The organism is Curtobacterium sp. MCPF17_001, assembly GCF_003234615.1.
GTDB lineage: Bacteria > Actinomycetota > Actinomycetes > Actinomycetales > Microbacteriaceae > Curtobacterium.
Genome location: NZ_QKSL01000008.1, coordinates 1 through 55215, shown reverse-complemented (window position 1 = coordinate 55215; position 55215 = coordinate 1). Strand labels below are relative to the sequence as shown.

Genomic DNA, 55215 nt, shown 5'->3' with positions numbered 1-55215 from the left:
CGAGGGACGTCAGCCCCTGACCGAGGATCGCCGCCGCCAGTCCGCTGACGCTGCCGACGGACAGGTCGATCTCGCCGAGGAGCAGGACGAGGACGATGCCGATCGCGATGGTGCCGACCGCGGCACACTGCAGGGCGAGGTTGACCAGGTTGCCCGGGGACAGGAAGTCGGGCGACAGCGCCTGGAACACCGCCCAGATCACGATGAGGCCGACCACGACCGGCAGGGAGCCGATGTCGCCGCCCCGGACCCGCCGGACGAACGCCTTCGCGGCGCCGCCGAGGCCCTGGTCGCGGAGCAGCCGCTCGTCCTGCAGGTCGGCCGCCGACGGGGTCGGGGTCGATGCGGTGAGGGTCTCGTCGGTCTTGCTCATGCGCTGGTCTCCTGCTCGGTCCGGGCCGCGGCACGACGGGTGACGGCGTTGTCGGTCGCGCCGGTGATGGCCGCGATGATCTCCTCGTAGGAGACGTCGTCGATGCGGAAGGTGCCGTTGTTCCGACCGAGCCGCAGCACCGCGACCCGGTCGGCGACGGCCTGCACGTCGGCGAGGTTGTGGCTGATGAGGACGACGCCGAGGCCGCGCTCACGGAGGCGCTCGACGAGGTTGAGGACCTCGGCGGTCTGCGCGACGCCGAGCGCCGCGGTCGGTTCGTCGAGGATGACGACCTGCGGGTCACCGATCAGGGACCGGGCGATCGCGACGGTCTGCCGCTGCCCACCGGACAGCGACGCGATCGGGATGCGGACGGACGGGATCCGCGCGGCGAGCTGCTGCAGGAGCTCCCACGAGCGGCGTTCCATCTCCTCCTCGTCGAGGAAGGGATTGGCGATCTCCCGACCGAGGTACAGGTTCGACACCACGTCGAGGTTGTCGGCGAGGGCGAGGTCCTGGAAGACCGTGGCGATGCCGAGCGACTGGGCCGCTGCCGGGTTCGGGACGGTGACCTCGTCGCCGTTGAAGGTGATCGTGCCACCGTCCGGCGTGTAGACCCCGGCGAGGATCTTCACGAACGTCGACTTGCCGGCGCCGTTGTCGCCGACGATGGCGACGACTTCACCCGGGTAGACGTCGAAGTCGATGTCGCTGAGGGCCTGGACGGCACCGAACCGCTTGTCGATGCCGCGGAGGGACATCACGGGTTCGGTGGTGGGGTGTGCTGCTGGGGGCTCGATGCTCACGGTGTCGTCCTCGATCGAAAGTGCGTGAGGGCCGCCCGGTCCGATCGGACCGGGCGGCCGGGGGTGTTCCTTACTCGATGCCGTTCTTCGAGCAGGCGCTCGCGTACTGCGAGGTGCACACCTGCGCGACCTTGTAGAGGCCGTCCTTGATGACGGTGTCCTGCACGTTGTCGGTGGTCACGGCGACCGGGTCGAGGAGGGTGGACTGCACGCTCGCGCCGCCCGCCGTCTTCGTGGTGGTGTCGCCCTTCGGGGTCTCACCCTTGGCGAACTGGATGGCCAGGTCGGCCGCCTTCGACGCCTCGGGCTTGAACGCCTTGTAGACGGTCATGTACTGCTCGCCCGAGAGGATGCGCTGGATGCCGGCGAGGGACGCGTCCTGGCCGGTGACGGGCGGGAGCTCGGAGACGCCGGCCGACTTCAGGGCCGCGATGACGCCGCCGCCGGTGTCGTCGTTGGCGGCGTAGACGCCGGTGATCTTGTCCGCGCCGAGCTTGCTGATCTGCCCGGCGGCCCAGTCCTGTGCCTTGGCGGGGTCCCATCCGGGGGTGTCGTACTCGGCGAGGACCTTGTACCCGCTGTCGTCGATCGCCTTGTGGGCACCGGCCTTGAACTGCGAGGCGTTGTTGTCCGTCGGCGAACCGTTCACCATGATGATGCCCGAGCCTTCGGGGACGTTCTTCGCCTTGAGGGCCTTGACGAGCGCCTCGCCCTGCAGCTGGCCGACCTTCTCGTTGTCGAACGAGATGTAGTAGCTGAGGTCGGGGCTGTTGATCAGCCGGTCGTAGGAGATGACCGGCACCTTCTTGGCCTTGGCCTGCTGCACGATCGATGCCGCTGCTTCGCCGTCGAACGGGTCGAGGACCAGGACCTTGACGCCCTGCGTGAGCATCGACTGCGCCTGCTGCAGCTGCTTGGACGCGTCACCGTCGGCGTTCGCGTAGACGACGGAGCATCCGCTGCACTGCTTCTTCACCTCGGCGGTGAAGAGCGGGCGGTCGGCGCTGGCGTAGCGGGCCGTGACGGAGTCGGGCAGGAGCAGGCCGATCTTGGCCGTGGAGGCGTCGCCCCCGCCGCCGCCGGAACCCGTCCCCGCGTCGGCTCCGTTCGAACAGCCCGCCAGGGTGGTGATCGCGAGCAGGAGGGCGCCGACGCCCAGCATGGCTCGTGTGGTGGCTTTCTTCATCGAAATGTCCTCCAACAGGTGGACCGCCCACGTTGGCGGTGACCTGAGTGTGCCAGCGGCGGTTCTTGGCTGCAAGAGTTGAACGCAAGGGTGCGGTGCCGTGACGAAATCGTTATCAAGTCACCGCGAGTGGCGAACGTCCACCGCTTCGATCGCGACCGCCAACGCCCCGGTCACCGCGGCCTTCTCGCCGAGTTGGCCCTGCACGACGTCCGGGGTGCCGTCCGCGTCGACGATGAGCATCGACTCGAGGGCGTGCCGCATCGGGCCGAGGAGCAGCTCCCCGGCACGGGCGAACTCCCCGGTCACCACGAGCCGCTCCGGGTCGAGCACGTTGCACAGCCCCACCGCCGCCGTGCCGATCGCCCGGCCGGCGTCCGCGATCGCCCGGATGCACACCGGGTCGCCCGACATCGCACGGAGGATCAGGTCGGCCGTCTTCAGGGTGCCGACCTCGTCGCGGACGCCCTCGAGCACCGCGGGGGCACCGGCCACCGCCTCCAGGCAGCCGCGGTTGCCGCAGCGGCAGATCGGGCCGTGCGGGACGACGGGCGTGTGCCCGAACTCCCCCGCGACGCCGTGGTGCCCGCGGAACAACCGTCCGTCCAGGATCAGACCGGCCCCGATGCCGTTGCCGACGTCCAGCGTGATCACCGTGTCCCGCCCTCGGGCCGCCCCGCTCCGGTGCTCCGCGAGCGCCGACAGGTTCGCCGAGTTGTCGACCTGCACGGGCTTGCCGACCCGCCGCTCGAGCGACTGCCCGATCGGCAGACCGTCCCAGCCGCGGAGGATGCCACCACGGGCGGTCATGCCGGTCCGCCGGTCGATCGGCGCCGCGACGGCCAGACCGACGGCCAGCACCTCGTCCATCGACGACTCCACCGACTCGGCCATGTCCATCACGAGCAGCGCGGTCTTGTCGAGCTCGGCGTCGGCCCGGTGGTCGCGGGCCAGGGGCATGTGCCGCTCGGCCAGGACGGTCCCGTTGAGGTCGGACAGCGCCAACCGCAGGTGCCGGGGCGAGACGTGCACGCCGGCGACCAGACCGAGACCGTGCGGTAACGTCACCCGCAGTGCCCGGCGCCCGCTCGAGGTGCTCGGCGTCGCGTGCAGGGCGCCGGTGGCGACGAGTTCCTTGACGATGTTCGACACGGTCGCGGGGCTGAGGCCGGTCGCGCCGGCCAGCTCGACCTGCGTCAGGCCGCCGTGCCGCTTGACCGCCGCCACGACTCGACCCCGGTTGGCTTCACGCAGTGAAGCTTGGCTGCCCGGACTCCGTCGTGGCTCTGACACGGGGACAGCGTAACGGGCGGCCCGTCACGGCCGGCTCGTGACGAACGGGAGGCGCGGTGCCCGCTGGCACCGCGCCTCCCGTTCGTTCGTGGTCGCGTCGCGACCTAGGGCTTCGTGATGAAGCCCTCCTTCACCATCCACTCGAACGCCACGTCCGCGGGCTCGCGCCCCTCGACGTCGACCTGTCGGTTGAGTTCCTGCAGCACCGCGTCGGTGAGCTTCGGCGAGATCTGGTCGTAGATGCCCTCGAGCTGCGGGTACTCCTGGAGCGCCGAGCTCGACAGCACCGGCGCGACGTTGTACGCGGGGAAGAACCCGCGGTCGTCCTGCAGGACCGTCAGCCCGAGTGACTTGATGCGGCCGTCGGTGGTGAACACCTCGCCGAAGTTGCACGTGCCGCGGTCGGTCGCCGTGTAGACGGTGCCCGTGTCGAGGATGTCGACGTTCTTCTTCGCGATGGCGTTGTCGCCCGAACCGCCGAGGTCCAGTCCGTACTTCTCGAGCATCGGCTTGAAGCCGTCCGCGCGGGAGTTGAACTCGGACTCGACGCAGAACGTGCGCTCGTCGGCGGGCAGGTCGGCGATCTGCGAGAGCTTCGTGATGCCGTCGAGGTCCTTCACCGCCTCGTCACGCACCGCGAATGCGTACGTGTTGTTCATCGGCGCCGGGGGGAGCCAGGTCAGCCCGTTGCCGGCGTCCTCGTCCTTGACCGCCTGCCACTGCTCGGTCTTGTCCGGGATGCCCTTCTTGTGCCCCATGAAGGTCAGCCACGCGGTACCGGTGTACTCGTACGTCAGGTCGGCGTCGTGCGAGGTCATCAGCTGCCGGACGGCCACCGAACCGGGCACGTTCGTCTCGTCCGTGACGTCGAAGCCGGCGGCGGAGGCGGCGAGGACCGCGATCTTGCCGAGGACGAGCTGCTCGGTGAAGTTCTTCGACGTGACGGTGAGCGCCGCGCCCTCCGGCAGGTCGTCGATGTGCTTGATCGTGCCGGGCGCTGCGGCCGGCACGAACGACGCCGCCGGCTGCAGACCGCATCCGGCCAGGAGGCTCGTGGTCACGCCCGCCAGTGCGGCTGCGGCCAGCAGACGGCGGGCTCGGCGGCCCGGGGTGCGCGTGCGGCGGGTCATCGGAGTCCCTTCGGTCGGGCGAACGTCTCGACGATGCGGCCGAGCCAGTCGATGGAGAGGGCGAGGAGCGCGATGAGGAGCGCCCCGGAGACGAGGACCTTCGGCAGGAACAGGTTCACGCCGGTGGTGATGAGCAGTCCGAGGCCCCCGGCGCCGATGAACGTGGCCAGGGCCGCGGACCCGACCAGGAGCACGAGCGCGGTGCGGATGCCCGCGAGCATGACGGGCACGGCGAGCGGCAGTTCCACCTTGAGCAGGACGGCGGCGGCGCTCATGCCCATGCCCCGGCCGGCCTCGACGAGCCGGGCGTCGACGCTCTCGATGCCGATGATCGTGTTCCGGAGCACCGGCAGGATCGCGTAGAGCACGAGGGCGACCACCGCGGCCCAGAACGTGAACCCGAGCCAGAACGCGAGGAGCACGATCAGGCCGACTGCAGGTGCGGCCTGGCCGAAGTTGGCGACCGCCAGGATCGCCCCGCTCGCCTTCCGCAGGGGCCCGCGGGTGAGCGCGATGCCGAGCGGGATGGCGACGACGAGCACGATGACGGTCGACATGAGGGTGAGCATGAGGTGCTGCCGGGCGAGGTCGAGCAGCCCGGACGGGTTCAGGGTCGTGCGCTCGGTGGGGGTCAGGTCCGCGGTGGCGAGCCAGACGGCGAACGCGCCGAGGACGACGAGGATCACGACCGGTTGGATGACCAGTCCTCGCCAGCTGGTCCGCTCCCCGGTCGCCGGGGATGCGGTGACGACGACGTCGCTCACCGGTCGTCCCGACCGTCGGAGTGCGCAGCGTCGGTGGCGAGCGAGTCGTCGGCGGAGCCGGCGGGCTCGTCATCGAGGTCGACGACGGGCGTGCTCGGCATCCCCTCGACCGGGTTCGTGTTCGTCCCGACGGGCGTGTAGGCCTGCTCCTCGGCGGCAGCGGCACGGGTTCGGGTGATGGCGTCCATCACCGTCTCGACCGTGATGACGCCTCGGAACGCGTCCCGACGACCGGTCACCAGGGCGGCGCCGGCACTCGACACGAGCATGGTGTCGAGCGCGTCGTTGAGGGTCGAGGCCTCGGAGACGACGGGCAGGTTCGCCTCGATGCCCTCCGGGATCCGGTCCAGGCGCTCGAGCTGGCGGCGCGACGGCCAACCGATCGGTCGCTGACGCCGGTCGACGACGACGGCGTGCCCGTGTCCGCCGGCCTCGCGCATGCGCTGGAGCACGGCCTCGGTCTGCTCGCCCGGCGAGCAGGTGACGGCGTCGGCCAGTCCGACCTCGCGGACGCGGGTCAGGGTCAGCTGCTTGAGGCCGGCACCCGAGCCGATGAAGTTCTCCACGAACTCGTTCGCGGGTTCGGCGAGGATCCGCTCCGGGGAGTCGTACTGCACGATGTGTGCACCCTCGGAGAACACCACGATCCAGTCACCGAGCTTCACGGCCTCGTCGAAGTCGTGGGTGACGATGACGATCGTCTTGTGGAGCTCCGCCTGGATGCGGATGAGCTCGTCCTGCAGGCGCTGCCGGGTGATCGGGTCGACGGCACCGAACGGCTCGTCCATGAGCAGCACGGGCGGGTCGGCTGCCAGGGCACGGGCGACCCCGACACGCTGCTGCTGTCCGCCGGAGAGCTCACGGGGGTATCGGTCGCGGTAGGTGTCCGGGTCGAGGGAGACCAGGTCGAGCAGTTCGTCGACCCGGGCGGCGATCTTGTCCTTCGACCAGCCGAGCATCTTCGGCACGACCGCGATGTTCGCCGCGACAGTCATGTGCGGGAAGAGTCCGCCGGCCTGGATGACGTAGCCCATCCGGCGACGCAGTTCGTCGCCGTCGATCTTGGTCACGTCGTCGTCGCCGACCACGATGCGACCCTCGGTCGGCTCGATGAGCCGGTTGATCATCTTCAGCGTGGTGGTCTTGCCGCAGCCCGAGGGGCCGACGAGCATGACGATCTTGCCGGCCGGGATCTCGAGGGTGATGCCGTCGACCGCGGGCTTCGCCTGGCCCGGGTACCGCTTGGTGACCTGGTCGAGCAGGATGCTCCGACCGGTGACGTCGGAGTCGGGCGCGGTGGTCGGGGAGTCAGTGCTGGACACGGATACCTCTCGAGGTGGTCAGGCGGCCGAGGCCGAGGAGCAGGAGGTCGAGCACCAGGGCGAGCAACACGACGCCCACGGTGCCGACGATCACGGAGTTGAGCGAGTTCGCGCCGCCGAGACGGGACAGTCCGGAGAAGATGAAGCTGCCGAGCCCCGGGCCGAGGGCGTACGCGGCGACCGCGGCGACGCCCATCACCATCTGCGCGGAGACCCGCACGCCGGTGAGGATGATCGGCCACGCCATCGGCAGTTCGACCTGCACCAGGGTGCGGAAGCGGCTCATGCCGATGCCGCGCGCCGACTCGACGACCGCGGGCGGGATCTCGTTGAGCCCGACGACGGCGTTGCGGAGGATCGGCAGCGCAGCGAAGAAGGTCACCGTGACGACGGACGGCACGACGCCGAACCCGAGCGGCACGAGCAGCAGACCGATGACCGCGAAGGACGGCAGCGTCAGCCCGATCGTGGAGACCTCATTCGCGGCGGAACGCAGGCCGGGTACCCGGTAGACGAGCGCCGCGAGGACCACGGCGATGACGGTCGCGAGCACGACGCACTGGACCACCAGCGAGAAGTGCTGCCAGGACGAGAACCAGATCTGGTCCCATCGCTCGGCGATGTACTGGAACACCGGTTCTGCACTCCCTCGGGTCGGCAGTCCGGCCCACGGATCGGGGGACGGACGGCTTCCAAGCTACGCAGATGCTCAGCCCAGGCGGGCCCCCCGTCACGGGATCGCCGGTTCCCCGCCACGACAAGTGCGGAGGGAATCCCTGGTCAGGGCACCATCACCGAGCTGATCCTGGGAGGTCTGTAACGATCTCAGCCGAGGACGGGTACAGCCCCCGAGTGTGCACGGAGCGCGGATGCTCGTCCCGCGACCCGGTCGGACTCCTGCAGGGCGACCCGCTCAGCCGTGAGCAGCAGCCCGGAGACCTGCTCAGCGGTGCGCCCGGCGCTGTCGTTCCAGCGGGTGAGGTCACGCACGCGGCCCATCCGGATGTCCGGTGCGGGGCACCAGGTCACCGGCGATCCCTCGGCCGCCGCGAGTGCGTGCCAGACGACGTCCAGGGAGCGCTGCACCGGCTGCGAGTGCACGGCGTGCGGCCCACCCGCGGCGTCGACGACGGCCCCGACCAGGCACGCGCCGACGAGGGGACGGCCGGCCACCTCCGTCGCGGCGGCACTCGACGCGGTCCGGGTCCGTCCCCGGTCGTCGACGTAGGCGAACCACGCGTGCTGGATCCACCCGCGGTCGACGACCGCGCGGGCGTCCGACAGCACGCGCTGCAGGTCGGACAGCTCGACGAGGTCGGCATCGAGCCGACGCAGCTGCGCCGCGGTGCGTCGGGCGGCGAGGTGGTCGAGGACCCGACGGACCCGGCCGCGTGGCGCGGTCCGGGAGGAGGGGGAGGCGTCGGTGGCGACGTCGTGCTGGACGCGGAACTCGAGGGTCATGAGGCCCCTCCCGATCTTCACGTGCACGGATTGGTGTGGGGAGACGGTAACCCCGTGGTCGCGCTCGCGGTAGCCCCCGTCTCGACGACGTGCGCGAACCGGAGCCCGGGCGCGGGCGCATGTCCAGGCGAAGGTTGCGGTCAGGGTCCGGAGAGCGACACGAGGTGACCCGCTGCCCGGACGACATCGCCGTCGTGTGTCGCGACGATGACGGTGGCGCCCTCGCTGCGGAGGATACCGATCGTCTCGATGACGATCGCGGTGCTGGCCGCGTCCAACGCAGCGGTCGGCTCGTCGAGCAGGACGAGACCCGGACGGCGGACGAGCACTCGGGCGAGCGCGACCCGCTGTCGCTCACCGCCACTCAGGGCGTGCACCGGGGTGTCCGCGAGGCCGTCGACGCCGAGCGACGCGCATGCCTCCAGCGGCGAACAGGGGCGGCTGATCGGGCGGTTCGGCGTCGCCCGCTCCGCCAGTGCCAGGTTCTCGCGCACCGACCACGACGGGACGAGCCCCGCATCCTGCGACACGAAACCCACCCGGTCCCGCCGGAACCGCCGCAGCCGTCGGTCGGAGAGCACGCCGAGGTCGGCCCCATCGACCAGGACCACGCGGGGTGCCGGACGCTCGACTCCGCCGACGAGACGCAGGAACGTCGACTTGCCGACACCGCTCGCGCCGGTGACAGCCGTCAGGGTGGACGGCCCGAACACCGCCCCGGGAACGTCGAACAGCACTCGCCCGCCTCGCGAATGGCGATGTGCGCGGACTTCCACCGTCGGGTCAGATCGCATCCGTGTCCCCTTCGTCTCGGGTGCTCCGGACCACCGCCCGGATGACGGCGATCGACGTCGCGCATGCGATGACCGACGCCGCGACGAGAGCAGGAGCCCACGCAGCTCCGAGTGCCAGAGCTGCTCCGACGGCGACCCCGACGGACGCGACGAGGACACCCCCTTCAGCGACGGCTGTCCGGGCGTGTGTCCGGACCAGGCTGATGCCCAGCCCAGTCGCTTCGCTCACTCGGGTCCGATCCGCCCAGCGGAGCGCCCTCGCTCGGGTCGACGCGGCCAAGCCGATCACCGCGAGCGCGAGGGCCGCGGCGATCGCTTCCGCCAGAGCCGTCCGGACGAGAGCACTCCGATGAGCAGCGGACACGGCCGGCCAACGATGCACCGAACCGACGACGTCGGCCAAGCCGGCGGCGTGCACGACCTGGTGTGGATCGTCGACGTCGAGGAGCAGCTGACCGTTCGACGCAGCAGCTGTCAGGAAGTCGCCGCTCAGCAGCTCGGAAGCCGCGGGGACGACGGCGATGACGGGTCCATCCGCGAACAGCGGTGCTTCGTCCGTCGCCGCGCCGAAGGTGAAGACCGAGCGCGGGGTGTACTCGGCGACGACCGGAACGCGGGGTTCGGCGAGCGTCGGGTCGAGCTCGCGCTGGAACGCGAACCACTCGCGCCACTGGTCGATGACGGTCGCTGCGGGCGGGGCGCCGTCCTCCGGCACGAATAGCGCCCACTCCCCGGGTCCAGTCGTCATCCGGCCCGGCCACGGCTCGGGGAGTGCGGCCTGCACGCGGTCCAGGTACTCCCTGTTGACGACGAGCGTGTTGCCCACGTCCGGCTCCACGCTGTGTCGGACCGGCACGACGGGATGACTCGACAGGACCGACCGGCCGTCGTCGACCGTGCGGAAGAGCCGGGCGAACGCCGGGGCCGCCGACTCGATCTCGTCGGGGTGCAGTGTTCCCGACAACAGCGGCGTCGTGCACTGCGAACAGTCGATCCGGGTCTCTCCCGCCAGGCGGTACTGGTCGAGCAGGGCGAAACGGTCCATCAGCGGACCGACCGCGAGGGCGACGCTCGTGACAGCCGCGATCCGGAGGACCGACGTGGCGAGCGCGGTCGGGCCCCGAGGGCGCCATGCGCTACGACCGGCGCGCATCCGCTGCGCGGCGGTGCGTGGCCACCCCGTTGCCATGGCTCCGAGGAACAGGGCGGCGTAGGTCCAGTAGACGCACGCAGCGATCATGAGGACGGCCGGGAGTTGTGAGCCGACCAGGACGAGCGCGGCGGCTGACCCGGCAGCGGTCGCCGTGAGCGCGACGACGATCTGACACCGCAGAGCTCGGGCCGCCTCCGATGACCGCAACCGGGTCACGCCGAGGACTTCAGCGACACCCAGGGGACGGGCTGCCGATCTCCCACACAGCCGCCCCAGCATCACCAGCGCAACGCCTGAGGCGCAGACGGCGAGTCCCACCCCGGGGCGGCCGACCGTGAACAGGACCGCTGTCCCCCAGCCGGCCGGTTCGACCCGGGCGTCGACGCCCACGCTCCGGAGCTCGGAGACGAACGCCGCGGCCTGCTCGGAGGACGCGGTCGAGAAGTACACCCCACGCGTCGAGGTGTGGCGCTGGCTGAGGGCCACTGGCTGCTCGGCCACACCACCGCGGTACTCGCCGTCCCCGAAGACGCGAGCGAATGCAGACGGGTCCCCGACCACCGCGTCGACGATCCGGCGACCGACGCGGACGGGGTCGGCCTGGACCCGGTAGAAGTCGATGCGGTCCTGGTCGGCGCGTTCCCGGAGCAACTGTGCGAAGTCCAGGTCCCTCGGGACGTCGAGGACGATGACCGCCGTGCGCGCGGTGGGGAAGGTCTGCTCGGACCGGTCGAGTGTCGCGAGCAGGGCGAGAGCAATGGCGACTACAGCGGAGAAGGTCATCGCCACGAGGACGAACCGAGAGGAGCGATCAGGACGCATGGTGCCGAGGAGAGGCGCAGCTGCTGTCTACTTCACGCCCCAGTAGGCGGTGTTGCCGCTGGCGGTCTTGTCCCGGATCGCGCTGGCGTAGGCGCCCTTCGGCTTCCAGCCGCTGTACGCACAGCGGTTCTTGCCGTCGCAGGCAGTCGCCTTGTGGGTCTTGCTGGCGTGGCTGTAGAAGGACTGGACGAAGCCGTTCGAGGTGCCGTACTCCCAGTACCCGCCGCCGACGCGCGCGATGGTCCGGGTGGAGGCAGGAGCGTCGGCATCCGCCGACCCGCCCTCGGCAGCGACGGCCGGCGACGACAGGCAGAGAGCGGCGACCAGAGACAGGCCGACGACGGTGAGGTGCTTGTTCATGGCGATCCCTTCGTGAGCAGACCACGTCAACATACCAGTACTGCAGTTCTGGATCTCAGCCCTCTTCCCCCAGGGAGCACTCCCGCTCTCAGTCGTCGAGCACGTCGTCGATCGAACGGCGCGCGACCGTACGGAAGGACGGCTCGTCACTGACCGCGAGCGCCGACGCGATCGACACGGCCCAGCCGCGGGCCCGCCCCCAGGAGTGCTCGTCCAGGCTGGCGTCCTGCGCGGTGACCCGGGCGCGGAAGGCGGTCCGGGCCTCCCGGTCGAGCGTCAACCAGGCGGTCGCGAGGTCGACGGCGGAATCTCCCGCCGTCACGTCACCGAAGTCGACGACCGCGGACAGGTGGTCGCCCCGCGGGCCGGTCTCGACGAGCAGGTTGAACGGGTGCAGGTCACCGTGCACCCAGACGGGAGGCCCGGCAGCCACCGACAGGTCGGCCGCCGTCCGCCAGGCGGTCGCCAGCTCCTCGGCGCGCGGGACCGGTCCGGACCCGAGTCGTTCCAGGACGGCGTCCGTCCGGGTGTGGAGGGGCACGGCCCGGACCGCGTTCGGCGGGGCGTCGTCCGGGGCCGGCACGTGCAGAGCGGAGACGAAGTCGGCGAGCGCCTCCCCGACCCCCGGTCCGCCGGCGTCACTGCCGAGCGTCCTGCCCGGGAACCAGGGCACGACGCTCCAGGCCCACGGGTAGCCGAGGGCGGGGCGACCGGCGCGGAGCGGCACGGGGACGGGCACCACGGCACCGACCAGGCGGGCGAGCTCCGGCAGCCAGCGCTGTTCGTGCTCGACGAGCACCGCGGCGGCGGAGCGTCGGGGCATGCGGACGGCCAGGTCGGCGCCGAGGCGGACGACCACGTTGTCCCAGCCGGAGGCGACGACGGCCAGCGGTCGGTCGGCGAGGTCGGGGTGCTGGTCGACGAGCAGCGCGCGGACGAGTGCGGTGTCGACCTCGACCTCGGCTGCTGGTGTGGGCACCTCGCGATGGTAACCGGGCGGTCGTCCGGGTTCGTGTCGTACCGTGCCCGCATGCATGGATGGCGCACGCCCGCACGGTGGGCCAGGACCGGGCGATGGCTGCTCGTGCCGATCGCCGTGCTCGACTGGTTCTCGCTCGTGCCGCAGCCCGTGTTCGTCGCGGCCTTCGCGCTCGCGGTCGTCGGGCTGGTGGGCACGGGGGCGGCGCTCGTCGTCCGGATGCTCGGCGGTCGCCGGGGCACGATGGCCGCCCTCGGGGTCGTGCTGCTCCTCGGCGGGCTGGCGATGTTCGGGCTCGACCCGTTCCCGGGCTCGGTGCCGTTCCTCGACCCGTGGTGGCCGGACATCGTCACGCAGCCGCAGCACGTCGCCAGTGCGTACTGGCAGCTCGCTGCGCTCGGCGTCGTGCTGACCGGGTTCGGGATGCTCGCGACCCTGCTCGTGGCGGCGTTCGCGGGGAAGCCCGGCGCACAGACGCGCTGATCAGCCGGGTCGGTACCGGGTGACGACCTCAGTGCGAGGCGCCGACCTCAGTACCGGCTGACGACTTCAGTGCCGGGTGACGACGACGAGCGTCAGGTCGGTCGCCGGGTCGCCCTCGGGCAGCAGCGTACGGACGTGCTCGACCGCCGCCGTGCCGTCGGGCTGTGCGGCGACGAGGGCCGCGATCGCTTCGGGCCCCTCGACGCCGGGCACGGTCGACCACGCGTCGGAAGCCAGCACGAGCCGGTCGCCGGCTGCCAGCTCGACCGACAGCGTCGACCGGGCGCCGGGGTTCGACGCGGTACCGAGCCCGACGGGCAGCTCGGTGGACCGCACCGGACGGACGCTGCCGTCGGCGCTGACGACCACCGCGGTGCCGAGCCCGGCGTCCACCAGGTCGACGCGCCCGGTCGTCGGGTCGAGCCGTGCGTGCACCAGCTCGGCGACCGCGTCGGCGACCCGGAGGTCGGGGGCGACCTGGGCCTCCAGTCCGGCGACCGCCTCGGCGATCGGGAGGCCGGTCCGCGCGGCCAGTGCCCCACGGACGTCGGCCGCGAGGAGCGACGAGACGCGTCCGGCGACCACCGCGCCGACCGTCAGGTGCAGGGCGCCGTCGGGGGCGACCCGCCAGTCGGTGAGCCCGCCACCGCCGTCCGGGCGTTGGACGGCGAGCGTCGCGACGTCGTGGCCGGGGACCGACAGCGGGTCCGGCACCAGCGCCGCGCGCACCCTGGTGAGTCGGTCACGCTCGAGCGCGTACCCGAGTTCGCGTTCGGCCCAGCGCGCCAGGTCGCGCAGCAGGGCGAGGTCCGTCGCCGAGAAGGCGCGCGGCTGCGCGTCCATGATGCAGAGCGTGCCCACTCGGGTGCCGTCGAGCATCGAGAGCGGCGCGCCGGCGTAGAAGCGGATGCCGTGCTCGGCGACGGCCGCGGTGTGCGCGAACCGCGGGTCGAGCGTCGTGTCCGGGATCACCAGCGGCTCCGGCGTGAGCACGGTCGTCGCGCAGAACTGCTCGTTCGCCGGCACGCTCGTGCCCTGGTTCCACCCGAAGGTCGACTGCGTGGTGACGAGGTCGTGGTGCACGAGGTTGAGGAACGTCAGCGGTACCCCGAACGCGTCGTGCGTCATCCGGGTGATCCGGTCGAAGCGTTCCTCCGGGCCTGCACCGAGGACGTCGAGCGCCTCGATCAGGGCCGTGCGGCGGTCGACCTCCTGCGGTGTGCTCACCCCTCCTGTCTACGCGACGCCGCGTCCAGGAACCAGTCCCTCGGGTGGGGGTCGGCGGTGAGCTGCCGGCGTGGACCGGTCGGCGCGGCCCACTCGGCGGCGTTCGCCAGGACCCGCTGGATGTCGGAGTGGTGGTACACCGGGTACTCCTGGTCGCCGGGCGAGAAGTAGAACACCCTGCCCAGCCCGCGACGGTAGGCGACGCCCGAGCGGAACACCTCTCCGCCGGCGAACGTCGACAGGAAGACCTCTTCGTCCGGGCGCGGGATGTCGAAGTACTCGCCGTACATCTCCTGGCGGTCGATGACGATCGGGTGCGGGACCCCGGCGGCGATCGGGTGCTCGGGTGCGATCGTCCAGACCAGCTCGCGCTCCCCGTCGTTGCGCCACTTCAGCGAGCAGGTCGTGCCCATCAGCCGGGTGAACGGCTTCGAGTAGTGGCCGGAGTGCAGCACCACCAGCCCCATGCCGGCGTGCACGTGCCGGACGACGCGGTCCACGACCTCGTCGGCGACCTCGTCGTGGGCGATGTGGCCCCACCAGAACAGGACGTCGGTGGCGGCCAGGCGCTCCTCGGTCAGGCCGTGCTCCGGCTCCTGCAGCGTGGCGGTCGTGACGGTGTGGGCGGAGGGGAGCCGCGCCTCCAGGCCGGCGGCGACGACGGTGTGGATGCCGTCGGGGTAGTGCTCGCGGACGGTCTCGTCACCGCGGGTCTCGTGGACGTTCTCGTTCCAGACGACGATGTTCATGCGACGACCTCCACTTCGTGGCCGGCCTGCGCCGACGCGTAGACGGCGTCGACGACCCGCGTGCGGTGCAGCGCGAACTCGCCGTGGTGGCCCTCGTGCGTGCCGGACCGGATGGTGGCGAGGAACTCCTCGATGACGCGCTGGTGGTGGCCTGCCGGGACGTGCACGGCGGGCCGGGTGACCGCTGGGACGCCGTCGATGTCGGAGTACAGCTCGACCGTGCCCTCGGTGGCGTAGTTCCGGACGAACAGCCGGGCACCGCCGGTCGAGCCGAGGAGCTCGACCTCGATGTCCTCGTCGTCCTTGGAGTAGGACGCCCACGACGCCTGCAGCTGCAGGCTCGAGCCGTCCTCGAAGCGGAGCAGGGCGTTCGCGAAGTCCTCGACGTCGAACGGGCGACCGGTCGCACCGGAGACGGGTCCGCCGCCGGTGCTGCCACCGCGTCCGGCCGTGCCGAGCTCGTTGTACGCGACGGCGCTGACGGCCACGACGCGGGGCTCGCCCATCAGGTGCATCGCGATGTCGAGGACGTGCGAACCGAGGTCGATGAGCGGACCGCCACCGGCTGCGTCCTTGTTCGTGAACCACGACGTGATGCCGGGGATGCCGGAGCGTCGTCGCCAGCTCGCCCGGGCGTGGTAGACGTGCCCGAGCGGGCTGTCCTGCCCTTCGACGGGGCGGACGTGGTCGGCCAGGAACTGCACGTCGGCGCGGCGGCGGTGGTTGTAGGCGACCTCGAGCACGCGGTCGTTCGCCAGGGCGGCGTCGACCATCGCCTGCGCCTCGGCACCCGTGGTCGCGAGGGGCTTCTCGCAGAAGACGTGCTTGCCGCTCTCGAGCGCGGCGATGGCGATCGGGGCGTGCAGGGAGTTCGGTACGCCGATCGACACGATGTCCAGGTCGTCACGGGCGACCAGGTCCTGCCAGTCCGGGTACGTGTCCGGCACCTGGCGGGTCTCGGCGAGCTCGTGGAGCCGGTCGGTCTCCTTGCCCGCGAGCGCCACCACCTCGGTGCCGGGGAGTGCGGTGTAGGCGTCGAGATGCGTCGTCCCGGCGAACCCGAGCCCGACCACCCCCACGCGCAGCGTCTTCGATGCGTCCGTCGTCTGCGACATGTCGACCACGCTACCCAAGATCAGATCGAATCGATACGAGGAACTGGTGCTGGTGTTTTCTGATCGTTTGACCTACCTTCAGATCACATTCGCGCAGGTTCCGACACCAGGGGTGTCGATCCGCACCCGCGCCGAGGACAGGGGCTCGTCCGATGCAGCACCGCACCATCACCACCGCCGCACTCGCGGCCGTGATCGCACTCGCCGTGCCGACCAACGCGTGGGCGTCGTCGTCACACAGCGACCACCACCCGGCACCGACCAGTTCCACCGTGACCTACACGGCGAGCGACGCCGTGATCCCGAACCCCCAGCGCGGGTTCGACCACACCACGGAGACGCACTACCGCGCCGACGGCACGGGCTACACCCCGCTCGACGCCGCCACGCTCGAGGGCTACCGGGCCGACGGTGTCACCCAGATCGTCCGCGTGTTCTACATGGAGGCGTTCGTCGACCAGCGGCGCCTCAGCCCGGCCTGGCTCAAGCTGGTGCAGCACGACTACGACACCGCCCGTGCTGCCGGCGTCAGCGTGATCACCCGCTTCGCGTACGTCCAGGGCGGCAACTGGCCGTACTCGGCGCCGTACGGTGACGCCGACCTGCCGACCGTGCTCGCACACATCAAGCAGCTCACGCCGACGCTCCGCCGGAACGCCGACGTCATCCCGACCCTGCAGGAGGGCTTCATCGGCCTCTGGGGCGAGGGCTACTACACGGACCACTTCGCCAGCGACCCGGCCAACCCGGGCGTGCTGACCGACGCGGACAAGGACGCCCGACGCCAGGTCGTCAAGGCCGAGCTCGCCGCGCTGCCGTCCAGCCGCTCGATCCAGGTGCGCACCATGCAGATGAAGCAGGACGCCCTCCGCACCACGTCGGGCACCGCCGGCGCACTCACGCCGCAGCAGGCGCACAACGGCTCGGCCGCCTCCCGGATCGGCCACCACAACGACTGCTTCCTCGCCTCCCCCGACGACTTCGGCACCTTCCTGACCGACCCGCTGTCGCTCGACCAGGACTACCTGGCCGCCGACTCCCGGTACGTCCCGGTCGGTGGTGAGACCTGCGCCGTGAACGCACCGCGGTCCGAGTACCCGTCCGCCTCGGCCGAGATGGCGAAGTACCACTACAGCTACCTGAACCTGGACTACAACAAGGACGTCCTGTCGACCTGGGGCCAGGCCGGCATGACGGACGCCGCGAAGAAGCTCGGCTACCGGTTCACGATGACCTCGAGCACCGTGACCTCCGGCAAGCACGCCGCGGTCTCGGTGTCCGTGCGCAACGACGGCTGGGCAGCGCCGTACAACCACCGTCCGGTGCAGCTCGTGCTGACCAACGGTCACCGGCACGTCACGGTGCCCGTCCGTGCCGACGCGTCGTCGTGGCAGCCCGGCACCACCGCCACCGTCACCGCGTCGCTCGCGAAGGTGCCGTCCGGCAAGTGGCAGGTTGCGCTCGCGATGCCCGCCGCCGAGCGTTCGGTCGCACGTGACCCGGCCTTCGCGATCCAGACGGCGAACGTCGGCACCTGGGACGCCGCCGCCGGTGTGAACCAGCTCGGGCAGGTGGTCACCGTCCGACGCTGACGCGGACCGCCGAACGACACAGACAGGACGCCCCGGGCTCTGCGGTCCGGGGCGTCCTGCTGTCGTTCCGCGCTCGTCCACGCGACTTCCATCCGGCGTCCGTCACGATGGAGGCCATGACCCCTCGATCCCTGTTCCGCGGCCTCGCGATCGCCGAACTCGTGACCTGGACCCTGCTGCTGGTAGGCATGCTGCTGAAGTACGGCCTGGGAGCCGGTGACTGGCCGGTCCGGGTCGGAGGCGGGGTGCACGGCTTCGTGTTCCTGGCGTACCTGGTCGTCACGACGGTCGTCGCGGTGAACCAGCGGTGGTCGTTCGGCACCACGGTGCTCGGGTGGGTGAGCGCGATCGTTCCGTACACGACGCTGCCGTTCGAGGTCGGAGTCGCCCGCCGCGGCATGCTCGACGGCAGATGGCGTCGGCGCGCGGCAGCCGGGGACCGTCACGGTCCGCTCGACCGGCTGCTCTTCGTGGTCGTGCGGCACCCGGTGCTCTCGGCGCTGGTCGGTGTCGTGCTCGTCGCCGCCGTGTTCGGCGTGCTGCTGGCCCTCGGCCCGCCGGTGCCGTCCCGCTGAGTCGCGCACCGCTGCCGGGCGCGGCCGGGTCTGGGACGCGAAAGCGACAGATGTGCGCGGGAGAACCGGCGCGAACTGTCGCTTTCGCGTCTGGGACCGGCCCCGCGGCACGCCGCCGTGCGCGCAGGCAGGGCGCGCAGGCAGGGGCAGGGCGTGCAGGCAGGGCGCGCACGACGGACGCATGACCGCACCGGTCTTGGCGTCGTCGGGCCGGTAGTACCCGCCGATGTCCGCCGGGTGGCCCTGCACCGCGACGAGCTCGTCGACGATGGTCTCTTCCTGGTCGGCGAGGGTCGTCGCGAGGCCCTGGAACGCCGCGGCGAGCTCGGTGTCCTCGGTCTGCGCGGCGAGCTCCTCGGCCCAGTACTTCGCCAGGTAGAAGTGGCTGCCACGGTTGTCGATCGAGCCGAGCTTGCGGCCGGGCGACTTGTCCTCGTCGAGGAAGGTCCCGGTGGCGCGGTCGAGCGTGTCCGCCAGCACCTTCGCGCGGGCGTTGCCGGTCACACCGGCCAGGTGCTCGAGGCTGACCGCGAGGGCCAGGAACTCGCCCAGGCTGTCCCAGCGCAGGTAGTTCTGCTGCACGAGCTGCTGCACGTGCTTCGGCGCGGAGCCGCCGGCACCGGTCTCGAACAGGCCGCCGCCGCCGAGGAGCGGGACGACGGAGAGCATCTTCGCCGAGGTGCCGAGTTCCATGATGGGGAACAGGTCGGTCAGGTAGTCGCGCAGGACGTTGCCCGTGACCGAGATGGTGTCCTCACCACGCCGGATGCGGTCGAGCGAGAAACGCATGGCGTCTTCCGGCGACAGGATCTCGATCTGCAGCCCGTCGGTGTCGTGCTCCTGCAGGTACGTGCGGACCAGGCCGATCAGGACGGCGTCGTGCGACCGGGTCTCGTCCAGCCAGAAGACGGCGGGCGTCGCGCTGGCGCGGGCACGGGTGACGGCGAGCTTCACCCAGTCGCGGATCGCGATGTCCTTCGTCTGGCAGGCGCGCCAGATGTCGCCCTGCTCGACGTCGTGCTCGAGGACGGTCTCCCCGGCGGCGTTCGTGACGCGGACGACGCCGTCGCCCGGCAGCTCGAAGGTCTTGTCGTGGGAGCCGTACTCCTCGGCCTTCAGCGCCATGAGTCCGACGTTCGGCACCGAGCCCATGGTCGCGGGGTCGAAGGCGCCGTGGGCACGGCAGTCCTCGATGACGGCCTGGTAGATGCCGGCGTAGCTGGAGTCCGGGATGACCGCGACGGTGTCGTGTTCGTCGCCGTCCGGGCCCCACATGTGCCCGGAGGTGCGGATCATCGCGGGCATCGAGGCGTCCACGATGACGTCGCTCGGGACGTGCAGGTTCGTGATGCCCTTGTCCGAGTCGACCATGGCCAGGTCCGGGCCGGCGTCGATGCCGTCCTGGAACGCCTGCTTGATCTCGGCACCGTTCGGCAGCGCGTCGAGCCCGGCGAGGACCGAGCCGAGGCCGTCGTTCGGCGTGAGCCCGGCGGCGGCGAGGTCGGCTCCGTAGCGCGCGAACACGTCGGGGAAGAACGCCCGGATGACGTGCCCGAAGATGATCGGGTCGGAGACCTTCATCATCGTGGCCTTGAGGTGGACGGAGAACAGGATGCCCTCGTCCGCCGCGCGCTGGATCTGCTTGCGGAGGAACTGCTCGAGCGCGGCGACGTGCAGCACGGTGCCGTCGACGACCTCACCGGCGACGACGGGGATCGACTGCTTGAGCACCTGCTCGCTGCCGTCCTGCCCGACGAAGGTGATCGTCAGGGTGTCGTCGGCCGGGGCGACCCAGGTCTTCTCGTTGGAGCGGAAGTCGTCGACGCCCATGGTCACGACGTTCGTCTTGGAGTCCGAGCTCCACTTGCCCATGCGGTGCGGGTGCTTGCGGGCGTAGTTCTTCACGGACAGCGGCGCGCGGCGGTCCGAGTTGCCTTCGCGCAGGACCGGGTTGACGGCGCTGCCCTTGACGCGGTCGTAGCGGGCCCGGACGTCGCGCTCGTCGTCCGTGCTCGGCTCGTCGGGGTAGTCCGGCAGGTCGTAGCCCTGCGACTGCAGCTCGGCGATCGCGACCTTGAGCTGCGGGATCGAGGCCGAGATGTTCGGCAGCTTGATGATGTTCGCCTCGGGCGTCCCGGCGAGCTCGCCGAGCTCTGCCAGGGCGTCGTCCAGGCGCTGCTCAGCACTGAGCCGCTCCGGGAACAGGGCGATGATCCGGCCCGAGAGCGAGATGTCGCGGGTCTCGACCTCGACGCCCGCGGTCTTCGCGAAGGACGCGATGACCGGCAGGAAGGAGTGGGTGGCGAGGAACGGGGCCTCGTCGGTGAGCGTGTAGATGATCTTGGCCATGCTGGCGGGTACTCCCTTGTTCGCGCGGTCCGTGCCCCCCACGCTACTCGCGGCGTGAGATGTCTCGACATCAAGATACCCGTCCTGTGGAGGAGCACCAGTGCCGACCGCACCTGTGGAGGAAGGGCACAGCCCCGCAGGGCTCCGGGGCTCAGACCGTCAGGCGGAACACCCGGAGACCGGCGGCCCGCAGGCCTGCCGTCCCGAGCCGTGTGCGCAGGTTCCGGAACGGTCGGCGGAACCCCGACTCCGCCGTGGCCACACCGAGCTGGTGCAGGACCTCCGCCGTCAGGGCGTGTTCGAGCTTCGGTGCGAGCCTGGTGACCCGCGAGACGGTGATGACGATGCGGACCGCGCCCGGGCGGAGCAGGGGCTCGAGCAACTCGGCGGCCTCCTGCGCACGGTGGAACGCGGGGTCATCGCCGGGCCGGCGGATGGCGATGACGGCGAGTTCGGCACTGCCGCTCCCGTCCACCTCGGGCACGTCGTCGACACCGACGACGCGCATCCGTGTCGCGTCGACCCCGGCACGGACGGCAGCCGCCCGCAGGACGGGGAGCAGGTCCTGGGTACCGGCGAGCACGACCTCCGCCGACCGCAGGTCGATGGGTTCGTGCCGCTCCCGCGGCGATCGGGCCATGAGGGGTCCTCTCCGTCGCTTGCCTCGACCCTACTGATCCACAGCCGGGAGGCCCGGATCCGGTCGCTCTCCGCACTCCCCGCCGCAGATGGCCGCGGAACGAGGGGCTGTACAACCGGACAGCTTGGTGCAGAATGGGCTCCGGCCATGACTCCCCCAGATGCAGACCACCCCAGCAGCACGCCCGTCGTGCACCTGACGCGTCGCGCTGCCCTGGCGGCGGAGCGGGCCGAGCAGACCGCCGCGACGAAGCCGCGCCTGCGCGCTGCGCGACCGGCAGCCGTCCCGGACGTCGCGACCCCGAACGTCACCACCCCGGTCGTCGCGGTCCCGGTCGTCACGCCCCCGCCCGTCACGCACGCCGACACCCGTGTCCGCCGGGTCCCGCGGCGGGCTGTCGCGATCGCCAGCACGACGACGGTCGGCACGGGCACCGCGGGCACCACGACTGCCGTCAGCCGCCGACGCGGAGCCCGCGCCAGCCGGCTCACCCTGACGAGCGCCGCCGCCGCCCTCGCCATGTTCGGTGCCGCCGCGATGCCCGCCCACGCCGGCACCGGGGGGTCCTCGGCGATCGCGACCCTCGCCCCCGCGGTGAGCACCCAGGACTTCGCCGTCACCCAGGTGGCGCTCCCGAGCACCTCGCGCGACGGCTTCACGGTCGGCGGCGGTGTCGCGTCGGCGGACGCCGGCGCCGTGGTGGCCGGTGAGACGGTGACCTACGGCGGCGCGATCCGATCCCCGTTCCCGGGCCCGGTCCGGATGAGTTCGGGCTTCGGGTACCGCACCGCCCCGTGCGGCGCGTGCTCGTCCCTGCACCAGGGGCTCGACTTCAACCCGGGCATGGGCGCTCCGATCGGTGCCGTCGCCGCGGGCACCGTCCGGGTCTCGGGGATCTACTTCTCGTACGGCGAGACCGTCATCATCGACCACCAGGTGGACGGCCGGAAGGTCTCGACCCTGTACGGCCACATGATCCCCGGGTCGTCGCCCCTGCAGGTCGGCGACCGCGTGGAGCCCGGCCAGTTCATCGGCAGCGTCGGGTCCTCCGGTGTCTCGACCGGAGCCCACCTGCACCTCGAGGTCCTGATGGACGGCACCCTGCCGGTCGACCCGGCCGCCTGGCTCGCCGCCCACACCGGCCGCGCACTCTAGCGAGCCGGTCTCCGAACCGGTGCCGGGCCTCCCGTCCGGTACCGGAGGGACGCACACGTAGCCTTGGCACATGGGTATCGACGTCCGCAACGAGATCCGCGACTTCCTGTCCAGCCGTCGAGCCCGGCTCACCCCGGACCAGGCCGGCATGCCGGCCTTCGGCGGGGGCACCCGGCGCGTCCCGGGACTCCGACGACACGAGGTCGCGATGCTCGCCGGCGTCAGCGTCGACTACTACACACGGCTCGAACGAGGCACCCTGAAGGGCGTCTCCGAGGGTGTGCTCGACGGGCTCGCCACGGCGCTCCAGCTGGACGAGACAGAGCGGGCGCACCTGGCGGACCTCGCCCACCTGGCGAACGCCGGTGTGAAGACCACCCACCGTCCGGTGCCGACGTCGGTGCGCCCGGCGGTGCAGCGACTGCTCGACGCGATCACCGGCGCCCCGGCGTGGGTGCGCAACGAGCGGCTGGACATCGTCGCCGCGAACACCCTCGGCCATGCGCTCTACGCCCCCGTCTTCGCCGGCGCCGGACGTCCGGTGAACACGGCGCGCTTCGCGTTCCTCGACCCCGCCGCCCGCGACTTCTTCCCCCGCTGGGAGCAGACCGCCCGCGACGCCGTGGCCGTCCTCCGCACCACGGCGGCATCGAACCCGTGCGAGCCCGGGCTGATGACACTGGTCAGCGAGCTCTCGGCGAAGAGCGAGGAGTTCCGCACCTGGTGGGCCGAGCACGACGTCCACGTGCACCGCTCGGGCCGGAAGCACCTGCACCACCCGATCGTCGGTGACCTCGAGCTGACGTTCGAGGCGCTCGACCTGGTGGCCGACCCCGGGCTGACGGTGTTCACGTACGGCGCCGACGCCGGGTCGGAGTCCGAGCGGTCCCTGTCGCTCCTCGGCACCTGGGCCGCCACCGAGCTGGCGGAGCAGCGGGCCGCTGTGCGGTCGCCAGAGTCGGTCGACCAGGTCGACTGAGACCGGTCGCGACAGACCGGGACCGGGTGCCGACGTCGTCACCGCCGTAGGCTGACGGCGTGACGAGGACTGCGGACGGACCGGCCGGTGACGCCGAGCACGGCAGGGCCGACCGCACCGCCGACAGTGCGTCCCGTCACCGCCGGCCGGAGCCGGTCTTCGAGCGGGCGATCCGGGTGGCGCTCGGGCAGGCCCGCACGGTCCTCCACGTCCGAGCCGGTGCGGAGGCGAGCGCAGATGTGGGCGCGGGTGCCGGGGCGTACGAGCCGCGCGACCGGGATCTGACCGCCGTCGAGCCTCCCGACGAGGCCCTGCCCTTCGCCGACGACGCGTTCGACGCTGCCTCGTCGGCCTTCACACTGCCCGTGTGGCCCGACCTGGAACGGGGTCTCGCCGAGGTCCGTCGGGTCACCCGTGGGCCGGTCGTCCTGCTCACCCGCGACCCGGCCCGCATCGAGGACCACTGGCTCGCCGACTACGCCCCGGACGTCCTGGCACGCGAGGCCGGGCGCTGGCCGACGCTCGACCGGATCGTCGACGCCCTCGGTGGAGCGGTCACGACGACGCGCGTGCCGATCCCCTTCACGTGCGTCGACGGGTTCTCCGAGGCGTACTACGCCCGGCCGGAACGACTGCTCGACGCCAGCGCGCGCCGGGCCGACCCGGCGTGGGCCTCGGTCGACGAGATGACCGCAGCCCGCTCGGTCGCCGCCCTCCGCACCGCGATCGAGGACGGCTCGTGGGACGCCCGGTACGGCCGGCTCCGCGTGCAGCCCTCGTACGAGGGCTCGCTGGTGCTCGTCGTCGCCGAACCGTAGGGTGCTGCTGTGAGCAACCGTTCCGAGGAGGTCGTCGGCGCCTGCGCCGACATCAGGGCCTGACGCCCCTGCCGTGTCATCGACACGGCGTCGTCGTCGACCCCTCCAGAACGAACGCACCTGAGACGCACACTGCTGCGCCGGTGCCAGAACGACAGGCTCACCATGCTCCCCGTCACCATCGAGGCCCTCCGCGCCTCCTTCGTCAACGCCTCCCGCCGAGAGCTCACCGACATGACCGTCCCCGACCTCGAGACGGTCGACTGGGACGGCCTGACCTACCTCGGCTGGCGGGACCCCAAGACCTCCCGCCGCGCCTACGCCGTCGTCCCGACGCTCGACGGCGCCCTGGTCGGCATCGTCCTCCGGCAGGCCGAAGCGTCGCCACGCTCCCGTGCCCAGTGCTCGTGGTGTCAGGACGTGAAGCTGCCGAACGACGTCGTCTTCTACTCGGCCAAGCGCTCCGGTCCGGCGGGCCGGAAGGGCGACACCGTCGGCACGCTGGTCTGCCAGGACTTCCAGTGCTCGCGGAACGTCCGGAAGACCCCACCGCCGGCGTACGAGGGCTACGACGTCGACGCCGCGCGACTCCGGCGCATCGAGGACCTGCAGCTCCGCGTCGCGGGCTTCGCCACCGAGGTCTGAACCGGGACCTGACCGCTCAGGGACGGACGGGAGGCGCGGTGCCGGCCCGCACCGCGCCTGCCGTCCGGTCAGTGCGGCACCGGCGGGTTGTCGAACGCGATGCGGAGCGTTGCGATCCGCCACACCTCGTCGGCCACGTTGAGCGTGAAGGTGGCCGTGCCCGTGGCGACGATGACCGGCGTGGTGCCGTCGACGGCGATCAGCGTCAGGAGGGCGGTCGCCCGACTGGTCCCGTCCACGCCGCCCGTGATGACGGTGTTCGTGAGCAGGTCCCGCTGCTGGACACGCGGCCCGTCCGGTGGTGCGGAAGCGAAACCGATGATGGCGTCCCGCCCGCGGATCGGGCCCATGACGACCTGGTCCCTGACGGCGAAGGACCACTCGGCGTCGTCCCGGTGCACGGCGGCGAGGGCGTCGAGGTCGTGCGCATCGAGGGCCGAGCCGTACTGCGCGATGACCTGCTGGATCTCGTGGGTGGCGGCGCTCATGCGACGGTGAGCACGATCTTGCCTTCGAGGTGGCCTGCGGCGGCCCGCTCGTGCGCGAGCTGCGCGTCGGCCAGGGTGAAGGTGCTGTCGATCGCGACCCGCACGACCCCCGTCTCGAGGAGTTCGGCGAGCTGGGCGAGCTGGACACCGCTCGCGCGCACCTGGGTGCTCGAGACCGACACCTCCGCGGCCGCGGCCTGCTCGGGGTCGACGGGACCGGAGAAGACCGGGAAGAGCGCACCACCGCGCGTGACGTTCGCGAGGAACCGACCGGTGTCCGGTCCGCCGACGCTGTCGAGGACGAGGTCGAACTCCGCACCGGATTCCTCGGGGGGCGTCACCGTGTAGTCGAGGACCTCGTCCGCTCCGAGTTCCTCGAGGAACTGTCGGTGCGCTCCCGAAGCGACCGCGACGACGTGCGCGCCCTTCCACTTCGCGAGCTGGACGCCGATGTGGCCCACACCGCCAGCGGCACCGTTGACCAGGACCCGGGTCCCCTCGTGCAGCGGCACCGGGCGGTGCAGCTCCGCTCGGAACGGCGGCACGGTGTCGTGCCCGAGCTCGATGAGGAACTGCCAGGCCGTCAGCCCCGCCATCGGCGCCGCGGCCGCGTGGACGTGGTCGATGCTCGCCGGCTTGTGCGCCAGGTCGGTCACCGGTGCCGCGACGTACTCCGCGTACGCGTTCGCCGGGGCGTCCGGGAAGCGGATCAGGCCGAAGACCTCGTCGCCGGGCACGAAGTCCGTGACGTCGGGGGCGACCGCTTCGACCACGCCCGATATGTCCGAGCCGAGGATCAGGGGGTAGGCGAGGACGGGTCGCCACTCCGGCGGCAGGATCGTCATGCCGTCCCGCATGTACCAGTCCGGTGGGTTGAGCCCGATGGCGTGGACCCGGACGAGCACCTCGCCCGCCTGCGGCTCCGGTCGGGTCACCTGCTCGTACCGCAGGACCTCCGGTCCGCCCGGGGTGTGGACCTGGACTGCGTGCATCATCAACTCGGTCATCGTGTCTGCCTGTCGGTCATCTAGACTGGACCAAAGTGGACCAGTGGTCCGAATATATGGACCAGTGATCCAGATAGCAAACGAGGTGCCCGGATGCGAGCAGACGCACGCAAGAACCACGACTCCCTGGTGGACGCGGCCGCCGCCGTCTTCGCAGAGGACGGTGCCGACGCGTCCCTCCGCGTCATCGCCCGTCGTGCCGACGTCGGCCTGGCGACGCTCCTCCGGAACTTCCCGACCCGGGACGCCCTGCTCGAGGTGCTGCTCCGCACCGGCTTCACGGAACTGGCTGAACACGGACGCGCCCTGATGACGGCCGACGACCCCCGCGCTGCGCTGCTCACCTGGGTCCGGGAGTTCGTCAGGAGCGCCGACGTCTACCGCGGCGTCATCGACGTGATGGCGTCGGCGATCGACGACCCGGAGTCAGCCCTGCATGCCGCGTGCGTCGAGATGCGGGCGTCGGGCGCGGAGCTGCTCGCACGCGCGCAGCAGGCCGGGGTCGCTCGGTCCGACCTGGACGGCGACGACCTGTTCATCCTCGCCGCCGGCTTCGCGTGGACGCGCAGCCAGGCCTCCGCACCCGCTCGCCGCGAGCACGTCCTCGACGTGCAGCTCACGTCGCTCGGGACCTGATCGCGGCCCCTCGGGTCCGACGACGTCACCGTCGTGAGTGACGACGGACGGGAGGCCCGGTGCCAACTGGCACCGGGCCTCCCGTCCGACCGGTGGTCGCGTCAGCGACCGATGCTGGACATGTCCGGGTAGCGGTCGCCGGTCGGCAGCGGCAGCGACGTCAGGCGCTCGACCTGCTCGGCCGTGAGGGTGACCTCCGCACCGCCGACGTTCTCCTCGAGGCGCGTGACGCGCTTCGTGCCGGGGATCGGGACGATGTCGTCGCCCTGGGCGAGCAGCCAGGCGAGCGCGACCTGCGCCGGGGTGCCGCCGACCTCGTCCGCGATGCCCTTCACGACGTCGACGATCTTCATGTTCGCCGCGAAGGCCTCCTGCTGGAAGCGCGGGTTCGCGGAGCGGAAGTCGTCCTCACCCAGGTCGGACGGCTTCGTGATGGCTCCGGTGAGGAACCCACGGCCGAGCGGCGAGTACGGCACCAGGCCGATGCCGAGCTCACGGAGGGTGTCGAGCACGTCACCCTCGGGGTCACGCGTCCACAGCGAGTACTCGCTCTGCAGGGCCGTGATCGGGTGGACGGCGTGGGCCTTCCGGATCGTGGCGGCGCTGGCCTCGGAGAGACCGATGTGGCGGATCTTGCCCTCCTGCACGAAGCCGGCGAGCTGCCCGATGACGTCCTCGATCGGCACGGCCGTGTCGACGCGGTGCTGGTAGTAGAGGTCGATGTGGTCGGTGCCGAGCCGGCGGAGCGAGCCCTCGAGCGCGACACGGACGGACTCCGGCGCGCTGGAGATCGCGCGGGTCTGGGTCGGCGTCTGCTCGTCGGCCTCGTGGTGGTACAGGCCGAACTTGGTGGCGATGACGACCTCGTCGCGGCGGCCGCGCAGGGCCTCGGCGAGGAGTTCCTCGTTCGTGTACGGGCCGTACGCCTCGGCGGTGTCGAAGAGCGTGACGCCGAGGTCGATGGCGCGGTGGATGGTGCGGATGGACTCGGCGTCGTCCGAGCCGGCACCCGAGTAGAAGGCGCTCATGCCCATGGTGCCGAGGCCGATCGAGCCGACCTGGAGGTCGGCGAGCTTGCGTGTCTGCATGCGTGGTCCTTTCGTTCGCAGTCCCGGTGTACTCGCCTGCATCCGGTCGGAGGGAGGCACTGGCCGTGCCCGCCTGACGGGAATGCACGGCAGCGGCGCCCGCGCACGACACCACGAACGCCGACGGACCCGGTCTGCGCGATGTGCGCGGTACCGGGTCCGTCGGGTGGTGCGAGCTGGTCGTCAGTGCTTGCGGAAGTACGCGTTCGACGCCGGCAGGAACATCAGCACGGTGGCGACGATGACCAGGATCAACGTGATCGTCCCGAAGACCGAGAAGGCGGCGAAGATGCCGAGCAGCTGCAGGATCGCCAGGACGAGCAGCACGATGCGGGCCCAGTTCCGGCCGTCACGCATCTTGAAGACGATGAAGAGCTCGACGAGTGCGATGACGATCGCGATGACCGCGCCGACCGTCAGCCCCGCGCGCATGGTCGTGTCGTCCGTCTGTGATCCGACACCGATGACGTTGACGATGCCGCCGATGATGCCGACGACGACGACGATCAGCCAGAGGATGAACGAGACGGTGACCGTGGTCGGACGACCGGTCGCGGAGGTGGTGCTCATGTGGGCGTTCCCTTCGTGGCTCGGTGAGCCGTTTGCACTTGTGAACCTGAACGTAGTCTCCGAACGCACCGCTGTCCGTTTCGCGACGTGGTCGGATCGTCCCCGTGAACCTGACCTTCCGGCTCCTGTTGCTGACCCTGCGCGTGCGCCTGTCCCCGCGTCGCCGGCTGTCGCTGTGGGACGAGTCGCGGACCCCGTTCCGCGTGACGCTCACGGACCTGGACCCGCTCCGGCACGTGAACAACGGCAAGTACCTGTCACTGCTCGACCTCGGCCGCTTCGAACTGATGCTCCGGTCGGGCGCCTGGCGCACCTTCGGTGAGCACGGGTGGTACCCGGTCGTCGCCGCGCAGACGATCACCTACAAGCGGTCGCTGACGCTCGGGCAGCGCTTCGAGTTGCGGTCGCGGGTGCTCGGTGTGGACGAGCGGGCCGTGTACATGGAGCAGACCTTCGTCCGCCACGGGGACGTCGTCGCCCGGGCCGTCGTGCAGGCCCGGTTCCTCCGTCGGACGGGAGGCACGGTGCAGCCCGACGAGCTGCTCGCGGCGGTCGGTGGGTCACCCCGCGACCTGACCCTGCCGGGCTGGGTGACGGCGTGGGCCGACGCCGTGCGGGTCAGCGGCGCCGGGAGGGCCTGAGTCCTACGATCGGGCCATGGAGATCGAGCCGTTCGTCGTCGCCGACGCCGCTGCCTGGCGCGCCTGGTTGGACGGGCACGAGGACCTGTCCGACGGCGTGTGGCTGGTCCTCGCGAAGAAGGGTACGACGAGCCCGACGAGCCTGACGTACGCGCAGGCCCTCGACGAGGCGCTCTGCTCGGGGTGGATCGACGGGTCCAAGCGCGGGCTCGACGCGGCCACGTTCCTCCAGCGGTTCACCCCGCGCCGGAAGGCGTCGCTGTGGTCGCAGCGGAACGTCGGGCTGGTCGCGGGGCTGGTCGCGGCCGGACGGATGCGGTCCCGGGGGCAGGCGGAGATCGACCGGGCGGAGGCCGACGGTCGGTGGGACCGGGCGTACGCGGGTGCGGCGACCGCCGAGGTGCCCACCGACCTCCGTGCAGCGCTCGACACCGCATCGACCGCCGCCGCCCTGTTCGCGGAGCTCGACGCGACGAACCGGTACGCCGTCGTGCACCGTGTGGTGACCGCTCCGAGTCCGACGGCGCGGGCGAACCGGGTGGCGAAGCTGGTCGGGATGCTGGAGCGCGGCGAGACGCCGTACCCCCGTGCCCGGGCGGACCCTCAGGAACGTGGTGCCAGGCAGGCGTAGACCGGGTGGATGACCACTGGCACTGACACCACGAACCGTCCGGCCGCATCTTCCGGCACCTTCCGCATCGGCGGGGACCTCGAGGTCAACCGCCTCGGCTACGGCACCATGCAGCTCACCGGCCCCGGCGTGTGGGGACCGCCGAAGGACCACGACGAGGCGATCCGCGTCCTCAAGCGCGCCGTCGAGCTCGGGGTGAACTTCTTCGACACCGCCGACTCCTACGGCCCCTACGTCGCCGAGGAGCTCCTCAAGGAGGCGCTGCACCCCTACGGCGACGACGTCGTCATCGCGACCAAGGCCGGCCTGACCCGCACCGGCCCGAACGAGTGGCCGCCGGTCGGCCGCCCGGAGTACCTGCGCCAGGAGGCCGAGATGAGCCTCCGCCGCCTGGGCCTGGAGCGCATCGACCTGTTCCAGCTGCACCGCATCGACCCGAAGGTCCCGCTCGAGGACCAGATCGGTGAACTCAAGAAGCTGCAGGACGAGGGCAAGATCCGCCACATCGGGCTGTCCGAGGTCTCCGTCGACGACGTGAAGGCCGCGCAGGAGATCGCCACGATCGTCTCCGTGCAGAACCTCTACAACCTCACCGACCGGTCGGCCGAGGAGCTCCTCGACTGGTCCGAGCAGCAGGGCATCGGGTTCATCCCGTGGTTCCCGCTCGCGACCGGCGGCCTGACCGGCGAGGACTCGCCCCTCACCGAGCTCGCGAAGCAGAAGAACGCCACCCCCGCGCAGGTCGCGCTCGCGTGGCTGCTCAAGCGCTCGCCCGTCATGCTGCCGATCCCGGGCACGTCGAGCGTCGACCACCTCGAGGACAACCTCCAGGGCGCGACGATCGAGCTCAGCGACGACGAGTTCCAGGAGCTGTCGAAGCTGCACAGCTGACGCAGTTCCGATCCGACCGACCTCGCGAGCTCGGTCGGCGCTGGCGCCGTGTGCCGCTGGCGCGTCACTCGGAACGAGCGCGCGGGAGGCTCCCCACCGGTCCGGTGGGGAGCCTCCCGTCATCCGTTCGGATGATCTCCGCACGGCTGCTTGCCGACCCATACCGAGTATGTGCATACTCGGTATGCCCGAGGGGAAGTGCTCCGACGGGTCGAGGGGGAACGATGAGCGTTCGCATGGGCGTACTCGCACTGCTGGTGGCCGAGCCGGGTTACGGCTACCAGCTCCGGGGGGAGTTCGAGCACCGCACGGGGGGCAGCTGGCCGCTGAACATCGGCCAGGTCTACACGACGCTCGACCGGTTGGAACGCGACGGCCTCGTGGCCCGCGGTGACGCCGACGACGACGGGCACGTCGTCTACACGGCGACCGACGCCGGGCGCGAGGCCGTCGACCGCTGGTTCAACGAGCCGGTCGCCACCAAGCGCGGTCGCGACGAGCTGGCGATCAAGTTCGCGATCGCGGTCACCGTGCCCGGCGTCGACGTCCGACACCTGGTGCAGGTGCAGCGGACCGCGGCGCTCCGGGCACTGCAGGACCTGACCCGGTTGAAGCGCACCACGGACCCGGCGACGGAACTGGCATGGTCACTCGTGCTCGAGTCGATGGTGTTCCAGGCGGAGTCCGAGGTCCGGTGGCTCGACCACGTCGAGTCGAGCGTCGCGCGGTACCAGCCGGCGCCCCGAGCCACGATCGACACCCCCGACGACGAGGACGCCTACGGCAGCGAGCCGACCGGCCGCCGTGGCACGGGAGTCGTCCGATGAGCACCGCACCGCTGCTGGAACTCGACGCCGTCGCCGTGCAGTACGGCAGCGGCAGGCAGGCTGTGACCGCCCTGGCTGGTGTCGACCTGACGATCCGACCGGGCGAGATGGTCGCCGTCATGGGCACCTCCGGCTCGGGCAAGTCGACACTGCTGTCCGTCGCCGGCACGCTGATGCCCCCGACGAGTGGCGAGGTCCGCATCGACGGCGAATGGGTGTCCGACCGCCCCGCACGCGAACTCGCAGCGCTGCGGCGACGGGTGCTCGGGTTCGTGTTCCAGGACTTCAACCTCATCCCCTCGCTGACCGCGGTCGAGAACGTGGCGCTGCCGCTGGAGCTCGACGGCTGGCGGACCGGGCGTGCACGGAAGGCCGCGGAGCTCGCGCTCGAGAGCGTCGAACTCGGACACCGTCTGGACGCCTGGCCGGACGACCTCTCCGGCGGCCAGCGACAGCGCATCGCCATCGCCCGCGGGGTCGTCGGGGACCGCAAGCTCGTCCTCGCCGACGAGCCGACCGGTGCCCTCGACTCGCAGACCGGCGAGGTCGTCCTCCGCATGCTCCGTCGGCACGTCGACTCCGGCGCCGGCGCACTGCTCGTCACGCACGACGCCCGGCACGCCGCGTGGGCGGACCGCATCGTGTTCCTCCGCGACGGCCGGATCGTCGACGAGTCGTCGTACGCCGGCGTCGAGCTGGCCCTGACCGACGTGCAGGAGCGACCGTGAGCGAGCGGCCCCGGCGGGACACGCACCGTCCGACGATCCGCAGCCGCTCCCCGTTCGCCGTCCGCCCGGCACTGCTGCTGGCCCGACGTCTGGCGTTCGCCCGGCCCGGGCGTGCGGTGCTCGTCGCGGCACTCATCGGCTTGCCGATCGCCGGCCTGGCCGCGGGCGGGGTGCTCATCGCGTCGAGCACGCAGAGCACCGAGGACCGGTTGACCGTCGAACTCGGGCAGTCCGCGGCGATGCTCGAGGCGAACGGCCCGGACATCGCCGGCATGCGGCAGGACCCGGTGGACCGGTACACGTCGACCATCGCGAAGAAGAGCCCGCTGCAGCGGTACTACGACCGTCCGGACACCTCCGACGCCGACGCCAGCGCCTTCCCGACACCCGACCTGCTCGGCTCCGTGCCCGACGGTGCCGCGTCGATCCCGGTCCGGCAGGGCACCGCCGTCGTCAGCGGCCCCCGCGTCCCCGTCACGGTCAACGCCGTCGAGGGCCAGACCTGGGCGGGCGCACTGCAGGGCCACTGGGAACGCATCGACGGCGGCGTCCCGCGATCCGGCAACGAGGTCCTCGTCACCCCGGCGACGCTCGACCGACTGCACATCGCGATCGGCCAGACGCTCGAGCTCAACGACCCGGTCCAGCGGCAGGTCACCGTCGTGGGGACGCTCCGCGACCTGGGGCAGCCCACGTCGAGCCTCGGGGTGTTCGGAGAGTGGGGCGCACTCGGACTCGAGGACGACACGACCGCGCAGGTGTTCCTGCCCGACCGCAGCGTCACGTGGCCCGAGATCCAGCGGTACAACGACCACGGGATCCTCGTCGAGTCGCGGGCAGTCGTGCTCGACCCACCCTTCCCGAGCGCGAGCACGCGCGGCTCCGGTTCCCTCATCAGCTACGGGTACGTCGGTCTGGCCGGGGTGTTCGCCCTCTTCGAGGTCGGGCTGCTCGCGGCGGCCGCGTTCCTGGTCAGCTCCCGCGCCGACACCCGGACCCACGCGGTGCTCGCCAGCGTGGGCGGGGACCGGCGCTTCCTGTTCACCGTGGTGTCCTCGTCCGGGCTCGTGCTCGGTGCCGTGGGGGCCGTCGTCGGCAGCGCGCTCGGCATCGTCGGCGGTGTCGTCGCGTTCCACCTGCTCGACTCCGGCGACCGCGCGCAGTACCCCGGCGTCCACCTGCCCTGGCTGGTGCTGCTCGTCGTCCTGGTCCTCGGGGTCCTGGCCGGCTGGGCCGCGTCGCTCGTCGCCGCCCGGAGCGCCAGCCGGGTCGACGTGGACAGCGCCCTCCGTGGTGCGACCCGCCCCGCCCCGGTGTCGCGTCGACGACGGGCCGCGGCGGCCGGACCGGTGCTCGCCGTCGTCGGCATCGTGATGACCCTGGCCTGCGGCATCGGGGTCCTCGCCCTGAACGCCCGCCCCGTCCAGGAGGACCACCTGGCCCTCGTCGTCGGCGCCGGGGTCGCGCTCGGGCCGTGCCTGGCGCAGCTCGGCATCGTCATGGCCGCCCGTCGACTGCTCGGCGCGGTCGCCCGCGTCGGCGAACGGTTCGGCCTGCCCGCCCGGATCGCCGTGCGGGACGCCGTCCGCAACCCGGTCCGGACCGTCCCGGTGCTCGCGAGCGTGATGAGCGTCGTGTTCGTCGCGACCGTCGTCCTGACCTTCACCGCGTCGCAGTCGACCCAGAGCAACGAGCAGTACGAGTTCCGGACCGCGACGGGCGTCGGGACGACCGCGGTCACCGACGTCGACGGGGTGCCGGACGCCGACCTCACCGCGCGGGCGGTCCGCGTCGTGCGACAGGTCGTCCCGGAAGCCCACGTCCGCGTGCTCGGCGCGGGCGTCGAGAACCGCTCGGACGACGCCCCGGTGACGTTGCCGGTCGACGTGCACCGCCCCGACTGCATGAGCGCCGGCAGCGGACCCTGCGCCGGGTGGTTGGTGGGGCCGGACAGCACCAGCCCGCACGTCTTGACGGGCAGCGCCGACGACCTCGGCGTGCTGATCGGACACCGGCCCTCCCGAGCCGCCCGGGCAGCGCTCGAGCACGGTGACGCCGTCGCCGTCCGCCCCGAGTTCGTCCAGGACGGTGTCGTCCGGTTCGACACCCGCAAGGCATCGCAGTTCGCGATGTACGGGGAACAGCCGACCGGTCGGCCCCTGCACACCATGACCGTCCCGGCCGTGGTCGAGCACACCGACGAGCCGCTGCAGATCGCCGTCTTCCTCACTCCGCAGGGTGCCGCACGCCACGGCCTGGAGACCGAGCCGAACTACCTCGTCGGCAGCTTCCCGGACGGCATGTCGACGGAACGCTCCGACGCCCTCGCCGCCACCTGGCAGGCCTCCGCCGGACAGCAGGCGGACTCCTGGTACCCGTCGTTCACCGTCGAGGCCGGACCGCAGGACCCGTTCCGTCCGATCGCCCTGGTCGTCGTCCTGCTCGCCGGCATGGTCACCCTCGGGGCCACGACCGTCGCGATCGGACTGGCCCGCGCCGACGGCCGCCGCGACGACGAGGTCCTCGACGCGATCGGCGCCTCACCCGGGGTCCGTCGCCGGGTCTCCACCTGGCAGGCCGCGGTGCTGACCCTGGTCGGTTCGCTGGTCGGCGTCGCGCTGGGGGTCCTGCCGCTCCGGGCACTGACGCTGCGGTTCACCCCCACCCCGCTCGGCGTCTCGCACCTGCCGTTCGCGCCGGACCCGACCTCGCTCGTCGTGCTCGCGCTCGGCCTGCCGCTGCTGGTCACCGCCGGGGTGTGGGCCGTCGCGGGGCGTCGGCGGCGGGTGGCGGTGCGCCGGACGGCCTGACGGCGGACGGCCTGCACGCCGGACGGGAGGCGCGGTGCCAGCTGACACCGGGCCTCCCGTCCGGTGTGCGGTCGCCGACCGCTACTCGGTGAGCTTGATGAGCAGGGGCAGGAAGAGCCCGGCGAGCCAGGAGAGCACGAGCACGGAGGCGCCGATCGCCAGGAGCCGTCGGCGACGACGCTGCCTGGGGCTCTCGGCGACGCCCCAGACGCCGGCACGGACCAGCAGGCGGTTCGCCTCGCCGACCAGGCGGCGGACCTCCGGGTCCTCCATGTCGAGGTGCCCGTTCTCGGCGTGCTCCGCGATCGCGGTGGCCTCGTCGACCGTCAGCGCGGTGTCGCCCGTCGCGCGGTCCCTGCGTCGCATGCGCCCACGGTAGCCCGCGGGTGGCCCGAGGGCCACCGGTGGCTGCGGGCGGCGGGCGATGCGCGGCGCGCTCCCGCGGCGCGCTCCCGCGGCGCAGTCAGGCTGCGCACAACAGGAACCCGCTCGAACCGCGGACTCCCGTGGTTCGAGTCGGTTCCTGTTGTGCGGCGGCAGGGCGCGCCAGTGGCGGGGCGCGTCGGTGGCGGGCTGCCACCGGCGGCGCCTGGGTGGGCAGCGAGGGACGGGAGGCGCGTGGCGGTCGCACACCGCGCCTCCCGTCCGAGGATCACTCGGGCAGCGGCTCGGCGTAGGTGCGGAACTCGCCGCGCTCCGTGTGGATCGCCCACAGGCGCTCGGCGATCGACTCACCCGAGTGGTCGTCCTGGCCGTCGTCGATGCCGAACGGGATGATGAGCTGGCCGACGTGCACGTCCTCGTCGCGGACGGCGTCGTGGAGCAGCTGCGCGTAGGCGCTCTCGCCGGCGAACGCGACCGAGGTACCGGTCACGCGCGATCCCGGGCGGACGGCGCTGCCGCCGTTGACGAACAGGATCGTGCCGTGGCCGAGCGAACGCATGCCGGGGAGCACCTGGCGGACGGCGTTCACCGAGCCGTAGACGGAGAACTCGATCGGGCCGACGAGGTCCTCGGCGGTCGTCTCGAGGACCGGCCGCATGTACTCCTTCGCCGGCAGCGGGCTGTACTGCAGGACCTCGATCGGGCCGAGCTGCTCGGTGGCCTGCTCGAGCGCGTGCCGGAGCGAGTCACCGTCCCGGACGTTCGCGGCGAACCCGGCGGCCTGGTGGCCCTGCTCACGGAGCGACGCGGCGAGTTCGTCGAGCCGCGCCTGGTTGCGGGAGATCAGGGCGACGGCGAAGCCCTCGCGGGCGAAGCGTTCCGCGACGGCGAGCCCGAGGCCCTTGCCGGCGCCGACGATGGCGATGGTGGTCATGTGTCCTCCAAGGACAGTGGGGTGGTCCCCCCACTGAACCAGGCCACCTGGTCCGGTCACCCGGGCAGGTCGAGGCCCGCGGGCGCGCCGGTGGCAGCCGGGTGGTCACGGCAGCGGCCGGGAGATCGGATCGAGTCGGCATCCCTCCCCCTCGACCGCGAGGCGGCACCTCGGCGGCAGCGCCGAGATGAACTCGATCTCGAAGACCCCGGCACCCTCGATGGTCGCGGTCTCGATGTCCAGGAGGAACTCGACCTCGGCCCAGCCCGGGTTCCCCGGACCCGCCGGTGCTGGCAGCACACGCGCCGAGAAACCCGCGACCCAGGCCCGGTGCAGGACGCCCGGGAGGCTCCGCGATCGGACACGACGCGGCAGGACGACACGCATCCACATCCGGAGCACCTCCACCTGCACGGTCCGCCGCGAGCCACGACGTCCCTGGATCGAACCTCGGTCGCCCTCCGGGCGTCGATCAGCGTCGCGCATCCCGGATGGGGACCGTGGACTCCACCGGCGAGCGCGGCTCCTGCGTGCACGCCGAGGTCTCCACCCGCAGCGTGGCAGGCATGTCCCGTCCCACCGCTCCCCACCGGATCACCCGGGAGAGCGCTCGTGCGGCGCTCTGGTTCTGGCCGTCCGTCTGGGCAGGCGTCGCCGTCGTCGTCACCCTGCTGCTGCTCGTCGTGCGTCCGGGCCCGTCCGGGTGGCGCTGGCCGGGCGGGCAGGAATCCGCCGGTGTCCTGCTCCAGGTGGTCGCATCGAGCGTGATGGCCGCGACGACGGTCACGTTCTCGCTGACGGTCGTCGCGCTGCAGTTGTCGTCGCAGCAGTTCTCCCCGCGGCTGCTCCGCGAGTTCGCTCGTGACCGGGTCACGCAGGCCGTGCTCGGGATCCTGCTCGCCACCTTCGTGTCCGCCCTCACCTGCGTGCTCGGGATCGGCGGCACCCGGCTCCCGGTGTTCGCCCTCGCGCTGGTCTTCGTCCTGGGGATCGCGTCCGCCGGAGCGCTCATCGCGTTCGTCGGGCACATCGTGCGGTCGCTCCGGATCGACTCACTCATGCGGGCGGTCCACGGTGAGACGGCGGCGATGATCTCGGCGACGTACCCGCCGAGGACCGACGGGAGGCCCGGGGCCAGCTCCGACGGACTCCCGGACGACCGGCGGGACCCGCGCCGATCCCTGCCGGACCGCGCGCCGGAACTCAACCTGCGGGCGCGTCGCACCGGGTTCGTCCGACGGATCGACACGGCAGCGCTGACACACGCTGCCCGGCGGGACGACGTCGTGGTGCAACTCCGGGTCAGGCCCGGGGACCACGTCACCCTCGGCGCACCGATCGCACGGATGTGGTTCCGGAGCCGCCCAGCCGACCCGTGGGACGTCGTCGAGCGCGCCCTCGAGATCGGGTACGAGCGGACGATGGAGCAGGACATCGCGTACGGGTTCCGCCAGCTCACGGACATCGGTGTGAAGGCGGTGTCCCCGGCGATCAACGACCCGGTCACCGCCGTGCACGCGATCGGCTACTGCGCCGACCTGCTCGTGCGGCTGGAAGGTGTCGTCATCCGCGACCGCCGGGTGCAGGACGGAACCGGTGTGCTGCGGCTCGTCGTCCCGGACCGGGACCGGCGGTACTGGCTCGACCTGGTCTGCGGTCCGCTCCGCCGCTACGGTTCTGCCGAGCCGATCGTCCTGGGTGCACTGCTGCGGATGCTCCGGGACTGTGCGGCCTCCACCCAGGACCCGCTCGACGGCGAGGAGTTGCTCCGGCAGGCCGACCTGGTGCTCGAACAGGCGTCGACCACGCTCGCGGCGGTCGACCTCGAGGAGCTCGCCGATCGGCACCGGCGGGTCGGTGCTGCGGTCCGGGGCGACCTCGACGCAGCGTACGACGACCGGGCCGGCGAGACGAGGTCGGTCTGATCCCGTGGCTGCTCGGAGCCGCCAGCACCCAGCGGTTCCGCACCTCCGCGGGGTGCAATCGAGGGACATCGCCCGGGAGGCTCACCATGGGAAGAACCCGTCGCACCGTCTCGGCCGCGAGCGTCGCGCTCGTCGCCCTGGCGCTGACCGCCTGCACGAGCGAGGACGGGACCGACCCCTCGGACGCACCCCGGGCCTCCGCCCCGGCCGACCTGGCAGCTGGGCAGGTCGCACCGGACGGTGCCACTACCGACGTGGTGGCCGGACTGGAGGCCCCTTGGTCCGTCGTGCGCACCGGTGACGGTGCCGACGCCCTCGTCAGCCTGCGGGACTCGGCGGAGGTCCTCGAACTGTCGGAGGACGGCGAGCGACGCACCGTCGGCACCGTCCCCGGCGTGCGACACGGTGGCGAGGGCGGGCTGCTCGGACTCGCACTGCAGGACGACGGGCTGTTCGTGTACTCGACCGGGAAGGACGGCAACCGCATCGAGCGCTACGACCTGCAGGGGTCGACGGGTTCGTACGAGCTCGGTGACGCCACGACGGTCATCGACGGGTTGCCCGCGAACTCCTTCCACGACGGAGGCCGGATCGCGTTCGGCCCGGACGGCATGCTCTACGCCAGCGTCGGCGACGCGGGGGCGAGCGAGGACGCCCAGGACCGGGACTCCCTCGCCGGCAAGATCCTCCGGCTCACCCCGGACGGCGACGTGCCCGCGGACAACCCGTTCCCGGACTCCCCCGTGTGGAGCCTCGGACACCGGAACGTGCAGGGCCTGGGGTGGAGCGCGGACGGGACGATGTTCGCCTCCGAGTTCGGGCAGGACGCCCACGACGAGCTCAACGTCATCGAACCCGGCAGCGACTACGGCTGGCCCGAGGTCGAGGGCACCGGCGGCGAGGACCAGGGGTTCGTCGACCCCGTGCAGCAGTGGGCCACCGACGACGCGAGCCCGAGCGGCCTGACCGTCGTCGGTGACACCGTCTTCATCGCCAACCTGCAGGGCCGGATGCTCCGCGGGATCCCGGTCGACGACCCGAGCAGTGCGCAGGAGTACTTCGCCGGTGAGTACGGCCGCATCCGGACGGTCCTGGCAGGGCCCGACGACACGCTGTGGTTCGTCACGAACAACACCGACGGACGCGGCGACCCCCGCGAAGACGACGACCGGATCGTGCAGGTCCCGCTGACCACGGGCACGTGAGGCACCCGGCCGGGGTGCGCTCCGTCAGGGGACGAGCCGCTCCGCGCGGTAGCGGTCGAACAGCCGGGTGAACGAGTCGAGCGTCCGGTGGTGCTCGGTGAAGCCGGCGAGTCGGCTCTTCGACATGTCGGTCATCACCTCGATGTCCAGCCCGAGGTCGGCGTCGGTGTGCCACCAGGACGCCAGCCGCTCCAGGTCTGGCTCGACCAGGCCGTGCTCGGCGACGATCTCGGCCCAGACGGGGGCGGCGTCGACCATCTGCTCCTCGAAGGGGCGGGGCACGGTGTCGAAGCCCTCGGCATCGACGCCCAGGTGCGCAGCGATCCGCGGCCACATCCAGCGCCAGCGGAAGACGTCGCCGTTCGCGGTGTTGAACGCCTCGTCCGACCCGGCCGGGTCCGTCGCCGCCCACACCATCTGCGCGGCGAGCAGGTCGGCGTCGGTGACGTCGGTCAGGCCGTTCCACTGCGTCTCGCTGCCGGGGAAGACCATCGGTCGGCCGGTGTGGCGGCTGATCGCAGCGGCGACGGCGATGGTGAGCCCCATGTTCATCGCGTTCCCGACCGCGTACCCGAGCACGGTGTGCGAGCGGTGCACCGACCAGGTGAAGCCCTGGCGCGCGGCGGCGGCGAAGAGCTCGTCCTCCTGCGCGTAGTAGAAGTTGTCGACCTCCAGGCGTGGCTCGTCCTCGTGGAACGGGGTGTCCGGCATCGCGCCCTGCCCGTACGCCTCGAACGGACCGAGGTAGTGCTTCAGGCCGGTCATCAGCGCCACGTGCTGCACGGGTGCGTCGGCGAGCGCCGCGAGCAGGTCGCGGACCATGCCGCCGTTGACGGCGATGTTCTCGACTTCGGTCGCCTGCCGTGACCACGCCGTGAAGAACACGTGGGTGGCCGGGACGTCCGCCAGGGTCGAGTTCAGCGACTCCGCGGAACGCAGGTCGGCGGAGCGCCAGGAGACGCCCGGCCGTTCGGCTCCCGGGCGGCGGGACAGCGCGGTGACGGTCCAGCCGTCGGCGACGAGGTGGTCGACGATCGCCGATCCGGCGATGCCGGTGGCGCCGACGACGAGGGCGTGCGGGGTCGCGGTCATGCGGGTCCTTCCGGTGGAGGGCGGTGAACCGGAGACAACACCTGTCGGCTGTGTGCATTCCGTCCCGCGGGTGGTCCTCGGACGGGAGGCGCGGCGGACAGGGGTACGGACGTCACCTCCCTCGTGGGTCGCCTCCGCCTACCGTCGTCGACGTGTCAGCACAGACCCCGCACCCGTCCGGGACCACCGGCATGACGACCGGTCGCACCCTCCTTTTCGCCGTCGGGGGTGGTGCTGCGGTCGGGAACCTCTACTGGGCGCAGCCGCTGCTCGACGCGATCGCGGCGGACCTGCACGCTTCGTCGTCGCTGGCCGGGCTGCTCGTCACCGTGACGCAGGTCGGGTACGCGCTCGGGATCCTCCTGGTCGTCCCCCTCGGCGACGTCCTGGACCGCCGGCGTCTCGTCCCCGGGGTGCTCGTCGCGTCGGCGGTCGCGCTGCTGCTCGCCTCGGTCGCGCCCTCGTTCGGCGTCCTGCTCGGCGCCCTCGGCCTCGTCGGGCTGACGACCGTCGCCGGGCAGCTCCTCACGCCGCTCGCTGGCGACCTGGCAGACCCGGCCGCCCGCGGTCGGGTGGTCGGCACGGTCGCGTCCGGGATGCTGACCGGCATCCTGGTGTCGCGGACGGTCAGCGGGCTGGTGGCGCAGGTGGCCGGCTGGCGCGCGATCTACGTGGTCGCCGCCGTCGCAGCCCTCGTGCTCGCGGTCCTGCTGCGCCGGGCGATCCCGCACCTCGAGCGGCGCGACCGGGTGCCGTACCCACGGCTCATCGGTTCGGTGTTCCGTGCCGTCGCCCACCACCGATCGGTGCAGGTGACCCTGGTGCTCGGCGCATCAGCGTTCGCGGTGTTCACCATGTTCTGGACGGCGCTGACGTTCCTGCTCAGCGCTGCACCGTTCGGGTACTCGCCGGCTGCGATCGGACTGGTCGGTCTCGCGGGGCTCGCCGGGGCCGTCGCCGCCCAGCGCGTCGGCCGGCTGCACGACCGCGGGCTGTCGGTGCCGGTGACCGGGGCGGCGCTCGCCCTCGGGCTCGTGTCGCTGGTCGTCGCCGGGCTCGGTGCGCGGTCGATCGTGGTCGTCCTCGTCGCGGTGGTCCTGCTCGACGTCGGGGTGCAGGCCGCGAACGTGCTCAACCAGACCCGGCTGTTCGCGATCGACCCGGCCGCACGGAGTCGGCTCAACACGGCGTTCGTGACCGGGAACTTCATCGGCGGTGCGGTCGGCTCCGCGCTGGCCTCGGTCCTCTGGGGCCTCGGCGGCTGGACGGCGGTCTCGATCGGCGGCGCTGTCCTGTTCGGGTTCGCGCTCACGGTGTGGGTGGTCCACCGCCGCGGGGCGCTCGCGCTGCCGGGCGGTGGTGGCGGTGCGGCGGGAGCCGGAAGGCCCTGACCACGACCGTAACGGAACATCTGTCACAAGGCACGCCCGGACCACTTCCGGTGGCTCACCTCGGGCCCGTCGGCTCCAATCGGAGGACGCTCGCCGCCCAGGCGACGACGGATGGGTCGTGCGTCGCGACGAGCACCGCAGCTCCGGCCGATGCGAAGTCGGCGAGCGTGTCCAACACCATCCGGGCGTTGTCGTCGTCGAGTGCGCTCGTCGGTTCGTCGGCCAGGATGACGTCGGGCTGCTTCACGAGGAGTCGAGCGAGGGCGACGCGCTGCTGCTCGCCGCCGCTGAGGTCGTGTGCCCGGTCGCTCCCACGCCCCGCGAGTCCCACCCGCTCCAGCGCCTCGGCTACGGACGTCCGGAGTCCTGTCCGTGCACGACCCGGACGGCCGATCCGGATGTTGGCGTCGACCGTCATGTCGGGGACGAGGCCGAAGTCCTGGAAGAGGTAGCCGAGGTGGTCGCGCCGGAGTCGTCTGGCTCGACCGGGGCTCCTGCCCGCGTTGGTCCCGTCGATGCGGACCGTTCCGGAGTCCAGCGAGTCGATGAGCCCGATGCAGTCGAGGAGGGTCGACTTGCCGGAGCCGCTCGGCCCGGTGAGCGCGAGCACCTCCCCGCACGCCACACCGAACGACAGGTCCCGCCAGAGCAGCCGTCCGCCACGGTGCTTCGCGGCGCGGTCGACCTCGAGCATCACGAACCACTCCCCCGGGACCGGACGACCGCCCGCGTCGAGACGGCGACCACGGCGACGGCGACCACCGTGAGCACGACGAGCGCTGCGACTGCGGAGACTCCGCTCACGCCAGCGGCACGCGCAGCGGGATCGAGCGCCGAGACGGCTCCTAACCCGTCAGGTCGCGTCTGCCACCAGCGATGCACGACGGCGATCCCGCCGGCTGACAGCAGGAGACCCTCGACCAGCAGGAGGTCCCCGTTCACGCGAGCCGGTGATCGACCGGCGGCGATGCCGGCGAAGAGCCGACGGCCGTGACGTCGGTGATGTGCGGCGGTACTGATCACGGCGAGGACGACGGCGACGGTGAGACCGCTGATCACCGCGAGGCCCCCGATGCCGACGGCGGTCGCGGCCTGCCGTTGGCGTTCAGCCACCGCCTGCCCCACGGAGACGACCGCGCTGAACTCGTCGCCGAGACCAGCGGCCTCTATCGCGCGGTCGGCGACGGCCTCGGAGGTGAAGACGACGTCGCCGGTGGACAGCCAGGCACCGAGTTGGTCCGGCGTGAAGACACCGGAGGCATCGGGGACGACGACCACCACGGCGTCGGTCGACCAGGAGGCCGCCGAGGAGTCACCTGCGTACGTGTACGCCCCGGCCGATCGGAGGGCCCCGCCGCCGATGTGCCGTCGTTGCTCGTCGGGCGCCACGCGGAGTTCCCAGCCCACCAGCGCGCGGATCACCGCCCTTCGGTCGAGGTCCGACCCCGGCGGGGTGCAGACGGTGATGCGGTCGTCCGTCACGGTGATGCGGTCACCGTTCTCGGCGCGGAGGTCCTGATGACGCAGGTACTCGGCGTCGACGAACAGTGCCGGCACCGAACCCGGACCGGTTCCCGTGCCCACCTCGACCGCAGCGGTGAGCAGGGCATCGTGCCGGTCCAGGGCGCCGCCGACGAAGTCGCCGATCCGGTCCCAGTAGCCCTGCGTCTCGGATCCGGGCCGCGGGTCCGGGGTCACCCAGAGCTGGACGGCGTCCCCGGCTGCCTGCAGCTCGCGGTCGCCGGAGTCCGACCTGGCCGCGATGACGGCAGCCGTCACGTCGAACACCGCGGCGACCAGCAGCAAGACCGCTGGCAGTCGAGCGGCATGTGCCACCAGGACGAGCGCGCCCGGAAGCCGAGCTCCCCGCAGGGTGGCCGCGATGGGCCGGCGAACGGCGATGAGCGTGCCGACGACGTGGGCTGCCACGACCGGGACGAGCAGCGCTGTGGTGAACACCGCGGCCGACATCGCGAACGTCTCCCACGACGCGAGCCCGTTGTGGAACCAGAGGAGGAGTCCCACGACCGGTACGCCGACCAGCACGACGGTCAGGGTCGCTCGGACCTCGGACAGCTCGGCGCACACGATCGCGCCTGTGCTGCGGCCGTGCAGTCGGCGCACCGCGCTCCGTCGCGGTGCGCCGATCGTGCCGACGAAGCAGAGCGCCACGCAGCCGAGCACGAGGGTGCCGGTGAGCTGGGACGTGCCCTGGACGCCGCCCGTCACGCCGATGCGATCCAGGACCGGCACCGTCTCCGAGCTGGTCGTGAAACCAGCACCCCGGAGTGCTGCGGCGGTCGCACGCTCGGCTCCGTCGTCACCGATGACCTCGTACGAGCCGGTGGGGTCGTAGCGGTCGAGTGCTGCCATCGGTCGCACCGCCGTGCGCACCGTCCGGGAGAAGTCGACGTAGCCGTCACGCGACCAACCGGCCCCGTCGGTCCCCGGAGCAGCGGTCACCAGAGCGGTGCGCCGGGTGGTCGGTGCCGACCGGTCGGCGACGGTCCGGACGATCGTGGCGTGGTGTCGTCGAGCGACGTCTTCGAGGGAGGCGGCGATCCGGCTGTTCGACGTCGTCCCGCGCTCGGCTGCGGCCGTCACGACGGCGGAGACACCGACCACGCCGGATTCACTGAGGCGGGTCGCGCCGAGGAAGGCGAGGACGACGGCGAGCAGAGGTGGGATGACGTAGGCGAGGCGCACGGAGCGCATCCGCATGGGTCTCCTTCCGGCGGCACCGATGGGCAGAGCGGCGAGCGGGGCGTCCGCAGGAGAACGCCCCGCTGTCCGGTCAGCAGTTGTGGTAGTACGCCTTGTTGCCGCTCCGGGCCTTCGGCGCCGTGGCGAGCGCGTACCTGCCGCCCGCGACTCCGGTGACACGCTTCGACTTCACCCCGACGGCGGTGGCTCCGTGACACCGGCGTTCGCGGAAGAAGTTCGACCATGCATCGTCCTTCCCGACTCCCCATTGCCAGAAACTGCCCCCACCACCGTCGTCCTTGCGCGCCGTGCTGCCGCGGGTCTCACCACTCGAGCCGGGCCCGTCGCTCGTCATCAGGACGCCACCCGCTTCAGGGCCATGCCCGAGCATCTCGGTCGGCGCCGCCGACGCGAGGGATGCTGGTCCGACGACGAGCGCGGACGCCAGCGCGAGACCGACCATCAGGACTGGTTTCTTGTGCACCATGTGTGTTCCTCTTCCTGCCCCAGATCGAGGCAGGCCGAGGCTGGCAGGTGGACCGCGCCGACGCCAAGTACTTCGTATTCCAGATGGGCGGAGGTGACGTCACCCGACGATCGGCCCGGCGACCTCGACCTCGTCGTGCTCCACGAGCCACCGCACCGCGTCGAGGACGGTCTCCTCCGCCGTGTACCGGGGCGCGTAGCCGAGCAGCCGCCGGGCCTTGTCGATGCTGAACACGTGGCTGCGTGAGAGGTGCTCCCAGCTGGCGTCCGCGTGCTCGGCAGCGGTGCCCGCGCGGAACCGGTCCCACGTGACGGACTCGAGCCGGGCCTCCCGTCCGAACCAGGACGCGGCGAGCGCGGCGTACCCGCGGACGGTGAGCGCGGTGGGGGCGACGACGGTGAAGTCCTCGCCGGCCGCGGCGTCGCGGTGTTCGACGGCGAGCGCGAAGGCCTGGGCGACGTCGTCGGCGTGCACGTGGGCCATCGTCTCGGCGCCCAGGCCGGGCACGAGCAGCGGCTCGCCGGCGGAGAGGGTGCGCCAGACTGCGGGGTCGAGGTTGCCGACCGGGCCGATCGGCGCCCAGCCGGGGCCGCTGATGTGGCCGGGGTGCAGCGACGTCGTCAGGACACCGCCACGAGCGGTTTCCTCCTTGAGCATCCGGGCGATCGCGTCCTTCTGGATGCCGTATTCGCCCTGCGGCGGGGTCGCGTTCTCCTCGGTGACGGGCAGCACGGCGCTGGGTCCAGCCCGCCAGATCGAGCCGCAGTGGATCAGGTGCGCGTCGGTTCCGCGGAGCGCCGCGACGAGTGCGGTGGCGGACTCGAGGGTGAAGCAGACGAGGTCGATGACGACGTCGGGTCGCAGCGCGACGATTCGGTCGCCGAAGACGCCGTCGCGGTCCTCCTGCTCGCGGTCGGCGGTGATCTGCTCGACCTGCTGCCACTCCGGGGCGTCGACGTAGGCCGAGCGGGTGCCGCGGCTGATGGTGACGACGTCGTGGCCGGCACGCACCAGACGCGGGACGAGGAAGGTGCCGATGTGGCCGGTGCCCCCGATGACGACGACGCGCTGTCTGCTCATGGACGTCACCGTACGCGCGGCCGTCCGCGCGCCACGCGCAGCGGACGATGCCGACGTCCGCGCGGTGGTCAGGGGCTACCGTCGATCCCATGCAGCGACGCACACTGGGCCGTACCGGCCGTGAGACCTCCGTGATCGGACTCGGCACCTGGCAGTTCGGCGGCGACTGGGGTCCGGTCGCCGCGGAGGACGCCTTCGCGGTGATGGACGCCTCCGCCGAGGCCGGCACCACCCTGTTCGACACCGCCGACGTGTACGGCGACGGCCGGAGCGAGCAGCTCATCGGCCGCTGGATCGCCGCACACCCCGAGGCCGGTGTCACGGTCGCGACGAAGATGGGTCGCCGCGTCGACCAGGTCCCGTCGAACTACATCGCCGCGAACTTCCGGCAGTGGGTCGACCGGTCGCGCGAGAACCTCGGCCAGGACACGCTCGACCTCGTCCAGCTGCACTGCCCGCCGACCGCGGTGTTCGAGGACGACGCCGTGTACGACGCCCTGGACGCGCTGGTGTCCGACGGCTCGATCGCCGCGTACGGCGTCTCCGTCGAGACCGCCGACCAGGCCCTGACCGCGATCGCCCGTCCCGGGGTCGCGAGCGTCCAGGTCATCCTCAACGCGTTCCGGCTGAAGCCGCTCGACCGCGTGCTGCCCGCCGCCCGGGAGGCCGGGGTCGCGATCCTGGCACGGGTCCCGCTGGCCTCGGGGCTGCTCACCGGCAAGTACACGACCGAGACGACGTTCGCCCCGGAGGACCACCGCACGTACAACCGTGACGGTCAGGCCTTCGACCAGGGCGAGACCTTCAGCGGTGTCCCGTTCGAGGACGGCGTCCGTGCCGCGCAGGAGTTCGCCGCGGCTCTGCCCGAGGGCGTCTCGGTCCCGCAGGCCGCACTGGCCTGGGTCGTCGCGCAGGAGGGGGTCACCGCCGCGATCCCGGGTGCGCGCAACGCCGAGCAGGCACGGTCGAACGCCGCGGCCGGGTCCCTCGACCTGCCCGGGGACCTCGACGCGACCGTCCACGACCTGTACGACCGGTGGTTCCGTGCCACGGTCCACGAGCGCTGGTGATCGCGACCACGGACGGACGGGAGGCCCGGCTCACCTGGTGAGTCGGGCCTCCCGTCCGTCAGGTGGTCGGCTCAGCCGGCCTTGACCACGGCGCGTGATCCGGCGATGACGGCGACGTCCTCGGCGACGGCGACCACCTTGTCGGGCAGCACCGTGCCGACGGCCTTGCGGGCACCCCAGGCGACGTAGGAGCCGACGAGCGCCCCGATCGCGCCGAGGATCGCGCCCTCGATGCGCAGGTCCGACTTGCCGGACTTCGTCGTGGTGCCGAGCGCGAGCCCGGCGAACGCGCCCGCACCGATGCGGCCGAGGAGCGCCGGGAAGGCGATCCGGTTCGGGGTCTTCGGCAACTTGTCACCGATGATCTCGCCCGCCGCACCGGCGACGAGACCGGCGCGACCGATCGACGAGTCGAAGGTCTTCCAGTCCTGCCAGTCACCGCGCAGGTTCTTGTCGCCCTGGTGCAGGCCGAGGACGGCGAGCGGCGTGGCGGAACGGCCTCCGCTGAGGATCCCGAGCAGCAGTGCACGCGTCAGGGTGCTGGTGGTCCGGCTCTTCTTCGACATGTGTTTCGTCTCCTTCGTGTCGCCGTCGACGCTACTCAGCCCGGCTGTCCCCGAGGCTCAGCCCTTGACCGCACCCGCGGACATGCCGGAGACCAGGTTGCGCTGGATGACCATGAAGAACACCACGACCGGCAGCGAGAACAGCACGGAGGCAGCCATCTGTCCGGTGAAGTCGGTGCCGGCGGTCTGCGTCGTGAAGGACGCCAGCCAGACCGGCAGCGTGTAGTGCGCCTGGTCCTGCATGAACGTGTACGCGACGATGTAGTCGTTCCACGCGGCGATGAACGCGAAAACGCTCGTCGCGATCATGCCGGGCATCACGAGCGGGAACAGCACCTTCGTCAGCACCTGCCAGGTGCTCGCGCCGTCGATCCGGGCAGCTTCCTCGATCTCCATCGGGATGGCCAGGAAGAACCCGCGCATCACCCAGATCGAGAACGGCAGCACCGCGGCGACGTAGGCCAGGATCAGCCCGGCGTAGCTGCCGGTGAGTCCGGTCTGGTTGAAGATGAGGAACTGCGGGATGAGCAGTGCGGTGCCGGGCAGCATCTGGACCAGCAGGATCACCACGAGGATCGTCCGGCGACCGCGGAACCGGAACCTCGACAGTGCCGCCGACGCCAGGATCCCGAGCAGCAGCGACAGGACGACCGCCCCGACCACGACGATGCTCGAGTTCTTCAGGTAGACGAGGAAGTCGGCGCGGGTGAACGCGGTGACGAAGTTCTCGACCGTCGGGTGTGCGGGGGCGAACAGCGGGGTGCTCGTCAGCGCTTCCGACCGCGGCTTGAAGGCGGTGTTCACCATCCAGTAGACGGGGAAGATCCACACCACGCAGAAGACCACGGCGATGGTGCTGCTGATCCACCTGACCGGACGACGTCGACGACGGATGCGCTTGGTGGCCGCGATGCCCTTCGGGGTCGGGACGGCTGCGGGGACGTCGGCCTCGACGGGGATGCCCGTCGGCAGTGCGGTGGTCACAGCTCTTCTCCCGATCGGACGAGGTTCCGGATGTAGAGGGCGCTGAGGACCATGAGGATCAGCGCGGCGATCACGGCGACCGCGGACCCGGTGCCGATGTCGTGCCCGACGAACGCGGTGATGTAGGTGAAGACGCCGAGGGTCGAGGTGGCACCGTCCGGTCCGCCCTGGGACACGAGCCAGATCTGGTTGAAGACGTTGAAGTCCCAGATGATCGAGAGCATCGTCACCAGCAGCAGCGTCGGACGCAGGTACTCGATGGTGACGACGCGGTAGACCGTCCACTCCGAGCCGCCGTCGAGTCGGACGGCCTCCTTCACCTCGAGCGGGATCTGGGTCTCGGCCGCGTACAGGGTCAGTGCGATGAAGGGCACCGCCTGCCAGACGACGAGCATCCAGATCGACGTGTACGCCAGGCCGGCGCTGTTGCCCCAGTCGGTGTTCGTCATGTCGCCGAAGACGTGCAGCTGCGTGAGCACCCAGTTGACGACGCCGTAGCCCGGCTGGAACAACCAGTTCCACACGAGCGAGGACGCCACGTTCGGCATGCCCCACGCGCAGATGAGGACGATCGTCACGGCGTAGCGGAGGACCACCCCGAGCCGGGTCATCAGGTGGGAGACACCGGCGCCGATGAGGATGCTGCCGAGCACCATCGCCGCGGTGAACAGGATCGTGCGCACCAGGGAAGCCCAGAACGCCGGGTCGGTGAGGATCTGCACGTACTGCGCCAGGCCGACCGCGTCGTAGGCACCGGTGTAGAGCGAGCGCTGGTCGTAGTCGGTGAACGACGTGAAGACCAGGAAGACGATGGGGGCGATCGTCACGAAGACGAGCACCAGGCCCGCCGGCGTGAGGAGCCACAGCGGGGCGAACGAGCGGGTGGCGCGACGGCGGGGTGACCCACCAGGCCGGTCGTCGCGCGAGCGGGTCGGACGGTCGGTGCGCTCCTGGCTCGGGCGGGTGGCGGAGACGGTCACGTCTGGCCTTTCCGTGAGGGGCGGACGGTGCGGGTGCCGCGGCGTGTGCCGGGGTGCCCGCACCGTCCTGCGTCGGTCGAGGAGTGCGGCCTACTCCTTGTTGAGCGTGGAGTCGGCTGCCTTGTCGAAGGTCGCGGCGGCTTCCTCCGGGGTCTTCGAGCCGGAGACGATGCTCGAGAACAGGTTGTTGATGCTCTGGTCACCCTCGAGGTCGGCCCACCGGGAGTTCGCCGGGGTGGCCTTCGAGTTCAGCGCTGCCGTGAAGAAGCCCTTGTTGATGTCGCTGAGCGTCGAATCGGCGGCCTTGATGCCGTCGGTGCTGTTCGGGATCCAGCCGTTGTCGCCGTAGACGTACTTGCTCTGCATCTCCGGGCCGGACGCGATCTTCACCCACTGCAGGGCCAGGTCGGTGTTCTTCGACTTGGCGGCGACACCCCAGTCGGAGCCACCGAGCATCACCGGCTGGGTCTTGCCGGACTTGCCCGGGAACGGGAAGGTGCCGAGCTTGTCCGCCGTCATCTCGGGGTTCGCCTGCTCGACGAGCCCGAGCGTGCCGCTGGTGCTGAGGATCGCCGAGGCCTTCTCGTCGGCGAAGACCTGGTTCATGTCGGGGCTGTCGGTGTTGAGCGTCGCGGAGGCCTTCGAGGAGTAGTCGTTCGCGAACTCCTTGAAGTCCGCCAGACCCTGCTGCGCCTTCGCGTCGCCGAAGCCGGCCTTCCAGGTGCCGTCCTGCTCGGTCGCGATCTCGCCGCCCGCGTCCCAGACGAACTGCATGCCGGCGTACCAGTACTGACCGGGCATGTAGAACGCGGAGAAGTCGCTGGCGGTGTTCTTCGCCTTGACCTTGTCGAGGTCAGCGGTGAGCTCCTCGTACGTGGTCGGGGCCGTGGTGATGCCGGCGTCGGCCCACATCTGCTTGTTGTAGATGACCGATCGGGCACCGGCGAAGCCGGGGACGCCGTACAGCGAGCCGTCGACGGTCGCCGGGTCCGAGAGCCCACCGAGCCAGGTCTGCCCCTGTGCGAGGTCCTTCTTGTACGGCGTCAGGTCCAGGAGCGCCCCGTTGGCGGCGTAGCTCGCGACCTGGGTGTTGCCGAGGTCCAGGACGTCCGGCGGGGTGTTCGTCGCCAGGGCGGTGGAGATCTTCGTCGTGATGCCGTCCCACTGCTGGATCTGGACCTTGACCTTCGCGCCGGTCTTCGCCTCGAACTCCTTGTTGATCGCGGCGATCGTCTTGTCCGAGTAGTCGCCGGTCATGGCCCACACGGTCAGCGTCTTGCCGTCGCCCTTGACGTCGGCGACGTCCTTGGTCCCACCGCCGCCTCCGCCACCGGCGTTGCCGGCGCTGGAGCAGGCCGTCAGGCCCATGGCGATGGTCAGGGCCACGGCAGTTGCTGCCGCGAACTTCTTCGTACGCATTGCTTCTCCTTGGTGGTCGTTCTGCTGTGTCGGTGTCGGGTCAGCTCACGCCGAGCTCCGCGGCGAGCAGGAAGGCTGCTCCGCCCCGGAGGATCAGGTCGCTGTTGGTGGAGGTGGCGGTCACGGAGAGGTCGTTGCCGACGCTCGCGAGGGTCCGTGCCGTGGCCGTCACGCGGACGGCCTGGATGAAGGGGCCCTGGACGAGGTCGGCGGGGCCGGTGACGACGATCTCGGTGATGTTCACCGCGCTGATGATGGGCGCGAGGACACCGCCGAGGGTGCTGCCGGCGGAGCGCAGGACCTCGTCGCGGTCGTCGGGCGATGCAGCGATCCGGCGGGTCAGGTGTTCGGCGCCGATGAGGACTTCGAGGCAACCGCGACGACCGCACAGGCAGGCTTCGCCGTCCTCGTCGATCGTCAGGTGTCCGATCTCACCGGCGGCGAACCGCTCGCCCAGGACCAGACGGCCGCCGAGCACCATGCCCGTGCCGACACCGTGCTCGAGTGCGACGACGAGCAGGTCGTTGCCGGGCTCGACCTCGAACGCGTGCACGCCGAGGGCCGCGGTGTTGGCGTCGTTGAGCACGTGCACGGGCAGCCGGAAGTGCTCGGTGAGCTGTTCCTGCAGCGGCAGGTCGGCGCCGAGGGCCACGGAGTGCAGCACGGTGCCCGCGGCGTCGATGACCCCGGGGCAGCCGACCGCGATGCCGAGCAACCGGCGGGTGGTCATCGTGGTGAGGCGTTCCACCAGCCGGATGATCCGGACGACGGCCTGTTCCCCGGTGGCGCCGTCCACCTCGATCTTCGCGCTGTCCACGACGTCGCCACGGAGGTTCGTGACCGCGCCGACGAAGTGGTCGGGGAGCGACAGGTCGACGACGACGATGTGGAAGGCGTCGACGTTGAGGTTGATGAGGGTCGCGGGTTTGCCGACCCGCAGGTCCTCCCGCGGGCCGAGCTCGGTGACGAGCGCGTCGGCCTCGAGCTCCGCCACGAGTCCGCTGACCGTCGGGCGGGTGAGGCCCGACTGCCGGGACAGGTCGGCGCGGCTCATGGCCCCGTCGGTGAAGAGCGTCTGCAGGATCAGCGAGCGGTTGTGGGCCCGGCTGTGCTGTGGGAGCGCCTTGCTGCGCGGGCGTCGGAGCTGCGCGCCGAGGGCGGTCTGTGCGTCCGTCTCGTTCGGCATCAGATCTCCTCCCTCCGAGCGGTTGCCTTAGTAAAGGACCGTTCCTAATCGCCTGTCAAGACCCGATCTGCAGCCGTAACAAGCGCGTGATCTGGCGGAAACAGGCGGAAGTCACTGCTTGCCACGGATGCGTAAGGCGTGTTTACTAACCCGCATGCGCATCCCAGACGCCGGGTCCTCGACGCCGAGGCCGGACACCCCGACGACCGGTCCCCGATGAGGATCGGCCTGGACATCGGCGGGACGAAGATCGACGCCGTCGCGGTCGCTCCGACCGGGGAGACCGTCGACCGGGTCCGCGTGCCGACCGGCTTCGGTGCCGAGACGGTGGTCGCGAACACGCTGCAGGTGATCGACTCGCTGCGGGCACGGATCGGCACGACACCGACCGCGGTCGGCATCGGGATCCCCGGGCTCATCGACCACGAGACCGGCTGGGTCCGCCACGCGGTGAACCTCGGGCTGTCCGAGGTCGCGCTCGGTCCGCTCGTCGCCGACCACGTCGGGCTGCCCGTGCAGGTGGAGAACGACGTCAACGTCGCGGCCCTCGGCGCGGCGCAGGCGATGCACCTCGACGGCCCGCACGCCTACCTCAACATCGGCACGGGGTTGGCCGCCGGCATCGTCGTGGACCGCCGGCTCTGGCGCGGAGCCCGCGGGAACGCCGGCGAGGTCGGCCACATCCCGGTGCTCGCCGACGGCCCCGTGTGCGTGTGCGGGCAGCGCGGCTGCCTGGAGACCGTCGCGTCCGGCTCGGCACTCGCCACCGCCTGGCCCGGGTACCCGGGCAGCACCGCCACGAGCGTGTTCGACAGTGCGGACGACGGCGACCCGGTGGCGACCGCCGTACGGGACCGCTTCGTCGGCGGCGTCGCCTCGGCCGTCCGGATCCTCGTGGTCACCGCCGACGTCGAGTCCGTCGTCATCGGCGGTGGGCTCGCCGCCCTCGGCCAGCGCCTCCTCCTGCCCCTGCGTGCGGACTTCGACGAGGCCGCACGCTCCTCCCCCTTCGTCGCGTCGCTCGGCCTGTCGTCACGCGTGCTCCTCGCGCCCCTCGACCAGCCGCTCGCCGCACTCGGCGCCGCTTTCCTGGCTCCCGAGTCAGCCGTGACGGCCGCCTGACGTGAGGGGCGGGACCCGGCCGAGCCGGGCCTCCCGTCACGTCGCATCGGCCCCCACGGCCCCTGTCGGCGCCGACCACACGGTCGGTCCGGCGCACCATCCTGTACGGATCCACCGTCGGCCGCGTCAGCCGCGGCTGGGAGTGAGCACGCAATGACCGACCCGACACGTCCCGTCGAACCGCCCGTCCCCGCCGACCTCCGTGCGTCCGGCACGCTCAGCCGTCGTGGCGTCGTCCTCGGCGGTGCCGCTGCCGTCGCCGCAGCCGCCGTGGCGCTGGGTGCACCCGGCATCGCCTCGGCCAGCCCGGGAGGCCCGGCAGCCGTCGCGAGCACCGGCCACCGGCCCGGCACGCCCACGCTGTCCCGCGCCCGCTCGCGCGACCTGGCGTACGACTACCTGGACCTGCGGATGGACGAGTACGGCAACGGGTCCGCCCTCCGGCTGCCGCGGAGCTACTCCGGCGGGTACTTCGCGTCCCTGCCGACGGAGTTCGTGTCCTCGTTCGCGTACGACGACGCCCTGATGGTCCTGGCGTGGCTCGGTCGCGGTCGTCGCGACGACGTGCAGCGGGCGACGGTCCTCGGCGACGCGCTGCTGTCCCTGCAGGCGGCGGACCCGATCGGGGACGGCCGGACTCGGGCGTCGTACCAGCCGGACACGTTCCCGGTGGCGACACCACCGCGGCCGATCGACATCGGTTCCCCCGCGGCGTACACGGGCAACCAGTCGTGGGTCGGGATGGCCTTCTGCCGGTTGTACGCGGTGACGCGGAAGCGGCGGTTCCTGGACGGCGCCCTGCGCCTCGGCACGTGGATCGAGGAACACGCCCGCGACGACGTCCGTCAGCCGGCCGGGTACACCGGTGGCCGGAACGCCGACGACCAGCCGATCACGTACAAGTCGACCGAGCACAACATCGACGTGACCGCGTTCTTCACCCAGCTCGCGCAGCTCACCGGCGACCGGGCGTGGAAGCGACGGGCGGCCCTGGCGGAGTCGTTCGTCCGGGCCATGCAGGACCGGACGGACGGGCACCTGTGGACCGGCACCGACCCGGACGGTGTGACGATCAACCGCGTGCCGATCCCCGAGGACGTGCAGGTCTGGGCGTACCTCGCGACGCTCGACCGGCGGTACTCGGCGTCGGTGACGTGGGTACTCGACACCCTCATCGCACACGACGGTCCGTACACGGGCCCGTCCTTCTCGGACACCGACACCAGCAAGGTCTGGTTCGAGGGCTCCGGTCAACTGGCGCTCGCCCTGGAAGCCCGGGGTGCACGTGGTGACCGGGCCCGGGCCTCGGCGGTCCTGGACAGCGTGCAGCTCGCGCAGCGGACGCAGCCGAACGGCGACGGGAAGGGGATCGTGTCGGCGTCGTCGGACGGGCTGGACACCGGGTTCGGCGACCTGTACTACGCCAGCCTGCACACGGGTGCGACGGCGTGGTACCTGCTCGCGGTCACGCGGACGAACCCCTTCCGGCTCTGACCCGCCGCGCTGGCCGCGCGCCGGGCGCGGGACAGCGTGGGCGTGCCGGGCCGGTGGCCGGTGCTCGCGACCGCTGCCGGGCCTCCCGGGCTGGCCGAGGCGATGC

The 55215-nt window shown here is 71.5% G+C and carries 54 protein-coding genes and 1 pseudogene (1 of these 55 only partly in view); 20 read left to right on the top strand and 35 right to left on the bottom strand.

Going from position 1 to position 55215, the window contains the following annotated elements; translation table 11 throughout:
- The 13 genes from DEJ24_RS09220 to DEJ24_RS09160 all read right to left on the bottom strand — a co-directional run.
- Window positions 1-373 carry the 5' portion of a sugar ABC transporter permease gene (locus DEJ24_RS09220; protein WP_111078375.1) on the bottom strand. It extends 896 nt beyond the left edge of the window, so only the first 373 of its 1269 coding nucleotides appear in the window; the start codon lies at window positions 371-373; its stop codon lies beyond the left edge, outside the window.
- On the bottom strand, window positions 370-1134 hold the full coding sequence (locus DEJ24_RS09215; RefSeq protein ID WP_111078374.1) for an ATP-binding cassette domain-containing protein: 765 nt from the start codon (window positions 1132-1134) through the stop codon (window positions 370-372). Before DEJ24_RS09215 ends, DEJ24_RS09220 begins: the two co-directional genes overlap by 4 nt.
- Window positions 1135-1249: 115 nt before the next feature.
- Entirely contained in the window at window positions 1250-2365 is a 1116-nt protein-coding gene (locus DEJ24_RS09210; protein ID WP_111078373.1) for a sugar ABC transporter substrate-binding protein, read from the bottom strand.
- Window positions 2366-2485: 120 nt separating this feature from the next.
- The gene (locus tag DEJ24_RS09205; RefSeq protein WP_111078372.1) at window positions 2486-3658 is read right to left on the bottom strand and encodes an ROK family transcriptional regulator; all 1173 of its coding nucleotides are present in this window, start codon (window positions 3656-3658) and stop codon (window positions 2486-2488) included.
- 104 nt (window positions 3659-3762) lie between these two features.
- The gene (locus tag DEJ24_RS09200) at window positions 3763-4788 is read right to left on the bottom strand and encodes a glycine betaine ABC transporter substrate-binding protein (RefSeq protein WP_111043556.1); all 1026 of its coding nucleotides are present in this window, start codon (window positions 4786-4788) and stop codon (window positions 3763-3765) included.
- Window positions 4785-5552 carry an ABC transporter permease gene (locus DEJ24_RS09195; protein ID WP_110903604.1) on the bottom strand — a complete coding sequence of 256 codons (768 nt, stop codon included), beginning with the start codon at window positions 5550-5552 and terminating at the stop codon, window positions 4785-4787. The genes DEJ24_RS09200 and DEJ24_RS09195 overlap by 4 nt, the downstream gene beginning before the upstream one ends.
- Window positions 5549-6874: an ABC transporter ATP-binding protein gene (locus DEJ24_RS09190; protein ID WP_111078371.1), complete on the bottom strand. Its 1326-nt coding sequence runs from the start codon at window positions 6872-6874 to the stop codon at window positions 5549-5551. The genes DEJ24_RS09195 and DEJ24_RS09190 overlap by 4 nt, the downstream gene beginning before the upstream one ends.
- On the bottom strand, window positions 6861-7508 hold the full coding sequence (locus tag DEJ24_RS09185) for an ABC transporter permease (RefSeq protein WP_111078370.1): 648 nt from the start codon (window positions 7506-7508) through the stop codon (window positions 6861-6863). The genes DEJ24_RS09190 and DEJ24_RS09185 overlap by 14 nt, the downstream gene beginning before the upstream one ends.
- A 191-nt stretch (window positions 7509-7699) precedes the next feature.
- A complete protein-coding gene (locus tag DEJ24_RS09180) occupies window positions 7700-8335 on the bottom strand; it encodes a hypothetical protein (protein WP_111078369.1) in 636 nt (211 codons plus the stop codon).
- Window positions 8336-8475: 140 nt separating this feature from the next.
- A complete protein-coding gene (locus DEJ24_RS09175) occupies window positions 8476-9072 on the bottom strand; it encodes an ATP-binding cassette domain-containing protein (RefSeq protein WP_181436571.1) in 597 nt (198 codons plus the stop codon).
- 46 nt (window positions 9073-9118) lie between these two features.
- Window positions 9119-11104, bottom strand: a complete 1986-nt coding sequence (locus tag DEJ24_RS09170) for a hypothetical protein (RefSeq protein WP_146245965.1) — start codon at window positions 11102-11104, stop codon at window positions 9119-9121.
- Window positions 11105-11131: 27 nt separating this feature from the next.
- The gene (locus tag DEJ24_RS09165; RefSeq protein WP_181436570.1) at window positions 11132-11464 is read right to left on the bottom strand and encodes a lactococcin 972 family bacteriocin; all 333 of its coding nucleotides are present in this window, start codon (window positions 11462-11464) and stop codon (window positions 11132-11134) included.
- 88 nt (window positions 11465-11552) lie between these two features.
- Complete coding sequence (locus DEJ24_RS09160; protein ID WP_111078365.1) at window positions 11553-12443, bottom strand: aminoglycoside phosphotransferase family protein; 891 nt, start codon at window positions 12441-12443, stop codon at window positions 11553-11555.
- 51 nt (window positions 12444-12494) lie between these two features.
- Between DEJ24_RS09160 and DEJ24_RS09155 the strand changes: the two genes are divergently transcribed.
- Entirely contained in the window at window positions 12495-12926 is a 432-nt protein-coding gene (locus tag DEJ24_RS09155) for a hypothetical protein (RefSeq protein ID WP_146242502.1), read from the top strand.
- Between the two features lie 66 nt (window positions 12927-12992).
- Here DEJ24_RS09155 and DEJ24_RS09150 read toward each other — a convergent pair whose 3' ends face one another.
- The 3 genes from DEJ24_RS09150 to DEJ24_RS09140 are packed head-to-tail and all read right to left on the bottom strand — an operon-like array spanning window position 12993 to window position 16017.
- Window positions 12993-14153 carry a PP2C family protein-serine/threonine phosphatase gene (locus DEJ24_RS09150; RefSeq protein ID WP_111078363.1) on the bottom strand — a complete coding sequence of 387 codons (1161 nt, stop codon included), beginning with the start codon at window positions 14151-14153 and terminating at the stop codon, window positions 12993-12995.
- The gene (locus tag DEJ24_RS09145) at window positions 14150-14902 is read right to left on the bottom strand and encodes a ThuA domain-containing protein (protein ID WP_111078362.1); all 753 of its coding nucleotides are present in this window, start codon (window positions 14900-14902) and stop codon (window positions 14150-14152) included. The genes DEJ24_RS09150 and DEJ24_RS09145 overlap by 4 nt, the downstream gene beginning before the upstream one ends.
- Window positions 14899-16017, bottom strand: a complete 1119-nt coding sequence (locus tag DEJ24_RS09140; protein ID WP_111078455.1) for a Gfo/Idh/MocA family protein — start codon at window positions 16015-16017, stop codon at window positions 14899-14901. Before DEJ24_RS09140 ends, DEJ24_RS09145 begins: the two co-directional genes overlap by 4 nt.
- A gap of 152 nt (window positions 16018-16169) precedes the next feature.
- Here DEJ24_RS09140 and DEJ24_RS09135 point away from each other — a divergent pair, with 152 nt between their 5' ends.
- On the top strand, window positions 16170-17609 hold the full coding sequence (locus DEJ24_RS09135) for a DUF4832 domain-containing protein (RefSeq protein WP_111078361.1): 1440 nt from the start codon (window positions 16170-16172) through the stop codon (window positions 17607-17609).
- A 107-nt stretch (window positions 17610-17716) separates the two neighbouring features.
- The gene (locus tag DEJ24_RS09130) at window positions 17717-18184 is read left to right on the top strand and encodes a DUF3817 domain-containing protein (RefSeq protein ID WP_309147012.1); all 468 of its coding nucleotides are present in this window, start codon (window positions 17717-17719) and stop codon (window positions 18182-18184) included.
- Between the two features lie 171 nt (window positions 18185-18355).
- Here the strand turns inward: DEJ24_RS09130 and DEJ24_RS09125 are convergent.
- Together DEJ24_RS09125 and DEJ24_RS09120 are read right to left on the bottom strand one after the other, a co-directional pair.
- Window positions 18356-20533 (bottom strand): annotated as a pseudogene (locus DEJ24_RS09125) (NADP-dependent isocitrate dehydrogenase); the annotation flags it as partial.
- A gap of 151 nt (window positions 20534-20684) precedes the next feature.
- Window positions 20685-21173 carry a hypothetical protein gene (locus DEJ24_RS09120; protein WP_111078360.1) on the bottom strand — a complete coding sequence of 163 codons (489 nt, stop codon included), beginning with the start codon at window positions 21171-21173 and terminating at the stop codon, window positions 20685-20687.
- A 147-nt stretch (window positions 21174-21320) separates the two neighbouring features.
- Here DEJ24_RS09120 and DEJ24_RS09115 point away from each other — a divergent pair, with 147 nt between their 5' ends.
- The 4 genes from DEJ24_RS09115 (at window position 21321) to DEJ24_RS09100 (ending at window position 24770) form a co-directional block, all read left to right on the top strand.
- Window positions 21321-22328, top strand: a complete 1008-nt coding sequence (locus DEJ24_RS09115) for a M23 family metallopeptidase (RefSeq protein ID WP_146242501.1) — start codon at window positions 21321-21323, stop codon at window positions 22326-22328.
- Window positions 22329-22398: 70 nt separating this feature from the next.
- Complete coding sequence (locus tag DEJ24_RS09110) at window positions 22399-23307, top strand: helix-turn-helix transcriptional regulator (protein ID WP_181436569.1); 909 nt, start codon at window positions 22399-22401, stop codon at window positions 23305-23307.
- Window positions 23308-23366: 59 nt separating this feature from the next.
- On the top strand, window positions 23367-24125 hold the full coding sequence (locus DEJ24_RS09105) for a class I SAM-dependent methyltransferase (RefSeq protein WP_111078358.1): 759 nt from the start codon (window positions 23367-23369) through the stop codon (window positions 24123-24125).
- Between the two features lie 165 nt (window positions 24126-24290).
- Window positions 24291-24770: an FBP domain-containing protein gene (locus DEJ24_RS09100; RefSeq protein ID WP_111078357.1), complete on the top strand. Its 480-nt coding sequence runs from the start codon at window positions 24291-24293 to the stop codon at window positions 24768-24770.
- 68 nt (window positions 24771-24838) lie between these two features.
- On the opposite strand, the gene DEJ24_RS09095 is transcribed toward DEJ24_RS09100, so the two are convergent.
- A complete protein-coding gene (locus tag DEJ24_RS09095; protein WP_111078356.1) occupies window positions 24839-25258 on the bottom strand; it encodes a nuclear transport factor 2 family protein in 420 nt (139 codons plus the stop codon).
- Complete coding sequence (locus DEJ24_RS09090) at window positions 25255-26265, bottom strand: NADP-dependent oxidoreductase (RefSeq protein WP_220036706.1); 1011 nt, start codon at window positions 26263-26265, stop codon at window positions 25255-25257. Before DEJ24_RS09090 ends, DEJ24_RS09095 begins: the two co-directional genes overlap by 4 nt.
- A 93-nt stretch (window positions 26266-26358) precedes the next feature.
- On the opposite strand from DEJ24_RS09090, the gene DEJ24_RS09085 reads away from it, so the two are divergent.
- Window positions 26359-26901 carry a TetR/AcrR family transcriptional regulator gene (locus tag DEJ24_RS09085; RefSeq protein ID WP_111078355.1) on the top strand — a complete coding sequence of 181 codons (543 nt, stop codon included), beginning with the start codon at window positions 26359-26361 and terminating at the stop codon, window positions 26899-26901.
- Window positions 26902-27002: 101 nt separating this feature from the next.
- Here the strand turns inward: DEJ24_RS09085 and DEJ24_RS09080 are convergent, their stop codons facing one another.
- Both DEJ24_RS09080 and DEJ24_RS09075 read right to left on the bottom strand, forming a co-directional pair.
- Complete coding sequence (locus DEJ24_RS09080) at window positions 27003-27989, bottom strand: aldo/keto reductase (RefSeq protein WP_111078354.1); 987 nt, start codon at window positions 27987-27989, stop codon at window positions 27003-27005.
- A gap of 183 nt (window positions 27990-28172) precedes the next feature.
- Window positions 28173-28559: a hypothetical protein gene (locus DEJ24_RS09075; RefSeq protein WP_111078353.1), complete on the bottom strand. Its 387-nt coding sequence runs from the start codon at window positions 28557-28559 to the stop codon at window positions 28173-28175.
- 104 nt (window positions 28560-28663) lie between these two features.
- On the opposite strand from DEJ24_RS09075, the gene DEJ24_RS09070 reads away from it, so the two are divergent.
- The 6 genes from DEJ24_RS09070 to DEJ24_RS09045 all read left to right on the top strand — a co-directional run bounded on the left by DEJ24_RS09070 (window position 28664) and on the right by DEJ24_RS09045 (window position 35087).
- The gene (locus DEJ24_RS09070; protein ID WP_111078352.1) at window positions 28664-29200 is read left to right on the top strand and encodes a thioesterase family protein; all 537 of its coding nucleotides are present in this window, start codon (window positions 28664-28666) and stop codon (window positions 29198-29200) included.
- A 16-nt stretch (window positions 29201-29216) separates the two neighbouring features.
- Entirely contained in the window at window positions 29217-29831 is a 615-nt protein-coding gene (locus DEJ24_RS09065; RefSeq protein WP_111078351.1) for a YdeI family protein, read from the top strand.
- Between the two features lie 9 nt (window positions 29832-29840).
- A complete protein-coding gene (locus tag DEJ24_RS09060) occupies window positions 29841-30722 on the top strand; it encodes an aldo/keto reductase (RefSeq protein ID WP_111078350.1) in 882 nt (293 codons plus the stop codon).
- A 224-nt stretch (window positions 30723-30946) separates the two neighbouring features.
- Window positions 30947-31549 (top strand): PadR family transcriptional regulator, encoded by a 603-nt coding sequence (locus DEJ24_RS09055; protein WP_111078349.1) that lies wholly within the window; start codon window positions 30947-30949, stop codon window positions 31547-31549.
- Window positions 31546-32277 (top strand): ABC transporter ATP-binding protein, encoded by a 732-nt coding sequence (locus tag DEJ24_RS09050; RefSeq protein WP_111078348.1) that lies wholly within the window; start codon window positions 31546-31548, stop codon window positions 32275-32277. Before DEJ24_RS09055 ends, DEJ24_RS09050 begins: the two co-directional genes overlap by 4 nt.
- Window positions 32274-35087, top strand: a complete 2814-nt coding sequence (locus DEJ24_RS09045; protein WP_111078347.1) for an FtsX-like permease family protein — start codon at window positions 32274-32276, stop codon at window positions 35085-35087. The genes DEJ24_RS09050 and DEJ24_RS09045 overlap by 4 nt, the downstream gene beginning before the upstream one ends.
- An 81-nt stretch (window positions 35088-35168) precedes the next feature.
- Here the strand turns inward: DEJ24_RS09045 and DEJ24_RS09040 are convergent, their stop codons facing one another.
- From DEJ24_RS09040 to DEJ24_RS09030, 3 genes are all read right to left on the bottom strand, one after another.
- Window positions 35169-35453 carry a hypothetical protein gene (locus tag DEJ24_RS09040; protein WP_110902797.1) on the bottom strand — a complete coding sequence of 95 codons (285 nt, stop codon included), beginning with the start codon at window positions 35451-35453 and terminating at the stop codon, window positions 35169-35171.
- 286 nt (window positions 35454-35739) lie between these two features.
- The gene (locus DEJ24_RS09035) at window positions 35740-36405 is read right to left on the bottom strand and encodes an SDR family oxidoreductase (RefSeq protein ID WP_111078346.1); all 666 of its coding nucleotides are present in this window, start codon (window positions 36403-36405) and stop codon (window positions 35740-35742) included.
- Window positions 36406-36510: 105 nt separating this feature from the next.
- Entirely contained in the window at window positions 36511-36891 is a 381-nt protein-coding gene (locus tag DEJ24_RS09030; RefSeq protein WP_111078345.1) for a hypothetical protein, read from the bottom strand.
- An 80-nt stretch (window positions 36892-36971) separates the two neighbouring features.
- Between DEJ24_RS09030 and DEJ24_RS09025 the strand changes: the two genes are divergently transcribed.
- Window positions 36972-38330, top strand: a complete 1359-nt coding sequence (locus DEJ24_RS09025; protein WP_181436568.1) for a DUF2254 domain-containing protein — start codon at window positions 36972-36974, stop codon at window positions 38328-38330.
- Between the two features lie 86 nt (window positions 38331-38416).
- On the top strand, window positions 38417-39535 hold the full coding sequence (locus tag DEJ24_RS09020) for a sorbosone dehydrogenase family protein (protein WP_111078343.1): 1119 nt from the start codon (window positions 38417-38419) through the stop codon (window positions 39533-39535).
- A gap of 24 nt (window positions 39536-39559) precedes the next feature.
- Here the strand turns inward: DEJ24_RS09020 and DEJ24_RS09015 are convergent, their stop codons facing one another.
- The gene (locus DEJ24_RS09015) at window positions 39560-40627 is read right to left on the bottom strand and encodes an SDR family oxidoreductase (RefSeq protein ID WP_111078342.1); all 1068 of its coding nucleotides are present in this window, start codon (window positions 40625-40627) and stop codon (window positions 39560-39562) included.
- Window positions 40628-40779: 152 nt separating this feature from the next.
- Here DEJ24_RS09015 and DEJ24_RS09010 point away from each other — a divergent pair, with 152 nt between their 5' ends.
- Window positions 40780-42018 (top strand): MFS transporter, encoded by a 1239-nt coding sequence (locus DEJ24_RS09010; protein ID WP_258374771.1) that lies wholly within the window; start codon window positions 40780-40782, stop codon window positions 42016-42018.
- 55 nt (window positions 42019-42073) lie between these two features.
- Here the strand turns inward: DEJ24_RS09010 and DEJ24_RS09005 are convergent, their stop codons facing one another.
- The 4 genes from DEJ24_RS09005 to DEJ24_RS08990 all read right to left on the bottom strand — a co-directional run bounded on the left by DEJ24_RS09005 (window position 42074) and on the right by DEJ24_RS08990 (window position 46288).
- A complete protein-coding gene (locus DEJ24_RS09005; protein ID WP_111078450.1) occupies window positions 42074-42712 on the bottom strand; it encodes an ABC transporter ATP-binding protein in 639 nt (212 codons plus the stop codon).
- Complete coding sequence (locus DEJ24_RS09000) at window positions 42712-44739, bottom strand: hypothetical protein (protein ID WP_111078341.1); 2028 nt, start codon at window positions 44737-44739, stop codon at window positions 42712-42714. The genes DEJ24_RS09005 and DEJ24_RS09000 overlap by 1 nt, the downstream gene beginning before the upstream one ends.
- Before the next feature lie 73 nt (window positions 44740-44812).
- Window positions 44813-45208: a lactococcin 972 family bacteriocin gene (locus tag DEJ24_RS08995; protein WP_111078340.1), complete on the bottom strand. Its 396-nt coding sequence runs from the start codon at window positions 45206-45208 to the stop codon at window positions 44813-44815.
- A 99-nt stretch (window positions 45209-45307) separates the two neighbouring features.
- Window positions 45308-46288, bottom strand: a complete 981-nt coding sequence (locus DEJ24_RS08990; RefSeq protein ID WP_111078339.1) for an NAD(P)-dependent oxidoreductase — start codon at window positions 46286-46288, stop codon at window positions 45308-45310.
- An 89-nt stretch (window positions 46289-46377) separates the two neighbouring features.
- On the opposite strand from DEJ24_RS08990, the gene DEJ24_RS08985 reads away from it, so the two are divergent.
- Window positions 46378-47358, top strand: coding sequence for an aldo/keto reductase (locus DEJ24_RS08985; RefSeq protein ID WP_111078338.1), 981 nt, complete (start codon window positions 46378-46380; stop codon window positions 47356-47358).
- Between the two features lie 71 nt (window positions 47359-47429).
- Here the strand turns inward: DEJ24_RS08985 and DEJ24_RS08980 are convergent, their stop codons facing one another.
- The 5 genes from DEJ24_RS08980 to DEJ24_RS08960 all read right to left on the bottom strand — a co-directional run bounded on the left by DEJ24_RS08980 (window position 47430) and on the right by DEJ24_RS08960 (window position 52493).
- Window positions 47430-47924 (bottom strand): DUF4126 family protein, encoded by a 495-nt coding sequence (locus tag DEJ24_RS08980; protein WP_111043576.1) that lies wholly within the window; start codon window positions 47922-47924, stop codon window positions 47430-47432.
- Between the two features lie 57 nt (window positions 47925-47981).
- Complete coding sequence (locus DEJ24_RS08975; protein WP_220036704.1) at window positions 47982-48908, bottom strand: carbohydrate ABC transporter permease; 927 nt, start codon at window positions 48906-48908, stop codon at window positions 47982-47984.
- Window positions 48905-49888, bottom strand: a complete 984-nt coding sequence (locus tag DEJ24_RS08970; RefSeq protein ID WP_111078337.1) for a carbohydrate ABC transporter permease — start codon at window positions 49886-49888, stop codon at window positions 48905-48907. The genes DEJ24_RS08975 and DEJ24_RS08970 overlap by 4 nt, the downstream gene beginning before the upstream one ends.
- 90 nt (window positions 49889-49978) lie before the next feature.
- The gene (locus DEJ24_RS08965) at window positions 49979-51307 is read right to left on the bottom strand and encodes a sugar ABC transporter substrate-binding protein (protein WP_111078336.1); all 1329 of its coding nucleotides are present in this window, start codon (window positions 51305-51307) and stop codon (window positions 49979-49981) included.
- A gap of 40 nt (window positions 51308-51347) precedes the next feature.
- Window positions 51348-52493: an ROK family transcriptional regulator gene (locus DEJ24_RS08960; RefSeq protein WP_111078335.1), complete on the bottom strand. Its 1146-nt coding sequence runs from the start codon at window positions 52491-52493 to the stop codon at window positions 51348-51350.
- Window positions 52494-52709: 216 nt separating this feature from the next.
- On the opposite strand from DEJ24_RS08960, the gene DEJ24_RS08955 reads away from it, so the two are divergent.
- Window positions 52710-53615: an ROK family protein gene (locus DEJ24_RS08955; protein WP_111078334.1), complete on the top strand. Its 906-nt coding sequence runs from the start codon at window positions 52710-52712 to the stop codon at window positions 53613-53615.
- A 153-nt stretch (window positions 53616-53768) separates the two neighbouring features.
- Window positions 53769-55109: a hypothetical protein gene (locus DEJ24_RS08950; RefSeq protein ID WP_111078333.1), complete on the top strand. Its 1341-nt coding sequence runs from the start codon at window positions 53769-53771 to the stop codon at window positions 55107-55109.
- Window positions 55110-55215 lie beyond the last annotated feature (106 nt).

What these genes read in the sequence shown, in the direction of transcription:
- DEJ24_RS09215 (WP_111078374.1), bottom strand. Translation starts at nt 1,134, where the DNA reads ATGTCCCTCCGCGGCATCGACAAGCGGTTCGGTGCCGTCCAGGCCCTC.
- DEJ24_RS09210 (WP_111078373.1), bottom strand. Translation starts at nt 2,365, where the DNA reads ATGAAGAAAGCCACCACACGAGCCATGCTGGGCGTCGGCGCCCTCCTG.
- DEJ24_RS09200 (WP_111043556.1), bottom strand. Translation starts at nt 4,788, where the DNA reads ATGACCCGCCGCACGCGCACCCCGGGCCGCCGAGCCCGCCGTCTGCTG.
- DEJ24_RS09180 (WP_111078369.1), bottom strand. Translation starts at nt 8,335, where the DNA reads ATGACCCTCGAGTTCCGCGTCCAGCACGACGTCGCCACCGACGCCTCC.
- DEJ24_RS09170 (WP_146245965.1), bottom strand. Translation starts at nt 11,104, where the DNA reads ATGCGTCCTGATCGCTCCTCTCGGTTCGTCCTCGTGGCGATGACCTTC.
- DEJ24_RS09165 (WP_181436570.1), bottom strand. Translation starts at nt 11,464, where the DNA reads ATGAACAAGCACCTCACCGTCGTCGGCCTGTCTCTGGTCGCCGCTCTC.
- DEJ24_RS09155 (WP_146242502.1), top strand. Translation starts at nt 12,495, where the DNA reads ATGCATGGATGGCGCACGCCCGCACGGTGGGCCAGGACCGGGCGATGG.
- DEJ24_RS09145 (WP_111078362.1), bottom strand. Translation starts at nt 14,902, where the DNA reads ATGAACATCGTCGTCTGGAACGAGAACGTCCACGAGACCCGCGGTGAC.
- DEJ24_RS09140 (WP_111078455.1), bottom strand. Translation starts at nt 16,017, where the DNA reads ATGTCGCAGACGACGGACGCATCGAAGACGCTGCGCGTGGGGGTGGTC.
- DEJ24_RS09135 (WP_111078361.1), top strand. Translation starts at nt 16,170, where the DNA reads ATGCAGCACCGCACCATCACCACCGCCGCACTCGCGGCCGTGATCGCA.
- DEJ24_RS09130 (WP_309147012.1), top strand. Translation starts at nt 17,717, where the DNA reads ATGGAGGCCATGACCCCTCGATCCCTGTTCCGCGGCCTCGCGATCGCC.
- DEJ24_RS09120 (WP_111078360.1), bottom strand. Translation starts at nt 21,173, where the DNA reads ATGGCCCGATCGCCGCGGGAGCGGCACGAACCCATCGACCTGCGGTCG.
- DEJ24_RS09115 (WP_146242501.1), top strand. Translation starts at nt 21,321, where the DNA reads ATGACTCCCCCAGATGCAGACCACCCCAGCAGCACGCCCGTCGTGCAC.
- DEJ24_RS09110 (WP_181436569.1), top strand. Translation starts at nt 22,399, where the DNA reads ATGGGTATCGACGTCCGCAACGAGATCCGCGACTTCCTGTCCAGCCGT.
- DEJ24_RS09100 (WP_111078357.1), top strand. Translation starts at nt 24,291, where the DNA reads ATGCTCCCCGTCACCATCGAGGCCCTCCGCGCCTCCTTCGTCAACGCC.
- DEJ24_RS09095 (WP_111078356.1), bottom strand. Translation starts at nt 25,258, where the DNA reads ATGAGCGCCGCCACCCACGAGATCCAGCAGGTCATCGCGCAGTACGGC.
- DEJ24_RS09090 (WP_220036706.1), bottom strand. Translation starts at nt 26,265, where the DNA reads ATGACCGAGTTGATGATGCACGCAGTCCAGGTCCACACCCCGGGCGGA.
- DEJ24_RS09085 (WP_111078355.1), top strand. Translation starts at nt 26,359, where the DNA reads ATGCGAGCAGACGCACGCAAGAACCACGACTCCCTGGTGGACGCGGCC.
- DEJ24_RS09080 (WP_111078354.1), bottom strand. Translation starts at nt 27,989, where the DNA reads ATGCAGACACGCAAGCTCGCCGACCTCCAGGTCGGCTCGATCGGCCTC.
- DEJ24_RS09075 (WP_111078353.1), bottom strand. Translation starts at nt 28,559, where the DNA reads ATGAGCACCACCTCCGCGACCGGTCGTCCGACCACGGTCACCGTCTCG.
- DEJ24_RS09065 (WP_111078351.1), top strand. Translation starts at nt 29,217, where the DNA reads ATGGAGATCGAGCCGTTCGTCGTCGCCGACGCCGCTGCCTGGCGCGCC.
- DEJ24_RS09060 (WP_111078350.1), top strand. Translation starts at nt 29,841, where the DNA reads ATGACCACTGGCACTGACACCACGAACCGTCCGGCCGCATCTTCCGGC.
- DEJ24_RS09055 (WP_111078349.1), top strand. Translation starts at nt 30,947, where the DNA reads ATGAGCGTTCGCATGGGCGTACTCGCACTGCTGGTGGCCGAGCCGGGT.
- DEJ24_RS09050 (WP_111078348.1), top strand. Translation starts at nt 31,546, where the DNA reads ATGAGCACCGCACCGCTGCTGGAACTCGACGCCGTCGCCGTGCAGTAC.
- DEJ24_RS09040 (WP_110902797.1), bottom strand. Translation starts at nt 35,453, where the DNA reads ATGCGACGCAGGGACCGCGCGACGGGCGACACCGCGCTGACGGTCGAC.
- DEJ24_RS09035 (WP_111078346.1), bottom strand. Translation starts at nt 36,405, where the DNA reads ATGACCACCATCGCCATCGTCGGCGCCGGCAAGGGCCTCGGGCTCGCC.
- DEJ24_RS09030 (WP_111078345.1), bottom strand. Translation starts at nt 36,891, where the DNA reads ATGCGCGACGCTGATCGACGCCCGGAGGGCGACCGAGGTTCGATCCAG.
- DEJ24_RS09025 (WP_181436568.1), top strand. Translation starts at nt 36,972, where the DNA reads ATGTCCCGTCCCACCGCTCCCCACCGGATCACCCGGGAGAGCGCTCGT.
- DEJ24_RS09020 (WP_111078343.1), top strand. Translation starts at nt 38,417, where the DNA reads ATGGGAAGAACCCGTCGCACCGTCTCGGCCGCGAGCGTCGCGCTCGTC.
- DEJ24_RS09015 (WP_111078342.1), bottom strand. Translation starts at nt 40,627, where the DNA reads ATGACCGCGACCCCGCACGCCCTCGTCGTCGGCGCCACCGGCATCGCC.
- DEJ24_RS09005 (WP_111078450.1), bottom strand. Translation starts at nt 42,712, where the DNA reads ATGCTCGAGGTCGACCGCGCCGCGAAGCACCGTGGCGGACGGCTGCTC.
- DEJ24_RS09000 (WP_111078341.1), bottom strand. Translation starts at nt 44,739, where the DNA reads ATGCGGATGCGCTCCGTGCGCCTCGCCTACGTCATCCCACCTCTGCTC.
- DEJ24_RS08995 (WP_111078340.1), bottom strand. Translation starts at nt 45,208, where the DNA reads ATGGTGCACAAGAAACCAGTCCTGATGGTCGGTCTCGCGCTGGCGTCC.
- DEJ24_RS08990 (WP_111078339.1), bottom strand. Translation starts at nt 46,288, where the DNA reads ATGAGCAGACAGCGCGTCGTCGTCATCGGGGGCACCGGCCACATCGGC.
- DEJ24_RS08985 (WP_111078338.1), top strand. Translation starts at nt 46,378, where the DNA reads ATGCAGCGACGCACACTGGGCCGTACCGGCCGTGAGACCTCCGTGATC.
- DEJ24_RS08980 (WP_111043576.1), bottom strand. Translation starts at nt 47,924, where the DNA reads ATGTCGAAGAAGAGCCGGACCACCAGCACCCTGACGCGTGCACTGCTG.
- DEJ24_RS08965 (WP_111078336.1), bottom strand. Translation starts at nt 51,307, where the DNA reads ATGCGTACGAAGAAGTTCGCGGCAGCAACTGCCGTGGCCCTGACCATC.
- DEJ24_RS08960 (WP_111078335.1), bottom strand. Translation starts at nt 52,493, where the DNA reads ATGCCGAACGAGACGGACGCACAGACCGCCCTCGGCGCGCAGCTCCGA.
- DEJ24_RS08955 (WP_111078334.1), top strand. Translation starts at nt 52,710, where the DNA reads ATGAGGATCGGCCTGGACATCGGCGGGACGAAGATCGACGCCGTCGCG.
- DEJ24_RS08950 (WP_111078333.1), top strand. Translation starts at nt 53,769, where the DNA reads ATGACCGACCCGACACGTCCCGTCGAACCGCCCGTCCCCGCCGACCTC.